Raw genomic sequence first — 57,671 nt, 5'->3', positions numbered from 1 at the left:
CGCCTATTTACTCCTGGATGGTGATGAAGTCACAACCTGTTTTTGTTCGGAAAATACATTTGCTACATCGACAACCAGCTTCATAACACAGACACCTTCATCCGTCAGCATTCAGGCTATGGAAGATACGGTTTTACTTACCATCAGCTGGGATCACCTGCACCAGCTCTATAAACAATATCCCTTCTGGATGAAGGTCGGGATGATCATCATCGAAAAAGAATTTATGAGCCTCGAGTGCCAGAGACAATGTTATGATACCCAAGCAGCTGAAGACAGATACATGTTACTCATGAAGGAAAATCCCGGTATTGTCAACCGCATACCGCTTCAATACATCGCTTCCTATCTTGGAATCACCCCTGAAACATTAAGCCGGATAAGAAAAAGAACAGCTCACCGCATTTCTTGATTTAGATCAAGAGTTTTACGTCAGCTCCTCCTGAAATTTGCATCGTTTCAGTGATGAATCATTTATTGTCAACCATTTATTTTAAGGAGGATTAAACCATGGTACTAAAAATTATTGATATCATTTTTTCAGGGATGATCGGATATGTTATTGATACCTTATATCACAACTGGCAATACCTGTTGATAAGTATATTGATCGCTGTGGGACTTGCTGTGTATATCAATCCCGCCAAGCTGAAGAGTTTGTTTTTACGGCGCTCGAAGCTGATGATCTTTAGCAGTGTCGGATTTGGAGCTTTTGCTTGCTTATATGATTGCCGGACCCGGCACCAGCCTCGGCGTCCTGGGAGGCCTGAGCCTGATCGTTAAGAAAAAGGTAATGTTCTTATATTTAGTCTTTATCTTTGCAGGAGCCGTATTGTCAGGATATTTTTATGACGGGCTGACAGTGCTTTTTTAATGATCCCCAAATTCTATCCCTATGGAAACAACACCACCAAAATCATTAGCCGAAATTAAGCGGCTTCGTAAACCTATACCTAATGTTAATGCCATCCACCGTCAGAAGTTATCCCGGATGGATAAACTGGCCATGTGGATAACCGAACATATCGGCACTATGGGTTTTTTTTTCATCATTTTCTTATGGACTTTGACATGGCTAGGCTGGAATACACTTGCCCCAAAAGGATGGCGTTATGATCCATTTCCGGCATTTGCCTTATGGCTCTTCATATCAAATATGATCCAGATTTTTCTCATGCCTCTGATCATGATCGGACAGAACCTTCAGTCAGATCACGCTGAGATCCGCGCTGAAGCCGACTTTGAGGTGAACACTAAAGCTGAAATAGAAATCGAGACCATCCTTCTGCATCTTGAGAATCAAAATAAGCTCATATTGCAGATTTTAGAGCAAATACGGAAAAATGATGTAAAAAAGAGTTGATATCACCAATATAGGTCAACTAAAATGAAAAATCTTTTAATGATATTACTATTTCTCGCTGGGTTTCAGGTCAATGCACAGAATCTCTTTCGCAGCGGCATCTTTCTGCATCATTCCACCGGGAACTGCATCTGGGGTCCGAACGGCAGCAGTACCAGCGTTCCCCAGGAAATGGAGGCTTATAATATTGCCCATGGATATTACGGTCAACAGGCGGTAACGATGAACGAAGAGTGGTGGGCACCTGATGACAACGAATGGATCACACAGCATGCTTTCTTTGAAGATCCCAGCCCCATTACCGGAATTGGATATTATCTGCCCGGCAATAAGATCATCGTGATCAAATCATGCTTTCCGTCCTCGGCGATCTCATACCCGGGTGTTCCGGAAGATACCCTGTATCCCGACATGAAGACCGTATATAATTATAAGTGGCACTGGCGGCATATCATCAACGTGATGAAATCACACCCGGACAATTTTTTTGTGATCTGGACCAATGCCCCGCTGGAGCCCAACTCCACCAACGTAGAAGAAGCTACTTTAGCGGATTCGTTCTGCACATGGGCAAAAGATACACTGGCCATGGGACTTGATCCTGAATTTGGGTCATTTCCACGGAATGTCTATGTCTTTGATTACTTCCATAAACTCACCGGTCCTGACGGAATGGAACTCCCAATGTATGCTGCCGGAGCCGGCGACAGCCACCCCAATGCCATGGCAACCGCCTTCGTTGCACCACAGTTTGTCGAGGAGATTTTCAATGCTTCGGTAGCCTATGAGACTTTATATGGAATACCGGTAATTAATGATCCTTATGAACTCTTTATAACAGCAACTCCGAATCCTTTCACAACGGAAATGGAAATCAAGTTCATAACTTCCGGAAAATATATCGCTAAGCTTGCCTTATTTGATGCATCAGGGAAACAATTGGAGATGATCTGGAGAGGACGCGAAAAAGGAGAGCACCGCATATATTTTTCATGTTCTGATCTTGCTCCCGGAAACTATTACTTAATGCTCATTGACGGGAATAATAAAAAATTAATTAAAATTATTCATTAAGCCCTATCCGTAGTTTTCAAGATTAACTCTTATATAATCAATTGATGATACTTAGTTTTCGTAACCTTCTGGAAGATATTTGTGAACTTGTTTTAGATTATTTCTCTTCTTCTTTCTTTGTCTACCACACTTTTTTTTATTTTCAAATTTGCATCTCAGCACCATGATTTAGCTTATTTACTCCACGGCCGTAGGGCCGCACCATCGCAACGCGACTGCGTCTGGTGCTATCTCACTCCGTTCGATTGCCCCGGCCAATCAGAATCTGTCCGGGGCACCGCACCAGCCAAGGTCGCTTATGCGATGGTTGAAATTTATTTGTGATGATATGGCCACCAGCCTCGTTAGAAGGAAATCAATCTAAAAAAGTTTGCATCCATAAGACAAATCTTTAATTACAGAACTATTTAATTTTATATTTCGGTTAACCCTTTATCCGTATTTTTGTCCGAATTTTTCCGCAAAATATCATGACAATCAAAAAAATCTTTCATCTTTCATTTTTCATCTTTTATCTTTCATTTATTTCTTACGCCCAGCAACCATCCCAGATCACCCGCCAGGAGTACATTCAAAAATTCAAGGATATCGCTATCCTGGAGATGATTACCTATAAGATCCCTGCAAGCATCATCATGGCTCAGGCATTGTTTGAGTCGGACAACGGCAACAGCCCCCTCGCCGTCAATGCCAACAACCATTTCGGCATCAAATGCCACAAGGAGTGGACCGGTAAAACGTACCTGTATGACGATGATCTGAAAAATGAATGCTTCAGGAAATACGATGACCCGCTTGACTCATACAGGGATCACTCTGAATTCCTGATCTCACGCGACCGTTACGACTCGCTGTTTTTTCTCGACATGACCGACTATAAAGGCTGGGCTTATGGACTGAAACGTGCCGGCTATGCCACCAGCCCCACCTATGCCCAGCAACTTATTAAGATTATCGAAGATAACCGGCTATATGAGCTCGATAATTACTTTGATAAGGAATATGAAGAAGAAATAACAGTCCTGGAAAAGAAAAAAATTGATGTCGGCAGGGAAATCATTCTACCCGACAATTTTGAGGCTGTCGCCCGGGGTCCCAACGGAAGGATGATCTATACCAACAATGGGGTGAAATTCACCTTTGCGCGGGGTACAGATACATTCTTTAAAATAGCCAATGATTTCACTATCCCAGTGTCGCGCCTCTTTAAGATGAATGAACTGACCCCTGACGATAAACTGCATGAGGGTGAGCCGGTTTACCTGCAGAAAAAAAAGAAACATGCTAAAAAAGGCTTTCATACCGTCGCTGCCGGTGAAACCCTGCACGCCATCGCACAGGAATATGCGGTGCGAATCAAGTCACTCTATAAAATAAACGGTATGGAAAAAGGCCAGGAACCAACCACCGGTCAAAAAATAATCATTGATCAATGATCAATGATCAATGATCATTGGTAATTGATAATTGAATATCATTTTTCCACTTCCGATAACCAGGTTATTGACTTTGTCATTATTCAGGCTACCAACGCAGAAAGGAGTATCGCCTTTAATTTCCGAACATGCATCTATCAGCCCGTTCCTGTTAAAAAGATATACCTTCTCATCATCACGTGTGACCACACCGAGAATCTTTTCTTTCGACGGCAGAGTGATGACCTCTGGTTTATCCCTGACTGGCTGTTCGAAATAATAGGTGAAGACCTGTTTTTTAAAGCGATTGAAGACGTAAAGGTCCGTGCTGTCGATGAAAATGAAATCCGGATCCTGATCGCCAGTGATATCCTCATAAATAAAGAAATGCGCAGCGGAGAAGTTCCTGAAGCTGGTTGTGCTGCAATTTTTTCCTTGTATATAGGCCAGGTCACCATTTGCCAGAGTGGTGAGGATGCTGCCCTTATTGTTTGTACGGTTAACGTAAAAGTCGGAATGATTGGCAAGTACCATATTGTCACCGGACCGGAATTTCACAGCGCCCTTCCGGTCGGTCATTATAACTGAGCCATCATCAATGGGGATTATGATAACACCTTCCTTCCCTATGACGAGGTACTGGAGGGAACGTGACACCGCACTTTCCGTAACCGGTGCTTTCCATCCTGCCGTTGCCTTACCACGTAGATCGATATTATGAATCAATCCATCTTCTCCGTTATAAAGTAGACGGTATGTTTTATTCCGGTCGAAATCAGCCAGCAGCATGCCATTGATAGCGCTGACTTTCAACTGGACCGGATAACCATCATTTATGATACCGTCGGCATCGATAACATATAGCTGGTCGGCAGTGTTGAAGATATAACTGACTTCGTTCTTTTTTGAGTTGTTGATCTGGTATATTTTACCCAGGACTGGTGAAGGGATTTTATTTTTCCATAAAATTTGGCCTGTTTCATCCAGCATGTAAAGGTTATCGGACTTATCCGAAACTATCACCATCATTTTACCTGTTAAGGGATTATCGAACAAAAATGGACCTGCTTCAACTACGGAATCCAGTTCCGTTCGCCAGACATACTTCTCATCTTCCTTAAAACCGGGATTATACATGAGAAAGACATTTGAATAGAAAAAACGGTCAAGGAAATTATATTGAATACTCAGTCCCTCAATTTTACGGAAGCTTTCACGGTTTTTCTCCAGCACGGATAACAGGTTGGAATGTACTACTGACTTTGCCAGTTCCAGCGACCTCCTGATATTCAAATAGCATAGTATAATATTCGATTCGGAAAGGTTTACGGCGAAGGTGTTGAAATTATCGTCATTTGCAAGTGTCCTTCTGTTTTGATGCGAATAGACAACATGTTGGAGTGCCGCTTCATTAAAGCTGAAAAGAACATAGTTTTCAAGGATGGAATAATATTCCGGACAGAAATCCGGAAAAAATGGTTTCAGTCTGTAGGCCAAAGGAATTTTTGTCGTCAGTTTCATAATCATTTTCCTATTGGTATCAGCCTGTAGTCCTCTTTTATCAGGAATGTCCATGCTGGTATCGGATAAAGATCGCAGGTCTCTGGTACATTCTTCAGGATTACCGATACCTATGGCCAGGATAAGATTACTGTCGGGAGGCGTTCCATTTTCTATGATTGCTAATCCGACTTCGTTTATACCCCAACCGGCCATTTCTTTTTCAATATCAACAGTTTTTTGAGTGATCAATGAGTTGATGATCTGTTCATAAATAAAAAGAGAGTCAGTCGCTTTAAGTTGTGCTTTAAACCGGTCCAGAAAATTGCCATAATCGTTTATGCAGATACTAAGGAAAAAAGCCGTATTATAAGGTAGGACATGAGGCATGCCGGATACTTCACCAGTCTGATCTTTAAAGATCTCAAGATAATAGCCGGATGTGTCACTGGCAGAAGTAAATCCGTTCATTACCCATTCTCGTCCAGTGATATTAAGGTCAAATTCTGACCATCCGGCAAAATTTTTAAAATATTTTGTCTGACCTGAATATTCATCATTAATAATGAGGCTCAGCAATAAGGGAAGCTGATGGTTATTTATGAAGATATTGGCGCTGGCATTTTTTCCCGCAGCATTCCTTAGCTCTGTAAATGCCGGATCTGCATAAGGCGGCATACCTGTTTTTATCTGGTCGATGGCTTGCTCAATGAGCAGTGGATGAAAGCTGCCTATAACAAGACCTCTGGTAAGAGTATAATAGAATTTATTGGCCGAATTGTGAAGTGTAACTGAAAAGATCGTTTTCTTTGCGTACGTCATGAATTTCTGCTGGCATGCCGGGCAGGAACGGTCAATGAATTTACGGATCTGTCCGGTCTTCCCCGGGTCGGACAGTTCAATAATATAAAGCAACGCCGGTCTGTCATCCACATCAGGGTGGACTGAAGCGATAAACCGACTCCCATTTAAAAGTGAGAATGCCTTTTCGTCAGCAGTGATCAATGAATCGAGCCAGGTAATGGTGCTGTCGAGCTTATTTATTTCATCTACTGTTGTAAGTTCTTTCCAGAGATCAGTTTCTGATAAAGTCGACCAGAACCGGAATGGATCGTTAGTCTCGAAAATGAGTGCAGCATTACCCGGAATGGCATTGAAGGCAGGTAGCGCTGTGTTTTTTAACCGGAAGAAATAAAAGTAAACGGTTGTAACTGAAACAATGATAACAAAAATTACTATGGGGATGAAAAAATGTCGTTTTTTGATTTCCATCGCGTCGGTGAAAGTGTTTAAAATCAGAGAACCTTGAATATGACCAAATTTAGATTAAAATTCCCGGATATGAATGTCAGAATACAAATTAAATCAACAAAAACCTGTTAATTCAGAATGATAACTCAAGTTGCTGTCCAAGGTTAAAACTCTTCCTGTGATGAGACGTAATGCCGTAATTTAAAATAGCCGCCTTATGTTCTTTTGTGGGGTATCCTTTATTTTCTTTCCAGTTATATATAGAAAAGTCATCATGAAGTTTTTCCATGTAATCATCTCTGTACGTTTTAGCAAGTATGGATGCGGCTGCAATGGATAAGTATTGTGCGTCACCGCGTATGATGCAGGAGTATGGGATATTTTTAAATGGACAGAACCGGTGTCCGTCAACAAGTATCCATTGAGGCATGATTGAAAGCTTTTCCAGTGCCCTGTGCATGGCTAGAAAAGAAGCATTCAGGATGTTTATCTCATCTATTTCTTCCGGGCTGGCACTTGCCACAGCCCATGCAAGCGCTGATTTTTCTATTTCCTGCCGTAAAATCTCTCTCTGGCTGGCATTAAGTTTTTTTGAATCATTGATGGCCGGATTGGCATAGTTCCTTGCAAAAATAACAGCAGCTGCAAATACCGGCCCTGCCAGGCACCCTCGCCCGGCTTCATCACAACCGGCCTCTGTTTTATCTACTGTAAAGTGTTGTATTAATGCCATATCATAACGAAATGGAGAGGGTCAAATGAAGATTTTCTCAAGTATGATTATGATAACTATCATTGTAAAAAATACCTCCGCCCAGATCACTTTTTTCAGGGCAGTAAAATAATAAGTCACAATGGCCGACAGAGCAATAAAAGCCATGGTGATATGGTAAATGAGGTTTCCTCTGGCATAGATTGTAGTCAGGAGTGAAATGATTAACAGATATACTAAAACAATAATTTTTTTTCGGATGCTGATGACTTTTCCTCCGGAATCATTCAGAAAACGATATGAAGAAATCAGAGTCAATAATGCCATCACTGCACCAAAGGCATAATTGAATCCATTGGATTTGAATTGGACAGGTTGTAGTTGTGTGAAAAACCGTATGTATTTTGTGTAAAAAAGTTCAAGTTTATCGAATACGAAGTAATATACCAAAAGGTAGATATATGGAGCTAGTGTGCCGATCCATACAATGATCCATTCCCTTGACTTTGATACACGGTAAATCAGGAATGAAATCCAGATGAAAATAAGAAAGAAAATGTATGGTAAATATATAATAGAGGCTATTGAGACGAGCATACTGGCATTAAAGTCATGCTGGTAAGTATCCTTTTCATTATAGATTTTCAGGATGATCCTCAGTGCCAGAACCAGGAACAGATTAGCTATCAGTACCGGATGCAACCTCAGCAGTGACGGATCAAAGCTCATCATAACACAGTAGACCAATACAACCAGGAAAGTATTGCCAGGGATTATTTTATTCTCTGTAAGAGCATAGTTTAGCAAATACGATTGGGTGAGAACCAGTATTAATGCGACAATGACATTGACAATTGAAGGCAGTCTGGAAAATCCAGTGACCACGATCTGGTAAAGTGGGGTGTTAAACTCAAAGCTTGCTGGTGGCTGTGGCGAGATAAAAGCATCGAGCCATAGCAAAACCACTACCAGTGAGAAGAAGATAAGCTGGAAACCAAAACCTGCTTTATAAAGCCGGATGATCATGTTATATATATTTCATCAGGTCGTGTCCAAGGTCTTTCCTGTAATATTTCCCTTCAAATCCGATCATTTGTGCATTTTTGCCGGATGTAGCCAAAGCTTCGGGGAGTGTCATGCCATACGACGTCACTGCAAGCACACGTCCTCCATTGGTGATAATTTTCCCGGTTTTTTCATCTTTTTTGCTTCCTGCATGGAAAACAATGCTGTCCATGATATGATCTAGACCTGTTATTTCCTTCCCTTTTTCATAATCTCCCGGGTAGCCTTTTGATACCAGCATGATAGCTGCACAATAACGGTGGTCTGTCACAACCTGACTTTCTACCAGCCTCCCTTTGGCGGTGGAATTAAAAAGTTCCAATAGATCCGATTTGATCCTTGGGAGGATACATTCGGCTTCCGGATCGCCCATCCTGACATTGTATTCAATCACATAAGGATCTCCCTGAACATTCATCAGACCAAAGAAGATAAATCCCTGATAAACTATTTTCTCTTGTGCCAGTCCTTTGATAGTTTGTTTGATAATTCTTTCCTCGACTTTTGCCATAAATCCGGCATCAGCAAAAGGCACTGGGGATATTGATCCCATACCACCGGTATTTGGTCCCGTGTCGTCCTCTCCAATCCGTTTATAATCTTTGGCAGAAGGCAATGTTTTGTATGTTTTGCCATCGGTAATGACAAAGGCTGACAGTTCAATACCGGAGAGATACTGTTCAATTATGACTTTTTTACCAGCGTCGCCGAACTTTTTATCCCTGATCATGGCATTGAGTTCAATGATAGCTTCATCGGCTGTAGCACATATGATTACTCCTTTACCGGCTGCCAGTCCATCAGCTTTCAGAACAAAAGGTGGGGTCAGGTGATGGATGAAATCGATACCGGCATCTTGGGTATCAAGTGTAAATGTACGATGAGCAGCAGTAGGGATACAATGTCTGTTCATGAATTCTTTCGCGAAATCCTTGCTCCCTTCCAGCATTGCACCGGTCTGTGAAGGCCCTATTACTGAAATATCTGAAGTCATGACGTCCTGTTTAAAGCTGTCCCATATACCTTCAACCAGTGGAGCTTCCGGCCCGACAACCACCATGGCTACGTTATTGTCGAGAGCGAACTTTTTCAAAGCCTTAAAGTCATTTAATGCGATGGTTACATTTGTTCCGCATAGCGCAGTACCGGCATTACCGGGCACGATGAACAGGCGTGAGAGCAGCGGGCTTTGTACCAGTTTCCAGGCCAGGGCATGTTCCCTGCCACCTGAACCAAGAAGCATGACATTCATGGTATATATGTTTTTTCAATCGATTCCCATAGCTTGTCGGCTGTCTTCTGCCAACTGAAAGATAGCCTCCTTAACCTTGCTTTTTCTATCAAATTCTTTCTTAGCGTTTCGTCCCTGGCCATTGCTATCATGGCATCAGTAATCGACTCCACTGAAAATGGATCGATAATCAATGCAGCATCACCGGCAACCTCCGGCATTGATGTTACACCCGACGTAATGACAGGTGTATCACAGTAAAATGCTTCAAGGATCGGGATACCAAATCCTTCGAAATAGGATACATAGGTCAAAGCCAGAGCACTCCCAAGTATATGGCTTAATTCAACAGAAGTCAGACGGCCTGTGAAGACCACCTCATCCCTGTACTTCATAGCGTTATATGTATCCTGTATGTCGGCAGTCCACCATTTTTTTGCACCTACAATGACCAGTTTAATGTTTGTTGGCATCTTTTCCCTGAATAAATCAAATGCCCTGAACAGGTTAACAAGGTTTTTGCGGGGATGCAACGCTCCGATAAAAATGAAAAATGGTGCACCACCGCAATATTTTTCCCTGGTCATTCTTTGAACCTCATCACTAACAGGTTTGTATTGCTCACCGGCCCCATTGTAAACGACATCGATTTTTTCGGGAGAAATACCGTAGAGTCTGATAATATCATTTTTCGAATATTCCGACACTGTTGCTATCCGCATAGCTTTATGGGCATACCTGGGAAAAAAATACCTGAAGTGTTTTCTGACCAGAAACGGAAGATCTTTCGGATAATGTTCAAAGTTCAGGTCATGCATGACGACCAGTGATTTAACAGGAGTTGCAAGGGAAAGATACCCATCGGTAGATAGAAATAAATCGGGTTTGATTTTGCTGAGCGCATAAGGAACTGAATACTCAAACCAGAGATAAAACAGAACCGGATGCCTGGCCTGTGGCGGAATGACAATAGGCTGTATATTATCTGAAAAAATAAAATCGTCGCTGTAAGACCTGTCGAATAAAAAAAAGAACTGGTGTTCCGGATGACCAGTGGTAATCCTCTTTAATGATTCATAGGTGAACCAACCGATCCCTTCCATCTTATTTTTTAGCAGAAGGCGCGTATTTACAGCTATTTTCAATGAATTGGCTTGATTTTAAGGTCTACATCCAAAAAGTGACCTGGCGAACATTGCAAACTGAAATAATATGGTATCTTTGGAACAAATATGCGAATTTTTTATGAAGGAGGGAATAAAAAAAATTTTGCAGGCCATTCTTGGTTTTAAAACCTATCTCTTCATATTTTCTCTCTTTACAATAGTCACTTTAAAGTGGAAAAAAGATGAAAGCGCCTTTCTGGATTTTCTTGAACTTGTCCCTGATGATGGCATAGTCCTTGACATTGGCGCCAATATTGGTGTGATGACTGTCCATTTTGCACGTCGTCTACAACATTCTCAGGTCCATGCATTTGAGCCTATTCCACAGAATATTAGAACATTGAAACGTATTATCCGGTTTTTTGGATTGAAAAATGTCCGCGTCCATGAAACAGCTGTCGGCAATTCAGAAGGTCATATCCATATGGTCATGCCTGTTGTACATTCGGTAAGATTGCAGGGATTGAGTCATGTGATAGATGAAGATTATGTGGAACTGAATGACGGCGAAAAGTACCTGATGCCATTGCACAGCCTCGATTCCTATGATGAATTCAAAAATATTAACTCCCCTGTCATTGCTATAAAAATTGATGTGGAAGGCTATGAGTATTATGTCCTGGATGGAGCAAGGCAACTGCTAAACCGGCATAAACCACTGGTATATTGTGAATTGTGGGATGATAAAAAAAGGGATACCTGTCTCCGGCTGATGCATGATGCAGGTTATGCCATTTGGATTCGGGATAAAAAACATCTGGTCCCTTTCGATAGAAACATCCACCATACCGAAAATTTCTTTTTCATTCCTGAAGGCAGAACTCTTTAACCGGCGTCGTCATGCAAAAGAAATTCATTACAAATCTCGGACTGATATTATTACTCAATTTCCTGGTTAAACCATTCTGGATATTTGGTATTGACTTAACTGTCCAGAATTTGCTCAGTACGGATTATGGTTTTTATTTCGCTGTGTTCAATTTTTCTTTTCTTTTCAATATGCTCCTTGACCTGGGCATAACCAATTTTAATAATAGAAACATCGCCCAGAACAGCCAACTCCTCAATAAACATTTTTCCAGAATAATGGTACTTAAACTCTTGTTGGCTGTTGTGTATTTAGTTGTGACTTTTGGTATTGCCCTTATTATTGGGTACCATGGACGCCAGCTTAAATTTTTATTGTTGTTGGGAGCTAATCAATTCCTGATTTCTTTGATTTTTTATCTCCGTTCAAATATTTCCGGATTATTACTTTTTAAGACCGATAGCTTCCTGTCGGTGCTTGATAGGATTTTGATGATTATTTTTTGCTCCCTGTTGCTTTGGGGGAATATAACAAGTGAACCTTTTCGCATCGAATGGTTCATTTACATACAGACTCTGGCATATAGTCTTACTGCCCTTACAGCTCTTGGTATCGTTATTAAAAAATCGGCATTTAAAAGGTTATCATGGAACCGGCCTTTTTTTATAATGATTATCAAGAAAAGCTTTCCATTTGCTCTTCTGGTATTGCTTATGACGTTTTATAACCGGATTGATTCGGTATTGATTGAGAGGTTATTACCGGATGCAAAAGGCGCAGAGCAGGTCACGGTTTACGCCTCAGCCTTCCGGTTACTGGATGCAACTAACATGATTGCCTTTCTATTCTCCGTATTGCTGATACCCATTTTTTCACGTATGATAAAAAACAGGGAATCTGTCGAAGAAATGGTCAGGCTGTCATTCACACTTCTGATTACAATTGCCATCATTGTTGCTGCTGGTTCCTTCTTTTTCAGCCATGAACTGATGAATCTGCTGTACCGTGAGCATATCGATGAATCATCGGGTGTTTTCAGGTTGCTGATGCTGGGCTTTGTGGCTATCTCTACAACTTATGTTTTTGGTTCTTTACTTACTGCTAATGGCAGTCTGATGCAGCTGAACATCATCGCGGCATGCAGCATGATCATCAGCCTGACGCTTAATATAATCCTTATCCCAAGGCTTCAGGCTATCGGATCAGCTTATGCCAGCATCATCACCCAGTATCTGTCAGCAGTTGTCCAGATTATTGTTGCACAATACCTGTTCAGGTTCCGGATCAACATCCGGTATCTGTCGACCCTTGGAATTTTTGTACTTGGTGTTATTGGTATAAATTTGTTGACACACCGGCTTGGTTATTCCTGGTTAATTAATTTTAGCATTATGCTGGTGGGATCTTTCGTGTTTGCAGCACTTCTCCGCTTATTGAGTGTCCGCAGTCTGATTAATATTTTAAAGCACGGCTAAAAGGGCTTCTCACTCCCTTTGCCAAATTGTCAAAATAAATATCCTTTTCTTTTTCAAAAATTTATAATTTTGACTACTCAAAACTAACATCGTATGGCTGAAAAATTTACTGAGGAAAAAGATTTTGATTCATCGAATTTTATTCTGTTTCTGATTGTATGGCGGAAACCTGTCCTAATCATCTCAATTTTGGCTTTTGTGCTCTCTGTTATTTTTTCTTCACCATGGTTTATAACTCCTTTGTACAAATCAACAGTGGTGATGTATCCCACCTCTGTCAGTTCTATTTCAAAAGCTCTTTTAAGTGAAACATATGGAGGTAAAGAGGATATTCTAGCCTTCGGTGAGGATGAACAAACTGAACAAATGCTGCAGATTTTGAACTCGAATCGCATAAGGGACCGCATCATCCAGAAATTTGATCTGATGAAGCATTATAATATTGATCCCAATTCAAGATTTAAGCTTACAAAACTTTACGATCAATATGAAAGCAATATAACATACCGCCGCACGGAATATAATGCTGTGAAAATTATTGTTTTGGATAAAGATCCTCAATTAGCTGCAAACATTGCCAATGATATCTCCAATCTTCTTGACTCGGTAAAGATCGACATGCAGAAGCAGCGTGCCATCAAAGGATTTAAGATCGTCAAAGCCGAGTATTTGCAGAGGATGGATGAAATTCAACAGATGGAGGATTCACTCACTGAACTGAGGAAAAAAGGTGTTCATGACTATGAAACACAGGCTGAGATGATAAACCAGCAATTGGCTATCGAGATTGCTAAAAATAACACTTCCGGCATCAGGGCACTTGAAAGGAAACTGGATACTTTGGCCAAATATGGCGGACCCTATGTTTCATTGAGGGATGCTTTGGAACATGAGAAAAAACAGTTTAGCGTTCTGAAGACAAAATATGAAGAGGCTAAGGTCGACGCTGAAGAGGAACTTCCCCAGAAATTCGTTGTCAGTAGCGCATATTCAGCCGAAAAAAAATCATACCCCTTACGATGGCTTATTGTCTTGGTTTCGACTGTTTCAGCATTTCTGGTGACCCTGCTCGTCATTATCACCATTGATAATGTCACCAAGGGGAAACTATTTGATTCTAAAAAAAAAAGTCTGAGTTACAACCTTAATTTCTGGCCGAATTTTCAAACTCTTTTTCTGCCGGGAAATGTCAAGACAAATATTAAAGAGACTAATAAAGCGGGTGAGAATAAATCCAGAGTAGCTGATGAAAAAAAGACAAAAACTTATAATGAAGAAAAGACCAGAATAATCAAAGAAGAAACAACTGGATCGACGAATGGAAAGAATACAGAAATAACAGAAAAAAAAGAAAATCAAACTACCAATATCACATTTGACATGGAGAATATCTTAAACAATATCAACCTGCTGCGAATCGTATTCAAATGGAAGTGGCATATAATCATACTCTGTGTTTTGGCGGGGTTACTGGCGGCCATCTTTTCGGGTCCATTCTTTATTAAGCCCAGATTTAAATCGGTAGCTGTTGTTTATCCTTCGAATATTGCCCCATATTCTGATGAAAGCGAAACAGAGCAGATGATTCAATGGTTTAATTCTAAAGATATTAAAGACAGTGTCATTAAAAAGTTTAACCTGGCAAAACATTACAGGATTGATTCCAGCTATAAGTACTTCTATTCTACGATGATGTACAAGTACGGCAAAAATGTCAAGATAAATAAAACAATGTACGAATCGGTCGAAATTGAAGTCATGGATTCTGATCCCAGGATGGCTTATGATATTGTAAATGCAATTTTAGATTTCTATAATCTGAAGATAAGAAAGATTCACCGTGATAAGTACAACGAGGTGGTGACCATAGCAAAGCAAATGCTCGACATGACAAAGAATGAGCTGGATACTGTCGAAAGGAATCTTTATGACCTGAGAACACGGTACCAGATTGTTGATTATGCCAATCAAACGCGGGAAGTAGCCCGGGGATATCTTAGAACTGTTGACGGAACAGATGCTGCAAAAAATATCAACTTTACCGAAGTGGCTAAACTTAAAAAAGCCATTGAAGAGAAAGGTGGGGTATTTATTTACAATAACACACGCATGTATGATCTACTCAGGCTTTATTCCATTTTTCAGGAAGAGTATGACAGAGCCTATTACAATGCGACAAAGGAATTTACATATACAAATATTGTTTCACCGCCTGTCATTGCAGATAAAAAATCATATCCTGTGCGCTGGCTGATGGTTTTCTATTCCGTAACCGTCACTCTTCTACTTTCCCTGATTATAATTGTAATCGTCGAGAACAGGCACTATTACCAGGTGAAAACCTCTGATACCAGAGCTTCTGCACCTCCGGGCAATCAGGCATAGAAATAATGAACATGTCAATAAGTTAAATATTCTTCATTTTGATAGAAAAAATCAAATTAAAATGGGTTTATATTTTCAGCATACTTTTCGTCATGCTGAATGTGGTATTGATCCTGAAGGAATATTTTTTCATTTCTATTCTGATTCCTGTTGCCATCATCATTGGCATTCTGTATATTTTTTTTCTGGATAAGCTGATTTTTTTGATTGTTTTTCTAACCCCCGTTGCTATCAATGTACGAAATATTGATATGGGACTCGGCATCTCCCTGCCGACAGAACCTTTGCTCTTCGGTGTGCTCATTCTATTTATCCTGAGGGGTTTATATAAAAATAATTTTGATAGCAAGGTACTTAAACATCCGGTTTCCATCTTCATTTTAATCAGTCTTGTCTGGATTTTTCTTACCAGCCTTACCAGTGAAATAAGGTTGGTGTCCTTTAAGTTTCTTATCGCTCGTCTCTGGTTTATTATTCCGATTTATTTCATTGGCATACAGTTATTCAGGAAATTTGGCAATATTAAAACGTTTAGTTGGGTTTATGTGATTCCTCTCCTCGGTATTATTGCATATACCGTTCGCAACCATGCTTTGCAGGGTTTTGATGAAGAAGCCGGTCATTGGGTGATGACACCGTTTTACAATGACCATACGGCCTGGGGTGCTATTCTTACTATTTTTATTCCTGTTTTTATCGGATTCTCGTTTAATAGGCAATCCTCTAAAACGCTCCGACTTGTAGCTTTGCTGATTACGGTCATATTACTCGTTGCTCTGTACCTTTCTTTTAGCCGTGCTGCATGGATAAGCCTTGCTGTGGCTGCCCTGTTATACCTTATTATCGTTTTCCGGATTAAATTTCGCTGGATATTGCTGACTGTCGCTTTGCTGGTTGGTATCTTCTTTACATTTAAATGGCAAATTCTTGATGCCCTTGAGAAAAACAAGCAGGATACATCAACCAATTTTATAGAACATGTTCAATCCATTGTCAATATATCTTCCGATGCTTCAAATCTGGAAAGAATAAACCGCTGGCAGTCTGCCATCCGGATGTTCCATGAGCGGCCTTTCTTTGGATGGGGACCGGGCACTTACCAGTTCTTGTATGCACCATTTCAAAGAACAAAAGAGAAGACCATTATAAGTACCAATTTCGGAGATCTTGGCAATGCGCATAGTGAATATATTGGACCCCTTGCCGAATCGGGCGTGATCGGCATGCTTACCATGGTGGGTATAGTTATTTCATTTTTTATCACCGGCCTCAGGATTTACAAAAAAGCTCAATCAAGAGAAGTAAAAATGCTGAGTCTTGTCACAGTACTCAGTCTTTCAACATATTTTGTGCACGGATTACTGAATAACTTCCTCGATACGGACAAATTATCGATACCGGTCTGGGGATTTATCGCCATTCTTGTTGCATTGGATGTCTATCACCTCGATAGAAAAGATGAGGCACGGGCTGGCATTCAACAGGTAGATGCTGATTATCCCCATGACAATGACCGGCCAAAGACAGGGTAGGATGGATGCTTATTAAATCTGCTTTCTGATCTTACAGATTCAGTTTTTTATAGATTTCCGGTAATTTTTTAAGTAGAGCGATTTCACGCCATTTTTTGCGGACTTCATCAGCGGGGATACCGAAATATACCTTGCCTCCCTCAAGCGACTTTTCTGTGCCGGTTGTCGCTAAAAGAACTGCACCTTTGCCAATAACTATGTTTTTATTGATAGCCACCATAGCCCAAAGTATGACATCATCCTCAATTGTGGTCGCACCTGCAATAGCCGAGTGGGCGCCGATGAGGCAATTCCGGCCAATCTGTGTGTCATGTCCTACCTGGACATGATTGTCGAATTTTGTGCCCTTTCCAATGCATGTATCACCTGAAACGCCTTTATCGATGGAACACAGGGCACCTATTTCAACATCATCCTCAATGACCACCCTTCCGCACGATTCCAGTTTTCTGTAACCTTCCGGTTTTCTCTGGTAATAATACGCATCAGCACCTATGACCGAGTTGGCATGAATGACAACCCGATCGCCTATCTCGCAATGATCATAAATGCTGACATTAGAGTGGATGATGCAGTCTTTGCCAATTTTTACATAATTACCAATGAATGCACCCGGCTGAATAACTGTGCCTTCACCAATTTCTGCCTTCTCACTGATGGTACGATCGCATCCATTGAAAGGCCGGAATTTTTTCGCAAGAAAAACATACGAGGCAAAAGGATCTTCGCAAATGAGCAATCCTTTGCCATCAGGTAGCGTAACATTCTTATTGATGACTATTGTCGTAGCCCTTGACTGCAATGCTTTAGAATAATATTTCGGATGGTCTACAAAAGTGAGATCCCCGGCTTCAACCATATGAATTTCGTTAATGCCGGTTATCAAATGATCCGGATCACCTTTATATTCTGCACCAATAAGAATTGCAGCTTGCTTAAGCGTTAGGGGAGGAGTTATCTTCATATTGATATGTTTTCTCTTATTTCACCCTTTCCCCATATTCTCCGGTGCGGGTATCAACTTTGATTTTCTCACCGGCATTAATGAAAAGAGGTACTTTAACGGTGGCACCTGTTTCGACTGTAGCCTCTTTTTGGGCATTGGTAGCCGTATTTCCCCTGAAGCCCGGTTCAGTGTATATTATTTCCAGGACTACAAATGCAGGTAATTCACAATATAACGGAGTTTCAGTATCAGCATGAAAGACAATCTCTGCTTCCTGTCCTTCCTTGAGCAATCCCGGTGCATTGATCAATTCTTCAGGAATAGGAATTTGTTCAAAGGTCTCACTATGCATGAAGTGGTATCCGGTATCGTCCTTATAAAGGAACTGGTACGGTCTTCTTTCCACACGGGCGATATCCACTTTTTCGCCGGCATCAAATGTATGCTGAATAACCTTGCCGCTCTTCAGGCTTTTAAGTTTTGTCCTGACAAATGCGGGACCTTTACCAGGTTTTACATGCTGAAATTCAACGATAGTATATAAACCGTCAAATATATCAAGGCACAATCCATTTCTGAAATCTGCTGTTGTTGCCATATGCTGATGATTGTTAGTGAAGAATGAAAACGGAGTGCAAAGATAATTAAAAATTTAAATGTGCAAATCGCTGTTAGCAGAATAACACAGGTGACAACGTACGTCGTTATGATTTAATTTTTGCCAGATAACTTATAATTTCATTCCTCACGTATTGAGCATTGTATCCAAATTTTTCATCCAGGACAGCGGCTGGGGCCGAATAACCGAAATGATCAAGGCCCATCACAGTTCCTTTATCTCCGGTCAAACCTCGAAGTGTCACCGGTAATCCTGCAGTCAGCCCAAAAACAGGCGTATCCCGCGGTATCACCTGATTCTGATAAGATAAATCCTGTTTCCGGAACAAGCCTTCAGAAAGGACCGACACGACCTGGATATCAAGTCCATTTTCCTTAATGAGCAATTTTGCAGCTTCAAATAGCGTCGATACTTCACTGCCACTACCGACCAGCACGATATCCGGCCTGGCTCTGGCACGGAGAATGCAATAGGCTCCTTTCTGGGCTTCCAGGGCAGTGTTAAAACGTGTACGATCCGGTGGTGATGGCAGATCTTTAACAGATTGACGGGACAGGATTAACGCTGTCGGCGAAGTGGCATTCCAGAGTGCCATTTTCCATGCCACAAGCGTTTCATTGGAATCAGCAGGACGGAGGACCAGCACACTATTCTCGCCGGCATGATTCTTAATATGTTCCATTAATCTGATCTGAGCTTCATGTTCTACTGGCTGGTGTGTCGGACCATCTTCGCCAACACGGAAGGAATCATGTGTCCAGATATATATAACCGGTATTCCCATCAGGGCCGCCAGCCGGATGGCGGGTTTCATATAATCGGAGAATACGAAAAAAGTCCCGCATGCCACAAATACTCCGCCATGCAATGAAATTCCATTGGCTATGGCAGCCATGGTCAATTCTGAAACTCCTGCATGAAGAAAATTACCCGAAAAATCATGTGTTCTGAATGCTTTGGTACGCTGCAGAAATCCATCAGTCTTATCGCTGGTTGCCAGGTCGGCCGATATAACAATCATATTTTCGACAACTTGTCCGAGAAGGTCCAGCACCTTGCCTGAAGCCATTCTTGTCGCCATGCCAGGTTTCAGTTCAATACTTTCAAAGTTTATTTCTGGCATTTGCCGTGAAAGAAAACGTGAGAGTTTTCCGGCTAGGTAAGGATTCTGAGTAACCCACTGGGACTGATTTTTTTTTCTTGCCTGTGCATCCTTTATTTTTGTTTCCCTTACTTTTTCACAGTATTCTTTTACCTCCGGGAAAATGCCAAAAGGATCATCTGGATTTCCTCCAAGATTTAAAATAGTTTTTTCAACCGATACACCAGCCTTACTCAATGGCTGCCCGTGTGTTTCATATTGTTTTTCAAAGCTTTTACCTTCAGGTGTCAGGGCTCCTTTGCCCATAACAGTCTTGCCTATGATCAGCGTTGGTTTTTTCTTCTCTGTGCCGGCTAACCGCAATGCATTTCTTATCTGCCCCGTGTCGTTGCCATCAATAGTCATGACATTCCATCCCCAGGCTTCATATTTTTTTGCCGTATCCTCCAGTGTGACCGCATCTGTATTGGTAGAGAGCTGGACATCATTTGAATCATAAAACATGATGAGATTATAAAGTCCGAGATAACCGGCAATTCTTCCGGCTCCCTGTGATATCTCTTCCTGTATGCCTCCATCAGAGATAAATGTGTAAATCTTATGTTCAAACCAATCGCCAAAGCGTACTGAAAGGAATCGCTCCGCCAGGGCGGCGCCCACAGCCATGGCATGCCCTTGTCCCAATGGACCCGAAGTGTTTTCTATTCCTCTGTTCACATCTAATTCCGGATGTCCCGGTGTTGGACTGCCCCATTGCCTGAATTGTTTCAGTTCTTCTATGGTGTATATCCCCATCAGAGTAAGAACAGAATATAGCATGGGTGACATATGCCCCGGATCAAGAAAGAAACGGTCACGTAATGGCCAGTTCATCTCACCCGGATCAAAACGGAGAAATTCAGTGAAAAGAATAGTGATAAAATCTGCTCCACCCATCGCTCCGCCAGGGTGGCCCGACTGGGCCTTTTCGACCATCGCAGCAGATAATATCCTGATATTATCTGCAACCTTTACTGGAATGCTTTTGATCATATTGGAAACATATAATAGACAGAGCAAGTTAAACACTTATTGCAATATCCTGAATCCTAAATGCTCTAAAAGTTGTCCAATGTTTTTAACAGGATGTACTATATGAATTGAATAGGCGGGAAATTCGCGCCTGACAGGGTATTCCCCACGCTGTTTTTCAAACGTATCAGGGGACTTTATCAGCCGTTCATGATCTTCTTCTATTGCATAGGTCATGCGGATGGCCTCTGTCAGGATAGATTCGGGCGTTTTGCCGGAGCAATCTATGGTCACCATACGACGCGGCGGTTCTGGCAAAACCGGTATGATCCATTCTTCCATCCCAAGTTGAAAATGCCGATTAATGGCATCCACACACATTTTCGTGCCATTGGCTTTGCCATCAGCCGAATAGCCTGCTATATGAGGCGTGGCAATCCTGACCATCCCGAGCAGACCGGTTTCAATATATGGTTCATTATCCCACACATCCAGGACGCAGGCTTTGATTCTATCTGCACCAATTGCTGTTTTTAATGCTTTACTGTCAACGACTTCGCCCCTGGAGGTATTGATAAAGTAAGCACTTTTTCTGATATGGCCAAAAAATGATTCATCACAAAGATGATAAGTTTTATCCGGTCCTGAAAGATTAAGTGGCACATGGATGGTCACAATATCCGAAAAAGCCAGTATCTTATCAAGTGTAACAAAAATGTCATGCTTTTCATTCCTTGCCCGGGGCGGGTCATTGATCAGGACATTCATACCGAGAGTAAGTGCCAGTTCTGCGACTTTTGATCCCACATGGCCTGCGCCAATTATTCCAATGGTTTTTCCGCAAAGTGTGATGCCATCCTGAATAGAAAGTGTTGCGAGGGCAGATGCAATGTATTGGACCACAGAGGATGCATTACATCCGGAAGCATGATACCACGATATGTTGTGTTTTTCGCAATAGTCGGTGTCAATGTGTTCATGTCCTGAAGTAGCTGTAGCAATAAACCTGATAGCTGTTCCCTGGAGCAGGTGTTTGTCACATATCGTCCGAGTGCGGGTGACCAGGCAGTCAGCCCGGAGAATATCTGAATGAGTGATTTTTTGGCCAGGCATATAGACCACCTTTGCAAAGGGTTCAAGGACACTCTTCAGGAATGGAATTTTATCGTCGGCGACAATATTGATCATTTACATTGGCTCCGCTCTTCCTGAACTCGGCCTTCCCGTATAGCCTTTCATAATGCCCCGGCTGGAGCGCGAAATGAACGACAATATTTCATCCCTCTCGGGTGAAGCAGGGAAATCGGCTTCTATGAGGGATACAGCCTGGCTGACATTATAGCCTTTCAGATAGATAAACCGGTAAATGTTCTGAATCTCATTGATTTTTTCGGATGTGAATCCTCTGCGGCGCAAACCTATAGAGTTAACGCCAACATAGGATAGAGGCTCCCTGGCAGCCTTAACATATGGAGGAACATCTTTTCTGACCAGGGCAGCTCCTGCAATATAAGTATGACAACCAATATGAACGAATTGATGTATGGCAGCCATCCCGCCAACGATGGCCCAGTCGTCGATGAGAATATGCCCGCCAAGCATAGCCGCATTGGCTAAAATGACATTGTTGCCAATACTGCAGTCATGAGCAACATGTGCATACGCCATGATCAGACAGTTGTCGCCAATTATGGTTTCATAACTGGCCTTTGTGCCACGGTGAATGGTCACAAATTCCCTGATGGTCGTATTATTGCCTATTTTTACAATTGTATCTTCTCCGTTGAACTTCATGTCCTGCGGAATAGCTGATAGCACAGCACCTGGGAATATCCGGCAATTTTTGCCAATGCGTGCTCCCTCCATGATGGTGACATTGGATCCTATCCATGTGCCTTCGCCGATTTCAACATTTTTCTCAATGTTTACAAAAGGTTCCACAACAACCGTATTGGCTACTTTAGCCTGTGGATGAACATATGCTAATGGTTGATTCATTATTTTGCGTTTACTCGTTTTGTGATCTGTGCAATCAATTCTGCCTCGGTGACCACTTTGTCGCCAACAAAAGCCATCCCTTTCATGTGGCATATGCCTCTTCTGACAGGGGAAACAAGCGCAAGTTTGAAAACCAACGTATCTCCCGGAACTACTTTATGCCGGAATTTGACATTTTCGATCTTCAGGAAAAGGGAGATATATTCTTTGGGATTTGGCACGGTGCTAAGGATAAGTATGCCTCCTGCCTGTGCCATCGCTTCAACCTGCAATACACCCGGCATTATGGGCTCATCTGGGAAATGTCCTACAAAGAAAGATTCATTCATTGTGACATTTTTAAGGCCAATGACTTCTGTATCATTGATCTCGAGTATCTTATCCACCAGCAGGAAAGGTGGACGGTGTGGAAGGAATTTCTGAATGTCATTAATATCATAAAGAGGGGGCTTGTTTGGATCGACGACCGGCGCTTTAAACCGACGGGCTTCTTTTTTGATATGTTGTTTTATTACTCTGGCAAGTTCCACATTTGCGTAATGTCCCGGCCTCTTGGCGATGATGTGACCCTTTATGGGCATCCCGATAAGCGAGATGTCCCCTATTAGATCTAGCAATTTATGCCGGGCGGGTTCATTGGGGAAATGGAGATTGACATTATTCAAAATACCCTCTTTCAATACACTCACTTCCGATTTATGGAAATGTTCTGCCAGACGATCGAGCTCTTCCAGTGAAACAACTTTATCAACAAAAACAATGGCATTACTGACATCACCCCCCTTAATCAGATTATTCTGCAAAAGAAACTCAAGCTCATGCAGGAAAACGAATGTCCGGCTATCTGAAATCTCTTCCTTAAAAAGTGAAATATCATCCAGAATAGCATGCTGGGTACCCAGCACATTCGTTTCATAATCGATCATTACCGAAAACCTGAGTTTTTGATCCGGGATGACAAGCATCTCTATCTTGTTCTGTGAATCGGTGAAGGATAAATTGGTATCTATGGTGAAATAGTGCCTGAATGTGTCCTGTTCCACAATTCCGGCTTCGATAAGGGCATTGACATAATATTTGGAGCTTCCGTCAAGAATTGGTGTTTCAGAACAATCCACCTCGATAATTAAATTATCAATACATAAACCTGCCACTGCGGCAAGAACATGTTCAACAGTTATGATCTTTGCTCCGTTTTTTGCCAGCGTGGTTCCGCGCGTAGTGTCCACAACATTGTCGACATCTGCTGAAATGACCGGCCTGCCATCAATATCAGTACGAATGAAGGTTATGCCATGATTGATGGGAGCAGGTTTGAAAGTCAGCGTTACATTCTTTCCTGTATGCAATCCGGCTCCTGATATCGATATGGAATTTTTTATGGTCTTTTGTCTCTCAGCCATATAAATTTGATTGCGAATTATCTGTATCGACTCTTCTTAATCTAATCTGAATGCAACTTCTGTTATTTGATTGTGGATTATCAGGTATTATTTGTCTTTTCCTTTTATCAAATTTTCCAGCTCTTCCAGTTTTTTTATGTATAAATCAAGGTTTCGAAAATGAACATATGATTTTTTGTACTTGGATATGTCAAAAGCCGGTGAGCCCATTACAATATGCCCGTCTTTAATATTTGACCCGATACCCGACTGGGCTGCGATTTTTACATTGTCGCCAATGGTAAGATGTCCGATAATCCCTACCTGCCCCCCGATCATACAATTTTTTCCAATCTTTGTAGATCCGGAAATGCCTGATTGTGCAGCAATAACCGTATTTTCTCCGATCTCAACATTATGTGCAATCTGAATCAGGTTGTCCAGCTTAACACCGCTATGGATGATAGTGGACCCGAGTGTCGCCCTGTCGATAGTAGTATTAGCACCGATCTCAACGTTATCTTCAATTATCACATTGCCAATCTGGGCAACCTTTTTGTACTGGTTATCGGACTGGGGCGCAAATCCAAAACCATCAGAACCGATAACCACGCCCGATTGGAAAATACAGTTTTTGCCTATCAGCATGCCGGAATATATCTTCACCCCTGGATAAATGACTGTGTTATCCCCAATAACCACATGATCACCAATGAATACCTGAGAATCGATTTTAACATTATCACAAATCACCGAATCGTCACCAATGCATGTGAAATCACCAACAAATATATTTTCTCCTAACTTAGCTGAATTAGATACCAGTGCATTTGAAGAAATGCCGGTCTTTGAAAATGTCATATGGTTATATAATTCAAGAAGTTTGGCAAACGACAGATAAGGATCTTCAACACGGATTAATGTGCTGTTTAAAGGCTGTGCTGCAACAAAATTCTTATGGACAATAATCACTGTTGCCTTTGTTTTATAGATGAAAGGCGTGTATTTCGGATTAGCTAAAAAACTTAAAGTCCCGGGCAAACCCTCGTCAATTTTTGAAAGGCCATTCACCATGGCCTCAGGATTACCTTCAATATTCCCATCAAGTATCTGTGCTATATGCCGGGCGGTAAAATTCATCAGCAGGCGGATATGCTATACATGCAAAAATTTTCAATTGCAAATATAGATGATTTTTCTTCGTGCGACTTAAATTTCAAGAACATAATGCATTGAAATTTATAAGTTGGACAATTCCGCTGAAAACGAAGGGTATAACATTCCGCCTCCCAGGGAGGAATAAGGAGTTATAACTTCCGAAGGATTCATACAAGTGATAAAAGCTTCAGTTCGTATCACACAACGTTTTTGGGTAACATAAAAAATATTTGGTCACTGTGTTCGACAGCACAGCAACATTGAGCTGGTCTGAGGCTTCGATAATATCTATCACGCTTCCATCCTTGTAATATATTTTTATCTTATCATTGAATGGATTATAAGCACTATTTGCTATAACATCGGTGATGACAAAATATTCTGACTCGCTCATATCGATTTGATATGACTTGCAGACTTTCTCCTTCAGACTTTGGATGTAATTCTCGTCGAATGGCATACGCTGGATCTCAATCTTGAACAGATGTCTTAGGATAAGATCACGGCATAGACTGGAAAGTATTTTATCGTCATGACCGGCCCACACTTTAATGGAGGCCATGATGTCATTATCATCCAGTTCTGCAAAGGAATCCAGCAGTGACTTATTATAAGCGAAATCATGTTTACTGTAAGTGTTTTTAAGGAACTTTGCCAAATTTGGTGTAGCAAAGAGATCAGAATGCATCTTCGTTAGAAATCTTGCTCTCTCTAATATACTGATCAACATCTTTTCAGCGGCAATGACGGTTTTATGCAAGTATACCTGCCAATACATCAGCCGTCGTGCAACAATAAATTTTTCAATGGAATAAATACCCTTAGCTTCAACAACCAGTTCGTCATTTACAACGTCGAGCATATCAATGATCCGGTCAGTATTGATTACACCTTCTGAAACTCCTGTATAGAAACTGTCACGTTTCAGAAAATCCAGCCTGTCCATATCAAGCTGGCTCGAAACCAACTGGTGCAGGAAACTCTTTGGGTAGCTGTTGCGAAAGATTTCTAATGCTGTTGACAATTGCCCATTGAAGATATCATTGAATCGTCGGATAAACAAATCCGTGAGCTCTTCGTGATTAATGCCAAAAATAATATGGTTTTCCAGCGTGTGCGAAAATGGGGTATGGCCTATATCATGCAATAAGATGGCTATTAATGCCCCGCTCGCTTCTTCATCTGTGATTTTTTTACCTTTTGACCTGAGTGTTTCAATTGCCTGACGCATCAGGTACATTGCACCAAGGGAATGATGAAATCGGGTATGCAGGGCGCCAGGATAGATCAGGTGGGTCAGACCCAATTGATTGATACGCCGTAACCTCTGAAAATACGGATGTTCAATGATATCAAATACCAGCTCGCTGGGGATGGCAATAAAACCATAAACAGGATCGTTGATGATTTTCCTTTTATTGAATGACGAATGCCTGGCCAAAATGAGTTATTTTTGTGTTAAAAATTCTTGTTACACAATAAATTCAAGTTTATCGACATTATTGCTGTTTAGCTATGATATCGCATTGGTGGTTTAAATCGTCAGCGACCAGTCATTAGTCACGGATAATTGTTTTTTGCCCATCTTTATATACTGACTGCTGGCCATGCCAACTCAATAAACCTAATATATACTCTTAATCAATCTATCATATACATGACAAAAATAAGCATTTTATGGGCTGATGATGAAATTGAACTCCTCAAACCCCATATTTTATTTCTGGAAGAAAAAGGCTATGAGGTCCATACAACCAATAACGGTGATGAAGCTCTTGACCTGTTGATGTCACGTCCTTTCGATATTGTTTTTCTTGATGAACAGATGCCGGGTTTATCAGGCATTGAAACACTGTCGCTCATGAAAAACAAATATCCCAATCTGCCGATAGTCATGATCACTAAGAGTGAAGAGGAAACTATCATGGAAGACGCAATTGGGTCAAAAATATCCGACTATCTGATAAAACCGGTTAATCCAAAACAGTTGCTCCTGTGCCTTAAAAAGAATATGGATACCAAAAAGCTCGTCAGTGAAAAAACTACACATAACTATCAGCAGGAGTTCCGTAACATTGGCATGGAGATAACCAATAATCTGGATTATATGCAGTGGGTTGATATCTATCGGAAATTGACCTATTGGGAACTTGAACTGGGAAATGCACAGGATGAAAGTGTGGTAGAAATCCTCCGGACACAAAAAGAAGAGGCCAACCAGGTCTTTTCTAAATTTATTGAATCCAATTATCTTTCCTGGATTAGTGGCAGATCTGAAAGACGACCGGTGCAGTCTCATACCCTTATGAGAGAAAAGGTTTTCCCCTTTTTGAATACCAACAGGACGGTGTTTATGATACTGATAGATAATTTGCGCTATGATCAGTGGAAAGTACTGCAGCCTATCATTGAAGGGTATTACCGCACTGAAACGGAGGATTTGTATTACAGCATCCTGCCTACCACCACACAATATGCAAGGAATGCTTTGTTTTCAGGATTAATGCCCTCTGAAATCGAAAAAAAGTATCCTCAATATTGGTTGAGTGAAGGGGATGAAGGAACCAAGAACCAGTTTGAAGAGCAATTGCTCGCAGAGCAGCTTAAACGTTTTGGTAAAGATATTAAGTTCTCCTATACAAAGGTCTTGAACCTTAATGTAGGTCGCCGGCTTCTCGATAATCTGCCCAATCTTTTCAATAATAAATTGAACGTTATTGTTTATAATTTTGTAGATATGCTTTCACATGCCAGAACTGAAATGAATATCATCCGCGAATTGGCTGACGACGAACCGGCTTATCGTTCAATTACTTTATCCTGGTTCGAACACTCTCCTTTGCTGGAAATTATCCGGTATTTATCGGAAAAAGGTGCTCAACTCATTATTACAACTGATCATGGTTCTGTCAGAGTCCAGAATCCTGTTAAAATTGTGGGGGACAAATTCACTACGACAAACCTCAGGTACAAATCAGGGAAAAGCCTCAATTACCAGAAACGTGAAGTGTTCGAGGTCAGGAATCCTGACGATGCTTATTTACCGAGATCAAATGTCAGCTCAGCATATGTCTTTTGCAGGAGAAATGATTTCTTCGCTTACCCCAATAACTATAATTATTATGTGAACTATTACAGGAATACATTTCAGCACGGGGGAATTTCGATAGAAGAGATGCTTATCCCATTTATCACCCTAAGTCCGAAATCTGTATCCTGAAATTTATAGATCAAAATGGAATCTGTTCTTTGCAAATATATCACTGAACTTGATAGCATCTCCCGCCGGATCATTAATCATTATCCTGGTCATCGTGTTTTTGGTTTCTATGGGAAAATGGGTGCCGGCAAGACTACTTTTATAAAATCTATGTGCCGTGTTCTTGGTGTAATGGATGTGGTGAACAGCCCGACTTTTTCCATTATCAATGAATACATGACCGCTAAAGGGGAAAGCATATATCATTTTGACTTATACCGGTTGAAAAGTGCAAATGAATTGATGGATCTGGGCTATGAAGATTATTTATTCAGCGGGTCATATTGCATGATCGAATGGCCTGAAAAATTTGAGGAACTTTTACCTGAAAATTTCGTATATATCAAAATTGAAGTCGATCAAACAGACCAGAGCCGAATGATAACTTATTGATATGCTTGCTGAGCAAGATAATATTATCCGCATGTCGCAATCCGGAAAATTGATGCCTAAGGAGGAGATTCTCGAGGTCACAAGGAGAAAATCCTGTTTGAAAATAGGTGTACCCCGGGAAATTTCTTCTCACGAACATAGAATAGCGCTGGTGCCGCAAGCAGTGGGCTTACTTGCTGCCAATGGCCATGTCGTGCTTGTGGAGTCGGGCGCTGGAGATGCCGCCTATTTCAGCGACAATAAGTTCAGTGAATCTGGTGCTCACATCGTTTATTCGCCTCAGGAAGTGTATGATGCTGATATCATTATTAAAGTGTCGCCCCCTTTATCCGAAGAGATCGAATTATTGAAGCCCAAACAAACACTTTTTTCAGCACTTCATTTAGCCGGACAGACGGAAATTTTTTTCAGGAAACTGATCAATAAGAAAATGACAGCCCTGGCTTATGAATATATCAAGGATAAGGCTGATTCTTACTCTTTACGGCGTTCAATGAGCGAGATAGTCGGAAGCACTGTTGTTCTTATAGCAGCTGAATACCTCAGCAAACCCGGCTTTGGAAAAGGTTGTCTGCTGGGTGGTATCACAGGCATTACACCAACAGAAATCGTTATACTTGGAGCAGGGACTGTCGGGGAGTATGCCGTGCGTGCGGCTCTTGGACTTGGAGCCACAGTCAAGGTTTTTGATAACTCCATTTATAAACTGCGCCGTTTACAAAATAGCATTAATACCCGGATATTTACATCTATCATACAACCTAAGGTTTTACTTGATGCCCTGAAAACAGCCGATGTCGTCATCGGTGCCATCCACTCGTGTGAAACCCAGGCTCCTGTCATCATTACGGAAGATATGGTCCGCCAGATGTCTTATGGTTCTGTGATCATTGATGTCAGCATTGATCAGGGAGGCTGTATCGAAACCTCTCAGGTTACTTCACATGCCAACCCGGTATTCAGGAAATGGGACATAACACATTATTGTGTGCCGAATATCGCTTCCAGGGTGCCTCATACGGCTTCTTACGCTCTGAGTAATTTTCTTGCCCCAATGTTGCTCAAGCTGGGTGAGGAAGGCGGCATCGACAACCTGCTTAGATCTGATAAGGGTCTGCGCCATGGCGTTTATCTATTCAATGGAACCATCACAAAAATGATGATTAGCAACACCTTTGCCTTACCTTATCAGGATATCGAATTACTTATGGCAGCCTATCACTAAAAATGTACGTTGACCATGCGCATACTCAGGTCAGAAACATACACCATTTATATTGGAGAAGATATTTTTGAAGAAATTCAGATGTTTTTTCGAAACCCCGATGTCAGGGAGGAAACAGTGATCATCCTCGTCGATGAGAATACAAAAAACTTATGTCTTCCCCTTGTCAGAAATAAAGTCGGTGCGTTCAGCAAAGCAAAGATCATTGAAGTAAAAAGTGGCGAAGAAAACAAAGATATCAATACTTGTATCGAATTATGGCAGCACCTGCTGAACGTGAATGCCGACAGAAAGTCGGTTCTGGTAAACATCGGTGGAGGTGTTATTACCGACATGGGGGGCTTTGTAGCTTCTACCTTTAAAAGAGGAATTAGCTATGTCAATATTCCTACTACCTTACTTGGACAGGTCGATGCAGCAATAGGAGGGAAGGTTGGCGTCAACCTTTTTGACCTTAAGAACCAGATAGGCGTTTTTTCCCACCCTGAAGCCGTATTTATCATCCCCTCGTTTTGTGATACCCTTACTAATCAGCAAAAACTTTCAGGATTCGCTGAAATGATTAAACATGCCCTTATCATGGACCAGCAATACTGGGAAATAATACGAAACCTTTCCTTTAAAGATATTACTTCATGGGAAAATCTGATATTGCGATCGGTTGAAATCAAAAATAATGTAGCAAGAAATGATCCCTATGAGAAAAGTCTTCGTCGCAGACTGAATTTCGGACATACTTTTGGACATGCTTTTGAAACTCTCTCGCTGATGAAAAGAGATAACAGGCTCACACATGGACATGCCGTCGCAATGGGTATGATCTGTGAATCCTATTTATCAAATAAAATCAGGGGATTATCAGTCAAATCTATGGACGAGATTATCACTTATATCCTTGGAAATTTTGACCATTATAACCTGTCGGATACCGATAGATCGGCACTTCTTGAAATTATCAGATATGATAAGAAGAATGATAGAAACAGGATCAATGTGACCCTCCTGCCTACTATCGGAAATGCAATGATTGATCAGTGGTGCAGCGACGAATTCATCATGGAAAGTCTGGATTTTTATTCCGGATTAAAGTAAAAGTTTCAAGACTGATGGAATATTAACAGCTTGCGTCTGCAATTAGCGTTTTTGTGATCATTCTGGATATTTATAAGAAAAATGCCATTGTAAATGGAATAGTGGAATTACCTGCTTCAAAAAGCATCAGCAACCGTCTTTTGGTCATCAGGTCTCTATGCCACCATCCATTCCTGATCCATAACCTCTCTGATGCCGAAGATACGCGGATCATGCAGGAACTCGTAGAAAAAGTCATTGGGACTGCCCATCAATCTCCAGGTTTCAAGATTCCTGTACCGAACTCCCTTCCTCTTTCTCCTTCAGTTGTGGAAGATAAAATAGTTCCTTTGGTATTGGATGCACGTGATGCCGGTACCGTCCTGCGTTTTCTCACTGCTCTTCTATCTGTAACTCCTGGTTGTTATATACTGACTGGCTCTGAACGTATGAAGCAACGACCTGTCAGCGAAATGGTCGAGGCTTTGATTGCACTGGGTGCACATATTAAGTGTACTGCGAAAAAAGGATTTCCACCCATTTTGATAAATGGAAGACCTTTACCCGGAGGAAAAATCACCCTGGATGCCAGCCGCAGCAGCCAGTTCCTTACAGCGCTTCTTCTGGTGGCACCTGCAATGAGAAATGGCCTGGAGATTCAAGTTTTGAATAAGATCGCATCACGCCCATACGTCGATATGACCATTAAACTCCTCAATAAATTTAATGTAGATGTCGTGCGGAATGAAAACCGCTATATGGTATCTTATCAGGACTATATACCCAACGATATTTCAGTTGAAACCGATTGGTCTTCAGCTTCATTTTGGTACGAAACAGTTGCCCTTGCGGATGATGGAGACCTGATGCTTAAAAACCTGCCGGAGGAAAGTATACAGGGTGATGCAATCCTGATTCAGGTATTTGAAAGATTGGGGGTAAAGACACTTTTTGAAGCCGGGGGCGCAAAATTGATAAGGACAGGTAATTGCGTTGACTATTTCGAATTTGATTTTAGTAATTATCCCGACCTGGTGCCGGCTGTTGCGGTTACATGCGCTGCGCGGAATATCCCTGCCCGCCTGAAAGGTATTAGAAACTTGGAAATAAAAGAATCACCAAGGATATCGGCACTGTGCAGTGAATTAGGGAAAATGAATTTTAACTTGTGGAGAGAAAACAATGATTCTTTGTTGATCGGCGAAAGCCATGATCCTGTCAATCCATCAGCCCTTCTTGATAGTTACCATGATCACCGCATGGCCATGGCATTTGCTCCACTTGCATTGAAATCGGGGAAGATCAGCATACTCGATTCCGGCGTCGTTAGCAAATCGTACCCTACATTCTGGAAGGAATTGGAGAAAGCCGAATTTGTCTTAACCTATAGATAAGTATTTATCCGTTTTCTCATTCCCTTTTATTTAATTGTGTCCATATACTTACCGTTTCAATGCCCGCAAATATTTATCTGTATTCCGGTTTTCAAATTATCAAATATTAATCGTACTTTTGGATCGCAGATGTTACTTATTTGCTTGCTTATGGAAGTCGATATATTTATTCCATGTTTTATTGATCAGATCTATCCCTCAACGGGTATGAATATGGTAAAGGTGCTGGAGAAGCTGGGCGTGAAAGTGCACTATAACGATAATCAGACATGCTGCGGGCAAATGGCCTTCAACAACGGATTTTGGGATGAAGCCAAAACTGTGGGAGAGAAGTTTATTAAAGATTTCCCCAATAACCGTTATGTGGTTGGGCCCTCTGCCTCCTGCGTCGGATACGTCAGGAATTATTTCGATAAGCTGTTTTATAATTCAGCCCTCCATATCGAATACAAAAAACTGAAGGAAAATATCTTTGAATTCACCGATTTCATCGTTAATGTCCTCGATATACAAGATGTCGGCGCCACATTTGAATCCGTTGTCACATACCATGATTCTTGTTCGGCATTGAGGGAGTATGGTATTAAGGAAGAGCCAAGAATTCTGTTGCAGCAGGTCAGGGGTCTTGAACTGAGAGAAATGAGGGACACAGATGTTTGTTGCGGTTTCGGTGGCACCTTTTCCGTCAAGTATCAGGCCATCGCATCAGCAATGGCTGAACAAAAGGTCACTAATGCACTTGAAACTGGAGCTGAATATATTATTTCTACCGATTCCTCCTGCCTCATGCATCAGGAAGGATATATCCGCAGAAATAACCTGCCCATCAAGGTGCTTCACATAGCTGATGTTCTGGCATCAGGATGGTAAAACACTTGACAATAGGCAGTCAATGATAGTAAGTTTAGCCTATCTGTTAAAACGCTTTCCGAAATTAATGCCTAAATAAATGGTCAGGAAATAATATTCCGGGTCATTATATGCCATCATAGGTATGGGTATAGGGAAGAAATCTATGGTAACCCCTGCTTCAAGTTTCTTTACGATGGCATCATAAGGTCCGAAATCAAATGTAAATCCAAATTTTCCATAGATGCCCGGATAAAAAGCCATCTGATTAAAACCTTTTAAAAAAGCTGCCCGGCCGTATATGTTATCACGGAAGTGCTTGTCCGGATCATATTTTTCCGTTGACAGTTCATATTCAAAATAGTACTGCGATATGGAGACAAGATTTATAATATTGAGATATACGGGCTTTGCCAACCCCAGCGAAGCACCACCGGAAAAGAAATACCTTAGTTCTACACCTCCCCAGTAAGGCTTACTGTTCAGAAGGTTATGCAGGCCAAAACCACCACGGATGAGGAAAACATTGTTTAGTTTTCCATAAATATAACTTTTGGCATTGGTAAAGTATGGATTTATCACCCTGATTTCTTTTGGGGATTTCATCTCTGTGAAATCAAATTCCATCTGCAGCATTTTTCGTGCACTTAGATTTTTCCCTTTACGGAATTCGATGCCCCAACCCATTGAATGTAAAATAAATCCTCCGCTCATCTCCTTGGTTAGCAAAACACTGTCGCTGAAATTCTCTATGTCTTCCTCATCATATGACTGAGCACGACAATCAGGTCGTACCCCTGTCATCAGGATTATGCCTAGCAGTATATAAATCCAAAATCGCATGGCATCAGGGAAAGAAAGTTATTGCATCAAAGATAATGAATTCTCAAGAAATAACAAAAATACCATGATTTTGTTTCATGGAAATGAAACAGGATAATGCACCTTTAATACCTCTGTTCAACCTGATATTTATGCGACTCACCATAAGCAGGGCATTTCTCCCTGGTCTTGCACGAAGATAACGTAACGGCCAGAAGGATTACGGTGGCTATAAAGACAAGAATTCGTTTCATATTTTATCTGATCTTTTGTGAGAAGGAATCGGGAAACAAAATTAACTCAATTTGTTACAATAACAAATTTTTATCCTGCTTATTGTCTGATAATATAAATTTACCATCCATAACACTTCATGGATCAGGCGGGAATTTGTCATGTCATGGTTCAGTTGCTGGACAAAAATTAAGTTTTAAAAGCTCTGCTGATGACAAGAGTATTTGAAAATTAATGTACATCTTTGCACTTTCTAATGAATTTTTTGTAATGGGCATCACTGAGTTTCTCGTCAGGCATATCATCGACTTTTATAATCAAGCCGGGTACTTTAGTATTTTTATACTTATGACAATGGAAAGCATGATATTTCCCGTGCCGAGTGAAGTTGTCATGCCGCCTGCCGGATTACTGATCGCGCAAAACCGCTTCACCTTCCCGGGTGTGATTATGGCGAGTACACTTGGAAGTATCTTCGGTTCCATGATATCCTATTTCATAGGCAGCTGGGGAGGCAGGCCATTCATCGACAGGTTCGGTAAATACTTTCTTTTAAACAGGCATGATCTGGATACCAGCGAACGGTTTTTTAATAAGTATGGGGATGCCACCATCTTTTTCTGCCGTTTTATTCCTGTTGTGCGACATTTGATATCTATACCGGCCGGATTCGGGAAAATGAATCTGCTGAAATTTTCAATTTATACCATCGCCGGTGCAGGTCTGTGGAATTCATTCCTTACTTATGTCGGTTTCAAATGGGGAGAAACAGGATGGAATCTCCTTATGAAGTATAGTCATATCATCGATATTATAGTCCTGGGATTACTCCTTATTGCATTGGCCTGGTTCATCTTTAAACATATCAACAAGAGAAAAAAGAATACTCATTGATACATTCGGTTTTACTACTCATTGACCCCTCTTGGCTTGGGATTTATTCCGAAGTAAGGTTTGGAATTTAGATATCTGAACATTCATTGTAAGGGCATACAACTTTCAATTAACTTTATAGGGTCAATTTCTCAAAGTATATGAAAGAAGCTTCTTTTTACACTCACTTGGAAAAGGACTCAGTCCAATGCATCCTCTGCCCTCATAATTGCCATATCAACCCTGGTAAACGCGGAAGCTGCCATGTGAGAAAAAATATCGGAGGCAAACTCTTTTCAGAAAATTATGGTATGGTATCGGCCATACATTTTGACCCTATTGAGAAGAAGCCCATGTATCATTTTTTTCCTGGTAGAACTATTTACAGCATTGGCAGCCTGGGCTGCAACCTGCATTGTTCATTTTGCCAAAACTCAGAAATTTCCCAATCATGTATCGAGGAATTTTCCCAAATTAAGGATTATTCTGCAATTGACCACATACGAATGGCGGCATCAAATCCTGATAATATCGGCATCGCTTATACATATAATGAACCTATCGTCTGGTATGAATACATGAACGAAATAGCATTACTGGCGAAAGAAAAGCAGTTGAAAAATGTAATGGTTACAAATGGCTTCATAAATGTCAATCCTTTACAGGAAATCATGCCCGTTATAGATGCCTATAGTGTTGACCTTAAGGCTTTCACAAACGATTTTTACAGGAAAATAACCGCCTCCCGCCTCGAACCTGTCAGGAACGCGTTGAAATCCATTGCTATGGCAGGAAAGCATCTGGAGATTACCAATCTGATCATCCCTACCTTGAACGATGACGAAAAAGTTTTCGGCGAAATGTGCAAATGGATACGCAATGAGCTAGGGGCAGACACAATACTTCATCTTTCGAGGTATTACCCAACATATAAAATGACTATCGAAGGAACACCCTTTGCAACACTGCAGAAACTCTATGCTGTCGCAATGCGATACCTGGATTATGTGTATCTGGGTAATGTAGCCAGCACTACTGGCCGTGATACAGCTTGCAATAGGTGCGGAAATCCGGTCATCAGGCGCGACGGATACTGGACATCTGTGTCGGGACTTGATAAAACCGGCCACTGTGTCAAGTGCGGGAATAAAGTGGCAATCATGGAATGAGAAGAATCAGTATTTTTACAAATAAAAAACAATGCAGTTATTATATATCCTCATTGGCTTGACTGTCGGAGCCCTATTTGCCTGGCTGATTTTACGCAGTGCTCACCTCATCGACAAACGTAATCTTGAAAAGCACATCGCCGGACTGGATAAAGAAAAAGGTATACTTCAGAATTCTCTGGAAACAACCCGGAACGAAAACAGTACACTCGATGGCCGGATCACGGAAGCTCGTTCACAATCACAGGATCTGGCAACCCGCCTTGCTCGCCAGGAAGTTGAGTATAAGAACCTGCAGGAAAAATTGGCGGAACAAAAAACCGAAATAGAAAATATTCAGAAAAAATTTAAGGATGAATTTGAGAACCTGGCTACCAGGATTTTTGAAGAAAAATCCAAGACTTTCACGGAGCAAAACCGTAACAACCTTGAACTGATCCTTAATCCCTTAAAGGAAAATATCCGGTTGTTCGAGAAAAAGGTCGAGGATACCTATCAGAAAGGTCTTAAGGATCAAACTGACCTGAAGGCTGAATTGAAAAACCTTCATGATCTGAATATCCGGATCAGCGATGATGCTACAAACCTGACCAAAGCCCTGAAGGGTGATGTGAAAAAGATGGGTAACTGGGGAGAAATGGTACTTGAACATGTGCTTGAACGGTCAGGACTGCGGAAGGGGGAAGAGTATGAAGTGCAGGTGTCGGCCAGAACACAGGAAGGTGAACTGATCCGGCCTGATGTGATCATTCACCTGCCAGAGAAAAAACACCTGATTATTGATTCTAAGGTATCCCTTCTCGCTTATGAAGCCTCTGTCAATTCCGAAATCCCGGAGGAAAAAGAAAAATTCATCCGGCAGCATGTCGATTCCATCAGAAATCATGTTAAATTGTTGAGTGATAAGAATTACCAAAGTACCGATTTCTTTATTACACCCGATTTCATTCTGCTGTTTCTGCCGATGGAATCGGCATTCAGTGCTGCCATTGAGGCCGATAATGGATTGTTTAACTTCGCATGGGAGAAAAAAATTGTCATTGTCAGTCCTACCACCCTTCTTGCCACTCTTAAAACCGTGGAATCCATCTGGCGGCAGGAAAAACAAACCCAGAATGCCCTCGAAATAGCTCAACAGGGCGGAGCCCTGTATGATAAATTCGTTTCATTTATTGAGGATATGAAACGGCTCGGTAACCAGATTAATACAGTATCAGGTACATTTGAGGAAGCAAAGAAAAAATTGTTCTCGGGAAAAGGCAACATCGTTAACCGGGCTCAGAAACTGAAAGAACTCGGTGCGAAAACTACTAAACATCTGTCCGGCAACCTGCCGGCAGAGGAGGACAGTATCCTCAGTGAAATTGAAGAATGAAAAAAAAGATCCCGTTTTTTTGCCTTGTCGCCCTGACTCTTGCAGGTTGTCTCACCATCAACAAGTTAGGTATCACAAACCTGGCTTCTCTGTATAAAAGTGAAAATAATTTCGCACAAATTGAATATATACCTTTTCATCTCTCTGATTTCAAAAGCAGGTTATATTACAGATTAAATTTGTCGGGACTGACCTATAGGAAAATGAACGTTGGCAGTGTCCCAAAAATAGAATTCAAAATCAGTTATGAATTGTTCAACTCATTCAAAAATAATATGTTGATAGATAGCGGTTCCTTCTGTCATACCGATTCCCTTGGTTTTGGAACAGAAACGATCTTCTGTTCGGATTTTGAAGTGAAAACCGTTTATCCCGATGACTTTATCTTACATATCACATTAACAGATGTGAATTCCAAACTGGCTTTCGGCTCGCTGATCGAACTGCATAAAATGTCAAGTAATTCACAACAGAACTATCTTGTACTGGATGAGGAAGGTAAAGTGATTTTTGAGAATTATTTAAGTGAAAATCAGTATTTCACAATAAAATGTAACACTTCTGATGCCACTCGACTTCATGTAAGGTGCTATTTCAGGGAATTTCCGGTTTCTTTACCGCCATTCCTGACAGATGATGTGACCAATTTTTCCTATGGCTGCGACAGTGCCTTCAGCATACCATTAGTGAATGGTGAAACCCCAATCATTAATCTCACAAAAGAGGCATTTTACCATTTTCAACTCGATACTCTGAGCCGTGAAGGCTTGACTCTCTTTCGTTTTTATGATGGATTCCCTGATGTCATTGACCCGGTGCAAATGATGGAACCCCTGCGTTACATTACGACAAAAAAAGAATATGATATCCTCCGGAAAAATCCAAACACTAAAGTAGCTGTTGATAGCTTCTGGATCAGCATGTATTCCGATACTGACCGGGCCAGGATCATGATACAAAGATATTATTCCCGTGTGGAAGAAGCTAACCATTTCTTTTCTTCCTATCAGGAAGGGTGGAGAACCGACAGAGGTATAATTTATATCATCTTTGGGTCACCCAATATCGTCTATCGTTATACTGACATTGAGAAATGGATCTATGGCGAGGAGGGTAATTTTATGTCAATTACTTTTATCTTTGTCAAAGTCGATAACCCCTTTACCGGAAATGACTATATGATTGAAAAATCCGAAAACTATAAGGAAGCCTGGTATATGGCGGTAAATAACTGGCGACGCTAAAGAAATTAAATGAACAAGGAAAACATAATTTACGGTCTCAGGCCTGTCATTGAGGCAATAAATTCCGGTCAGGAAATTGAGAAACTCTTTATCCAGTCCGGACTCAGGGGGGAACTCTATTTTAAGCTCATTTCATTGGCGAGAAAAATGGCCATACCATTCCAACCTGTGCCGATTTCAAAATTGAACCGGCTCACATCAAAAAATCATCAGGGTGTTGTCGCTTATATTTCTCCCATCATTTATCAATCTGTCGAAAACCTTATACCCTTAATTTATGAACAGGGTCAGACACCTTTGTTGCTGATCCTTGACAGGATTACCGATGTGAGAAACTTCGGCGCCATCGTCCGGACAGCTGAATGTGCTGGCGTACATGCCATTGTCATCCCATCTAAGGGTTCTGCTCTTATACATGCCGATGCTATTAAAACCTCTGCTGGCGCTCTATATAAAATTCCTGTATGCCGGAGCAGGGATTTGTATAAGACCATTCTGTTTCTTAGAAACAGCGGAGTTCAGATCATCGCTGGCACCGAAAAATCAGACCTCTTTTATCATGAACCGGATTATTCCAATCCTACAGCCATTATTCTGGGTTCTGAAAGTGATGGTATTTCAGAAGATTTTCTCCGGCTTGCTGATAAGAAAGTTAAAATACCGCTGTTCGGTGAAATAGAATCTCTCAATGTATCTGTTGCTGCCGGGATTATCATGTATGAAGCTGTAAAACAACGTACCCTTCATGCTTAGACCGGCGCTGAAAAATACGGATAACCTTATTCTGGTCATCATTCTGATCATCGCCTCCTCACTCCGCTTCTGGAATTTTGATAGTTTTTCATTCTCCAATGATGAATTGAGCGCCCTCTTCCGTACACGTTTTGATACTTTTAGTGAACTTGTCAGGGATGGATTTTATGTGGACGGACATCCTGGAGGCATTCAGGTTTTCCTTTATTATTGGGTCAGGCTTGCAGGTAATTCTGAAACCATAGTCCGGTTGCCATTTGTTATCGCTGGCGTACTTGCTGTATTCTTCACATGGCTCGTGGCATCGCGGTGGTTCAACAAGGTGACAGGATTCTTCTCTGCCACAACTATTGCCGTGCTTCAGTTTCCTCTGCTTTATAGCCAGATCGCCCGTCCTTATGTCACAGGCCTGCTCTTCGTACTTATTATGGTCTATTTCTGGACACGTTTGCTTTTTGACAGTCCAGGGCAATCTGCCCGCTGGAAGATATGGAATGCTGCAGCCTTGGCACTTTCAATGTCCCTTTGCCTGTATGATCATTATTTCAGTTTTCTGTTTGTTGTAATTGCAGGTATAACTGGTCTGTCCTTTCTCTCAAAAGACAATTATAAGTTCTATATCTCAGGAACTGCCATAAGCCTGTTGCTTTTCATTCCACATATCCCCATCACTCTCAACCACCTGAGTATCGGAGGTGTAGGATTATGGCTGGGCAAACCTGGTTTGGGCTGGTTGGCTGAACACCTCTGCTTCACTTTTAACGGATCTTTCATTCTCATCGGACTCTTATTGATTCTTATTATCCTTAGCATCGTCAGAGATGCAAAACGGATCACCCTGAATAGATTCCAAACCATCTGCCTGATCTGGTTTTTTCTGCCCTTTCTTGTTGGTTTTACTTACTCACATCTTGTCAATCCGGTACTGCAGGACTCTGTCCTCCTCTTTTCTTTTCCTTTTCTGGTCATGTTTCTCTTTTCTTTTTTCAGAGAGCCTTTCGATAGATTAAAAGGATCCCTGTTACTGCTATGGGCAGTGGCTGGAATTTTTAGTACTGTCATTGAAAAGGATTATTATCATAAGCAGCATTTTGGAGAATTCCGGGGTATTGCTGAAAAAATTGCCCTTTGGGATAAACAGTATGGAGGTGATAGTATCACAAAGGCTATAAGCGTCAATAATCCATGGTACATCGAATATTATCTCAAACAGTATAATTCTTCGGCAAAGTTTGTTCAGTATGATAATCGCGGAGGAAAAGATTTATTAGAGTTAAAGCATATTGTCGCGAAATCGTCTATGCCCTATTTTCTCTATGCATGGACAAAACCTGCTCCATTGGAAATCGGTGATATTATCCTGCTGAAATATCCTTACCTTATCAAAGAAATCGATTACGGTGGACTTTCCGCTATTTCACTCTACGGCAGGCATCCTTCACCCGACACAATGGCCCGGGTTAAACCGGCTTTCAGGGTGACATATGGTTTTGAACATCCGGGTGACTGGGGTGAAGATACAGCGAGAATTGTGACAAGCCCCGTCCATGATGGAAAATTCAGCTTTGCTTTTGATTCGGCAGTACTTTATGGTCCGACATTTTCTTCTTCGTGTGCAGATATCCTGTCAGGTGATGTGAAATTAATAAAAGTCAGCGTATGGGTATACAATACTGTTGAAGTAAAAAACGTCCATCTTGTAGTTTCTGTTGATGATCAGGGTGGTAAGAATTATATCTGGGCAGCAGGTAACTTTAATGATTTCCTCGACACCGGAGAATGGGGGAAGGTAATTTTTAATTATAGACCATCTGAAATTAAATCCCTGTATGATCGTTTGAAAATTTATATCTGGAATAACCAGCAGATGGAATTCTTTATTGATGATATCACGATTGAACTTTATGAATAAGCTAGTTCTGACAGTAATTGGACTGATTCTGTTGATCAGCTTATTAATCTCTGGATGTAAAAATAAAGAGATCAGTTATTGGGAAAATGGTGTCAGGAAATATGAAATTCCTTACAGAAATGGAAAAATCAACGGTAATGCAAAATGGTGGTATCAGAATGGAAATAAACAAATAGAGTCTTTATACAGGAATGGTATACTTGAAGGTGTGACTACCCGCTGGTACTTCAATGGAATAAAACAATCGACTGATACTTATCATGACAATCTCCGGAATGGCATTTCTTTAAAATGGGATGAACAGGGAAATAAGATCTCTGAGGAGTATTACCTAAATGATATTTTGAACGGCCCTTATAAGGTATTTCATGATAACGGACAGATAAAAGTTGCTGGCTATTTTAAAAACGGAAACTTTGATAGTACGTGGACATTTACTGACAATCGGGGATTGAAAACCGGAGAAGGCTCTTTTGTCAATGGTTCTGGAAAACAGTTAGGTTATTTCCCAAATGGAAAGATTAATCGCATGATCAATTATGAAAATAACCTTAAGCATGGTGAAGAAATCTGGTATGACGAAAATGGCAGAATTCAGAAAATAATCGTTTATGATCGTGGCAATGTCATATCTGAAAAGTATAAGCCATAGATATCAGATAAGAATGGGAAAAACCTCTAAATAAATTTGGAAATGAAGACGTAAAGAATTTACTTTGCGCTGTGAAAAAAATAACACTGTTAGTTTTGTAACAACTAAAATACTGCATTAACTGTAAATTATTAATTCTTAATTTAATATTGTTATGGATATCGAAAGAATAATGAACGATCTGGAAAAAAAACATCCGGGTGAAGTTGAGTATCATCAAGCCGTTCGTGAAGTTTTAGAATCAATTGAAGAAGTATATGATGAAAATCCTCAGTTTGAATCAGCAAACATTCTTCAAAGGATAATTGAACCCGACAGAATTGTCATGTTCAAAGTGCCTTGGATGGATGATAATGGCAAGGTGCAGGTTAACATCGGTTACCGTATTCAGTTCAACAACGCCATTGGTCCCTATAAGGGTGGTCTTCGCTTTCACCCGAGTGTCAACCTCAGTATATTAAAATTTTTAGGCTTTGAGCAGATCTTTAAAAATAGTCTCACTACATTGCCTATGGGTGGTGCAAAGGGAGGTTCCGATTTTAATCCTAAAGGCAAATCCAATCATGAGATTATGAGGTTCTGCCAGTCTTTTATGCTTGAATTATGGAAAGTCATTGGCCCCGAAACTGACGTTCCGGCGGGTGATATTGGTGTCGGTACACGTGAGATTGGATTCCTGTATGGAATGTATAAGAAGCTCACCAGGGAACATACCGGTGTTTTGACTGGGAAAGGTCTTAACTGGGGTGGTAGTCTGGTAAGACCTGAAGCTACCGGATTCGGAGCGGTATATTTTGCAGAAGAAATGCTTAAAACAAAAGGACAGGATTTGAATGGTAAAATTGTCGCTTTATCCGGTTTTGGCAACGTGGCATGGGGCGCGGCCCTTAAAGTCACCCACCTGGGCGGTAAGGTCGTCACCATCTCCGGCCCCGATGGATATATTTATGATCCTGATGGTATCTCAGGTCATAAGATTGAGTATATGCTCGAACTGAGAGCTTCAAACGAGGATATCGTCAAACCATATTCTTATGAGTTCACGGGAGCTCAATTCCATCAGGGTAAACGGCCATGGGAGGTGAAATGTGACATAGCTTTGCCCTGTGCTACTCAGAATGAACTGGAAAAGGAAGATGCCGAAAAACTCATTGTAAACGGTGTTATGTGTGTAGCAGAAGGTGCAAATATGCCCTGTACTCCCGAAGCCATTGAGGCATTCCAGGAATCTAAAGTGCTTTATGCTCCCGGTAAAGCTGTTAATGCTGGCGGAGTGGCTACATCAGGCCTCGAAATGGCTCAGAACTCCATGAAACTCAATTGGCCTTCCACCGAAGTGGATACCCGCTTACATCATATTATGCAAAGCATACATAATACCTGCGTCACTTACGGCAGACAAGCTGATGGTTACGTCAATTATGTCAAGGGCGCTAATGTGGCTGGCTTCATGAAAGTGGCCAATGCCATGCTCGATCAGGGCGTAATTTGATTGAAGATTTAAAGATTATAGATATTGGATTGGTGTGAGGATGCTATCCGGGAAATTTATTCGGATAGCATCCTTTTTTTTCTATAGGAATAATTAATAAATTTGCACGAAAGGTTTAAATAAACATCTGGTACTATGAAAGAATTCACCACCGTTAACGACATTTTTGATTTCGCCATAAATGCTGAACAAGAGGCTGTTAATTTTTATTCGCAGCTGGCCAACACCTCCAAGAATGAAGAAATGCGGAGTGTTTTTACCCAGTTTGCACGCGAAGAAATGGGCCATAAAGCAAAGTTGACGACTATCAGAACCACAGGCCAGTATGCGATCAGACATGAAGCCATTTCTGACCTGAAGATCGCTGACTACCTGACCGATGTTGAACCTTCACCAGATATGACTTACCAGGATGCATTGATTTTGGCAATGAAAAAGGAAAAGAATGCCTTTAGGCTTTACTTGAACCTCTCAGAAAAAGCTCCTTCCGACTATCTCAGAAATCTGTTCATGTCCCTGGCTCAGGAGGAAGCTAAACATAAGCTCCGCTTTGAACTGGAATATGATGAATATGTGCTGAGGGAAAATTGATACAATCAACACAATTCATTATCAGAGTGAAGGTCTGAAATTTAGTCTGTTTAATCTCCGGAAAACGACTTAAGGTGCTTTTATTTTTCAGCAAGTACCAGCATTTCATAATTCTCAGTGGTCAAAGCATCATTCCGGCTGAAAGCCCCAAGTTTACAGCCATATATGCCGATCTTTGAAAATGCAAGAGATTTTAAAAGCCAGGTAATCTCTGAAGGGACATAATATCTTTCGCAACAGACCAATATTTTTTTATTTCCTTTATCATCAGTTATTTCATATGTAGAGTGGTCCCTGAAGGTCATTAAATCAAACGTGTTTCCATTGGTTTTACCATCATGGGAATTCTGGGTGATGAAATCCTTTACGGAATGAAATAAAGGAAATAAACCACTGATAGTCGTAAAAATTAATTTACCTTTTTCTGTCAATGCATTATAGGCGTTTTTTAGAATGGTGAAATTCATCTCATCGGTTTCCATCAATGGGAATGCTCCTTCACAGATCATTATTGCCAAGTCAAACGGATTGGTAAATGAGAAATCCCTGGCATCTTTCAGAAGAAAATCGATTTTAAGTCCAAGTGATTCAGCCTTTCTTTTTGCTTTTGAGAGTTGTGATCCTGAAAGATCTATTCCTGTCACATTATATCCGCGTCTGGCCAGCTCAATAGAGTGTCTTCCTGTACCACATCCGATATCCAGTATCCTGGTAGTCTTATTAAAGTTGATCTCCTGCTCAATAAAATCTACTTCCCCGATTGTCCCTTTTGTAAAAGATTCCTTGTCATATTGATCAGCATAGTCTTCAAAGAGTTCTTCGTACCATTGCTTCATAACATATTTATTTTGGTTTTTCAGCAGACAGGATTTCAAGGTACTGTTAGTAAAAGTTAATGTATATGCGTGATAACTTAAAGGCCTATCTTAACTCCTTTAATGTAAGTTCAGCATCAACTTTAGTACCTTTAAGAATATTGACAGCCTCAGTTATTTGATTATGTTGATGCGTACTCATCAACTGGAAACGGAAGATCGCTTTACCTTTGGGTACTGCAGGAAACTCAGCCAGGTTGGCCAGCAAACCCTTTTTGGTGATTTCTTTGGATATCTGCCTGGCCAGATCTTCTTCTCCTATCAATACTGGTACAATTGGACTTGGGATACCTAAAGTTGTAAAATGGTTTTCCTTAAATGCCCTAATGCTGAAATCTATATTTTCCTTAAGCCTTTTTCTTAATATATCGCCTTCTGCTGAAAACATGATTTCAGCACATTTCAGTGCAACAGAACATTGCATGGGTGATATGCCATTTGAAAAGGTATATGAGGGCGCAAATACAATGAGCTGAGGCCTGATTATCTGGGGTCCCGCGACAAATCCTCCATTGGAGGCAAATGATTTGCTGAATGCACCGCAAATGACAACATTTTCCAGATTATCCTCAGCAACGGTCTCTAACAATCCAAGACCTTTTTCTCCCATGGCACCAAAGTCATGAGCTATATCCAAAATCAAAATGGCTTCATATTTTCTGATCAGATACAGCACAGTCTTCAAATCTGGCATATCGGAGTTCATCGAGTACAGACTCTCAATTACAATAAAAATACCGCTTTCAGGATGTTTTTCGCGACTTTTTTTCAGAAGATTTTCAAGATGTTCCGTATCATTATGTCTGAATTTTTGTATCGACTGTGTGCTGTATTTGGCTGCAACCTGAAGACTGTTATGTGACAATGAATCAATGATCAGATGATCGTTTGATGTCACCAATGCCCCGATAACGCCAAAACAGGCACCCCAGCCGGTTGGAAATAATAAACATTGCTCCGCTCCCAGAATTCCTGCCAGTTTACTCTCTAAGACTTCCGTCAGTTTATTCCTCCCCGTCAGTATCGGTGACGAAGCTGTGTGTATCCCATATTCATCAATAGCTGTCTTGGCAGCTTTTTTTACTTCATCGTTTTGAGCCAATCCCATATAATCCTGGGAACTGAAATTTAAAAACCTTTTACTTTGCTGCTTGGCAATCTCTGCATTTACATAAGGAGATACGACAGACGTCAGTACCCTGTTTGCTGAGAATAATACACCGTATTTGTCTCTTAAGGATGCATGTTCAAACAAGGGCTTGTATCGGTCGTAAAGATTCTTGCCGTTTATCTTTAAATAATCAAGGGCGCTGCCTCCCAAAGCTTTCAAAAGGTCTGAATTCATAGTTTTTGTTTTTGCTCTTTCTATTGATTTTAGTTTCATCCGTTCAGTTAGTTTATGCAGGTTGTCAGGAATTTTGATGGTATTGTACCATCACTCTTTTTTAACCGGACGAGGAAACATGCTATCAATCATTCTGTCTCTCCATTTCCTGGGCAGTAGTTTTGAAACGACTATCAATAATCTGACATCTGGACTGGGGATGATGAGGAATTTTGTATGTCCCCGGCATTGCCTGAGAATGCGTTTTGCGGAAATTTCTGCTGGCATCATTTTCCGTGGAGAACTCTTCTCTTTCATCCAGCCAGGCTGACCTTCAATCTCCGCATGGAATTGAGGTGTATCCATATCGCCAGGACAGGTGACATATACAGAAATATTTTTATGTAGTAACTCCCGACGTAAGGATTCCCCAAAATTGATTATACCCGCTTTTGCTGCACAGTATATGGAATACCCGGCAGCTCCCATCAGGCCGAATCCCGAGGAGGTCATCAGCACTTTCGACCCGGAAGGAAGTAAGGGTACAAAGAAATAAGCAGACTGAATCGTACCCCACAGATCAATTTCAAGGTCCTTTTTTAATTCTGTTGCCGATGAATAATCTTTAAGCAGTTTTGTCGTGACCTCCCCGGCATTGAGAACCAGAAAATCTATTTGCCCGAATTCACTCCTGACTATGGCAGCGGCTTCACGCAGTTGGCCTTCCTGTGTCACATCACAAGCGATACCTCTAGCCGAAATATTTTTTTCTGCTAAAGCTTCAGCTGCCTTTTTTATTCGTTGTTCGTTTCGTGCTAATATGATAATGTGATAACCTTCTTTTCCAAGTAAAGTGGCAAATGAAAATCCTAAACCCGATGATCCTCCTGTGATTAATGCTGTTTTCGCCATTATTTCCCGGTTCGTTTTTTTGTGAAACGGATTTACAAAATAAACGATTTATTTTGAAGGATGAGTGTCAATTTAAAGTTAAACCCGTTAATTCCTCCGCTTTATCCTTCTAATGTATTGTAAATCAAGTGAAGCACTATTTTTCAGGACGGTAACCGATTGTCTGCCCCAAAATTACAACCTGTCCGGGTTTTAACTGAAGTGTCTTAGAAAGTCCCTCTTTGTCGACAGAACCACGCGCAACCGTTGCCAGATCAGCGGAAGCACAATAAAGATAGACATTCTGTGAAATAAAGCCGACATTCACCCCTGAATACGTGTCCTCAACTTTTTTATCTTTGCCCAGTTTATTTAAATCTGCAACGAAAACCAGATTCACCGGAGCAGTAGCAACAAAATCCTGTTTACCCGCTTCCTTTCTGAAATCTCCTTCTGCAACGGGTAATAATGCTTTTTCTTTTGCGTCATACAGGTAAATGCCATTTTTCAGAATGACATATATATCTATTTCCTGCTTGTTCATTGCACTGGGAGCTGTTCGTTTTCCCTCTTCAGGACGATTAAAACCATCTGCTGCCCAAAGTAAGTTTGAAAGTTCCTGCAACGACAGCTCTTTGTCAGAAAATACCCTGTCGCTTTTACGGTCTTTCAGGGCTTGCATTAATAATTTACCTGTATTCAGTTCAGGTTCATTAAGGTTGATCTTTTCAAACTTTTGTGCATAAGTACCTGATGACATGAATAAAACTGATAGAAAAACTGAAATAAATGCTTTCATAATCTTTTCGTATTTAAAATTATTAATCAATAATATTGAGAAATTCGTGATTTAATTTCAATGTCACCCTTGACTCTCTTTCTTTCTTACCATTGTATTACAAATTCCATACTCTATATTCAACTATCATGGTAGCCAGTATGATCACATTGGCTATTGTGCCGAATTTGGCGTCCTTCCAATATAGTATGATGAGAATTTGTGACAGCACCATAGCTGGAACAGCTATCATCCACCACCATTCTTTTTTCAAAAGGAAAGTTATTATGGCCATGAGGAATAGGTAAATTCTGTCGAGCCCTAAAATAAGAAATTAATTAAAACAAAAATAAATACCGAAAGGATAAAAGCAACAACAGGAATCACTTCTTAAATAATCTAAACCATCTTTATAGGGCGGTTTTTGGATGTCAGGCAATTTTTTTTCAGGTGATTGATCAAATGAATTAAATATGTAAATTTGTAACTTTAAATTATCGATTATTAACTAGAAGAAAGGGAAATGCCTATGTTTAGTAAAAAAGTATTTTGGTTTGGCTTTGTGTTTTTGCTGATGGCAAATGTACTTATAGCTCAGGATTATACGTATGTTGGTGCACTGAAATGTAAAATGTGTCATAACTCTGAAAAAAGCGGATTCCAGTACAAGATCTGGTCTGAATCACTGCATGCCAAAGCATTAAGTTCATTAAGCAGTCCTAAATCACTGGAATATGCCAAGGCGAATAATATTGCCGATCCGTCAAAAGATGCCAAGTGCCTGAAATGCCATTCAACAGCTGGCTCGGTTAGTGCTGACAAGATTGAGACACTGACAGTTGCTGAAGGGGTTTCCTGTGAATCCTGTCATGGCCCCGGCAGCGCATATAAGAGTATGAATATCATGAAAAATCATGATATAGCATTAAAAAACGGTTTAATTGTCCCTACCAAGTCAGTATGTGAAAAATGCCATAATAAGGAAAATCCTTTTTATATACCATTTGATTTTGAGGCAAGTAAAGCTAAAATTACCCATCCCAGACCGAAAGCTGAATAATGTAGTTCAGTATAGCGAGAGTGTTTATTGTGGTTTGTAAAGAACCCTGAAAGCTTTCATTAAAGCTACAGGTGATTATTTTATTTTAAATCTAATTCAAAAAAGATAACATCAGTTCTTGGATTATATCTGTATGATCCAATTTCTTTGAATCCTTTAGCTCGATATAATTTAATAGCAGGTTTCATTTCAAGAAATTAAACCTTTACGAATCAACATTTTATCAATCCGATGAATAACAAAACCAAGCAAACCCCCAAGAATTAAAGTCATAATGAAAATTGGGATTAAAGTGACCGGTTCTTTCCATCCAATAATGAAGGAACATGGTATGATGCAAAGAAATGAAATAATGATTCCTTTTATTATTGAATTCATTTGAAGTTTGGATGTCGCGATGAAGAAGCCAATAATAATCCACATAGACAGGGCCGAAAGATTGGCATCCCAGGTTAAATTCTGAATAAACATCGGAATCAGATCTATTATTCCGGCAATTAACCCACAAACTATTCCAGATAAAATTCTATACATCATTTTATATATTTTTGGCAAATAATGCTCTACCTGCAGACGCCTGGCGGGCTTTACTTGGGTTTCGTTAGTATTCGTTTTATTTTCATTAAGTCTCTATCCTGTTTGCTTTGAATATTACCCGCCTGGCTTGGCTGCAGGCTTGTTAGGCTAAGTCCGGATTTTTTGTCATCGTATATATTCCATATCCAAAAATGTCTTCATGTTTCTTGAAAAACTTATTCATCATAACCATCCTTGATCGTACTTTTTCATTCGTTAAATATTTAGTAATGACTCGAATTGAATTCATTAAGCCCTCATCCTTAATCATCCCAGGGAATCCATTAAATTTCATTGGATAAATCAATGTTCGTAAATTCCTGGCTCCGGATTGAATAAAAAGGGAATTCCATTCATCTGAAATCCTGACATTAAGCATACAGTATGCACAGATGACATCTGATACTTGCTGAAGAAAACCTGGTGTAGGTGGCTTCTGCCACGTTAATTCAAGCCAGCTAGCTAATCCATTGGATTTTAAAACTCTAAGTGCTTCCTTTATAACCGAAGATTTTTCGTCAATCAGAACAAGCATGGCCTGGGCTATGGTCACATCAAATTCATTATCATTAAATGGTAATGATGTCGCATCAGCAACTTTAAATTCCAGTAAATGGCCCACTTTGCTTTTTCTTGCCAGAAATTTTGCTTCTTCAATTAACTCAGTACTGATATCAATACCAATCACTTTACACCCGAATTTTTTTGCAATTAGGATAGATGTTGTGCCTTTTCCACATGCAATATCTAAAACTCTTTTGTCTTTATCAATCCGGCATAATCCAAGCAGTTTCTCTGTAGCAGCAAAACCCCCCGGGTGTAAAACGGATAATCCGACAAACGTTGCCATAAAATCAAAAATGTCACATTTTTCTATTGAATTTTCCTGGCACTTGCATTCTGTTTGATTCATAAGAAGTATTGTTAAATGGTTAGTAATTGTGAAAATCAACTTTGGCTTAACGAGATCGGATTTGCACAGCCCCGAATTGTCGGGATGGTTAATACCCGATTGTCATAGCCTTGTGCTTTTCTTGTTTTGTCAGTTTTTCAGTTTGTTGATAATTTATTATTTACTTATGGTTTATTAAAAAATGTATTTGGTTTCAGGTACATCTTTTTATTTTCGTAATCAAATATTAAATTGAATCTTCTAAGAGATCCGCTGCCAAGAATTGCGTCCGCATTGTTCTGTTTTGAACGGACTTCCACAGGTGCAATAGCAGCGGTAACATTTTTCAATTCATACGAACCAATTATCAGTTTTGAGATTTTACCAGTTTTTCCATTCAAAATTTCACCTTCTTGTAGAAAACTTTCTTCACCATTTCTGCTGTGATAATATAAAACAAAATAATTAATCCGATAAGAAGAAGGAACGGAATTGGCAACGGAGTGAATCCAAAAATTCCAGCAAGCGGGGTGAAAGGTAGAATCAATGTTATAGCAACAATTGACAAAGTTGCAATTAACAGATATTTTCCCGGTCGACTCCTGAAGGAAGATTTCCGGCTTCGGATAACGAGTACGATCAATGATGCTGAAACAACGGATTCCAGAAACCAGCCGGTTCTGAATTGAACTTGGGTTGCATGAAGGACGAGCTGCAGTAAACCAAAAGTGAGATAATCAAACACCGAACTCACAATGCCAAATGTAATCATAAACTTTCGGATTGCCTTAATGTCCCATCGCCGTGGATAGTCAATCATTTCTTTATCCACACTGTCGGTCGCAATAGTCATCTCCGGGAAATCCGTCATGAGATTGGTGAGCAAAATCTGCTTGGGGAGTAACGGGAGAAACGGCAGAATGAGGGATACTCCCGCCATGCTGAACATGTTTCCGAAATTGGCGCTGGTCGCCATGAACACATATTTGAGCGTGTTGGCAAAAGTTGCCCTTCCTTCGCGCACACCCTGCACCAAAACACCCAGGTCCTTTTCGAGCAAGACAATATCCGCCGCATCCTTGGCAACATCCACGGCGCTGTCGACAGAAATGCCGACATCGGCAGCATGTATCGCCGAGGCATCATTAATGCCGTCGCCCATGTACCCTACTACATGTCCGGCTTTTTTGAGAGCAATGATGATTCGCTCTTTTTGATTGGGTTCGATTTCGGCGAAGACATCCACACCCCCCACCTTTTTAAGAAGTGCGGCATCGCTCAGATGACTAAGATCCGGTCCCGTAAGTATTTTATTATTCTTCAATCCTATCTGGTGACTGATGTTGGCAGCGACGAGGTGATTGTCGCCCGTTATTATCTTTAGCGCAACGCCGAGGTTCTTTAAGCTGGTGACCGTCTCGATGATATTGGGCTTGGGCGGATCAAAAAGAACGAGGAATCCTGAAAACGTCATGTACGCTTCATGGTCTTTGGCGATGCGTGACTCCGTACCCATATTCCTGTAAGCAACGCCCAGCGTGCGAAGGCCCTTGCTACTGAATTCCTCAAAGTGCTGCTGGATTCGGTCCCGCACCGTGGCGATGTCGGCGATGGTTCCATCTCCGGTTTCCACCGTTGAACAGACAGCAAGTACATTCAGCAACGCGCCTTTGGTCACCATCAGATGCGTGTTATCATGTGAAACCAGTATACTCAATCGCTTGCGAAGAAAATCATATGGAATTTCGTCCTGTTTTTGGTAGCCTGACAGATCAATTTTGCGGTAGTTACGGATAGCTTCATCTATAGGGTTTGTAAAGCCTGTTTCGTAAAAAGCATTAATATAAGCTTGAAGAAGGACTTTATCGCTTGGAGCGCTATCCACATCAAGGGCGGATTGGAGCTGTACGGTCCCTTCAGTCAATGTACCGGTTTTATCGGAGCAGATCACGTTCATACTGCCGAAGTTTTCAATTGAAGATAGGCGCTTGACGATAACCTGTTTTTGAGCCATACGTTTGGCGCCATGGGAAAGGTTAATACTGATAATTGCCGGCAGTAATTGCGGGGTCAGTCCAACAGCAAGTGCTAAAGAGAATAAAAATGAGTCCAGGACCGGACGCGCCAGATAGACGTTGATGGCAAAAATGGTGACCACAAGCACCAGCGTGACTTCCATAAGAAAGTAGCCGAATTTACGGATGCCACGCTCAAATTCCGTTTCCTGAGGCCTGAGTTTTAGCCGCTCGGATACTTTTCCGAACTCGGTATCCCTGCCGGTGCGCACGATCAGTGCTGTTGCGCTGCCACTCACCACATGAGTCCCCATCCAAAGTGCATTTGTCCGCTGGCCCAGCATTGTCTCTGCCGGCAACACTGCCGCTACTTTTTCCACAGGGAAAGTTTCACCCGTTAGCATGGCTTCATCTACGAAAAGATCTTTAGATTCCTGAACCAACCCGTCACCTGGAACAATATCGCCGGCATTCAGGATGACGATATCGCCCGGCACAATCTCTTCGACAGGAATTTCAATCGAGTTTCCATCACGCAGCACCTCCGCTTTAATCTGTACAATTGAAAGTAGTTTCTCCACAGCGTTCGAAGCGCCGCGCTCCTGCCAAAATCCGAGCAAGCCGCTTATAATGACGATTGAAAGAATGATAATTGCATCAGCCGGATCGTGTAGAAAAAATGATAACCCTGTTGCGAAGAAAAGAATTAGGATAATAGGACTTTTGAATTGGGATACCAGAAGAGTTAACACATTCGAGCGCTTTTGGGGTTTAAGTCGATTAGCGCCATAGAGTGCGAGCCGCTTTTTGGCTTCATTGCCAGTCAATCCTTGTTTTGCCGATTCAAGTATCTTGAGCATATCAGTCACCGAGATGCTCCAAAATGCAGGAGGGAGTTGGTTCATCCTGATCTTCCTTTTTTAGAAATGTCGCTTAACGTTTTGTGGCTAAAAGGCGGCTAGGAGTGAAGCGCCTGCTATACCATCCGCTAAGACAACACGAAATTATGAAATCCTTTTATATCCGTAATGGAATCCAGCTGACTTTTATGTGCTGTAAGGCACTGACGATTAATCGGTCATTATTTGCAAACTTCATTTCCCCTGTTTATTTCAAAGGTTTGGCTATCTTCATTATTGATTCTCAGTATTTTTCTTTTTCAAAATAGGTCCACTATATTTTTCTACTCCGTCTAACCAATGAATAAGATTGAGTGTAAATTGTGCATTTTGTGGAGCATATTCTGAATTGAAACCTACTTTCACATTACTATTGCAATTTGAGCAGTAAACATAGCTGCTTCGCCAAATACGGCTACTTTTCCATTGCCAAATTTTAGTAATGCACCTTGTTGAAAACCATCAAGATTTTGCGTTGGAGTATTATTATTGAAACGCCAGGCGGTGTCAAGTTGCAGTGAATGGTGTTCATCGGAGAAACTTAGAACAATGATTGAACCTTCAGGTGCTATATACGCTGAACCTGTAAAAGTAGCTACTGTATCAATTTTCTCATAGTCTTTTACTCCTCTTGTAACAGGGGAATTTTGCAATGTTCCATTTTCAAAAGAAAAGAGGGAGGGTGACCAGGTGAGATGGAGGATACATTTCGTAAAGAGTCAGTTCATGCTTTTTTTTCAGATTCATTCTTAAATATATTTGATAATGATGTCCACCGTAGAGTAGTGTCTGTATTATTTTTTCTTTATCTCTTCTACCATCCCTGTCGAAATGGTCGCAAATTTTTTCCATTTATCTTTATGTGCAAACGGAATTTGCACCCACTCTTTCATTGTTTTGCCTTCTATAGGTTCAAAAAGCTGAGAACCATCTAAACTCATTGCTTCCGTCAATGATTGTCCATTGAGTTTTACAACGATATGATCTTTCCAGAACATTGCGGCTGATTTTTCGTTCGGTGTTTTCATACACAATGCACCAAACATCTTTCCTGCTTTTACTTCAGGAATTTCTTTGGTAAGCTGGTTGAAATATGCTTCTGCCTCTGTCATAATTTTTTTATCTTCATGTGCGATTGAGCTAAACCCAGTGCCGGGATTTTAGGGATCGCGCCGGTGATCAAGGGGCTGCGAATCATTAGGTTAAGGTAGTTCTGTTCCCGTTGAAGCATTATAGATTTTATACCATTGCTCCAAACTCATGTCAATATTTAGTGCTTCTACAGCATGTTTTATACGTTCAATTTTGCTGGTTCCAACAATTGGGATAATTGATGCAGGGTGATTTAATAACCAACTATAAATAATTTCATCTATCGTATTGACATTTAACTCTTCAGCAACTTCTAATAGTATACGATGTATTCTTTGTCCTTTTTCTTCTTGCGGATTAATGAGTTTACCATCAGCCAAAGGAGACCATGCCATAGGTTTTATTTTTTCTTTTAGAAAATATGCGATGTTTCCATTTTCAAAATGTTCTAAACAGTAAGGAGATATTTCAACCTGATTGGTTACGAGGTTTTCATCAGTATAAGAATCCAGCATTTCAAACTGCAGTGAGTTGAAATTAGAAACGCCAAAATGTAATACTTTTCCATTTTTTTTCAAATAAGAGAAAGCCTTGGCAACTTCTTCAGGATTAAAAAATGGAGCAGGACGATGAAGTAAGAGTAAATCTATATAATCAGTTCTGAAATTTTTTAAAGAATTGTCAACGGAAGAAACAATATGATCAAAACTATAATCGTAATACTTTACTTTTCGGGCAGGAAACTTTTCTGATATCAATTTAATACCACACTTGGTAATTATTTTGATGTCTTTACGAAGGCCTTTTTTCAGTTGTATAGCATTTCCAAATATTTTTTCACAACTGTAATCTCCATAGATATCTGCATGATCAAATGTAGTTACACCTAATTCAATTGTTTGCTCGGTTAATTTTAATAATTCCTGATTTGACATTTTCCAATCAGCTAATCTCCAATGTCCATGAACTATTCGTGAAAATTCCAAATCTTTCGTAAGTTTTATTTTATTCATTCTCATAGTTTATTTTGATTAAATAGTGGTAACGGTACACCGTTATTTTCCGGTACCGGTTTCGAGGCGTTCCCGTATACCGAGAGCTAAAGTATGAAAAAGTAGCGAACTGCGCTCTAATGCTGTACCGTAATCTGAATTGAAATCCATCGTTTCTATAATTTTTCATCAAAATTACTTTCAAGGAAAAAGGAATTTCATATCTTCATGCCGCTTTAAATCACCAATTTTGCCTGATGTTTCATCTTTATATCACCCTGGCCTATATCATCCCTAATATTTATGTCTTTTTCCGCATAAAGGATCTCTTCATCAGCAAGGGTTACAGACTCTGGTATATTCTTGTTTACCTGCTGATAGCCGCCATTTATCCCCTTATCGAAAGATACTCTGACCGGGATATGAATTTACTTATACAGGTACTGTCCACTGTCTCAGGCTACATCCTGCCATTCTATCTATATCTCTTCCTGTCTGTTCTCCTGTTCGACCTGTTTCTTTTGCTTAATCTCCTGGTCAGGATCATCCCTTCCGATACAAGGAAAAGTCTTTCATTCAGGTTATATACGCTTTCCGCAATGATCATTTTATCGGTTGCCGTGGTGGTTGCCGGTGCCATCAACCTGAATACCATCCGCGTATCAAAATACCGGGTGGAGGTTCCATGGAGGCATGCCAGTATTGATCACCTTCGGATTGCATTCGTGGCCGACTTCCATATACAGCAAAATACCCGCCTGCGTTTTATTGAACAGTTCGTGAGGAAGGTCAATGCCCTGCAGCCCGATCTCATATTGTATGGTGGCGACATGGTGGAAGGTGACAGGGAAAATGAGACCACCGAAACTATTGAATCATCCATGAGGAACATTCATGCAAAATATGGGGCATTTGGCGTTCCGGGGAATCATGAGTTCTATGGAGGGCAGGAACAAGGAAGCTTTTTCCGAAAGGCAGGAATAACCCCTCTTTGCGATACGATAGTAAGGATTGGCAATTCTTTTTATTTAGCAGGAAGATATGATCAGCACTTCGGGCAACGTAAAACCGTAAACGAAATTTTGGGAAGTGACTCCTCTGATCTGCCGATAATCCTCATGGATCATCGTCCCACCGAACTGCAGGAAGTAAGCCGCACAGCGGTGGATGTGCAGTTTTCAGGACACACCCATAACGGACAGATGTTTCCCATCAACCTGATTACACGCAGTGTTTACGAACTGAGTTGGGGATATAAGAAAATAAGAAATACTCATTTCTTTGTGACCAGTGGCCTGCGCTTATGGGGACCCCCAGTTAAAACAGTCGGAAAATCAGAGATCATGCTGGTCGATATTCATTTCGAATAACTTCATAACTTAATAAATTCCCCATAACTACAGAAGCCCCCTGCTTGCCGGGTAGATTCTGTTACCACCCGTTTTTATACAAGCTTAGTCATAATGAAATCTACATTTAGCTATATGTATTTCATCGTCTTTAACCTGGTAAATCAATCGGTGTTCGCCAGCAATTCTGCGAGACCAGAATCCTTTATTCTTATATTTCAATGGTTCAGGTTTTCCAATTCCTGAAAATGGGGTACGTGAGATGTCTTTTAACAAATCATTTATTTTAGACTCATCTTTAACAGTTGAATTTTGTATATCATTCATTAGTAACAAAATAAGAGCTTCAAAATTTCTTTTGGCACCACAAATATAGCTTATGTATATATAATTTCATTCTATTCTTATTGTTGGAGGCATTGCTACG

53 protein-coding genes (1 of these 53 running past the window's edge) are annotated in these 57,671 nt (G+C 40.8%); 26 read left to right on the top strand and 27 right to left on the bottom strand.

Annotated elements, in window-relative coordinates; genetic code table 11:
- From NT175_04675 to NT175_04655, 5 genes are all read left to right on the top strand, one after another.
- Positions 1-412: the 3' portion of a Crp/Fnr family transcriptional regulator gene (locus NT175_04675; protein MCX6234008.1), read on the top strand. It extends 185 nt beyond the left edge of the window; 412 of the gene's 597 nt are visible here — the last part of the coding sequence; its start codon lies off the left edge, out of view; the stop codon is at positions 410-412.
- 291 nt (positions 413-703) lie between these two features.
- Complete coding sequence (locus NT175_04670) at positions 704-874, top strand: hypothetical protein (protein MCX6234007.1); 171 nt, start codon at positions 704-706, stop codon at positions 872-874.
- Between the two features lie 21 nt (positions 875-895).
- The gene (locus tag NT175_04665) at positions 896-1,363 is read left to right on the top strand and encodes a DUF1003 domain-containing protein (GenBank protein ID MCX6234006.1); all 468 of its coding nucleotides are present in this window, start codon (positions 896-898) and stop codon (positions 1,361-1,363) included.
- Between the two features lie 24 nt (positions 1,364-1,387).
- Positions 1,388-2,437 (top strand): T9SS type A sorting domain-containing protein, encoded by a 1,050-nt coding sequence (locus NT175_04660; GenBank protein ID MCX6234005.1) that lies wholly within the window; start codon positions 1,388-1,390, stop codon positions 2,435-2,437.
- A gap of 470 nt (positions 2,438-2,907) precedes the next feature.
- Positions 2,908-3,873, top strand: coding sequence for a glucosaminidase domain-containing protein (locus tag NT175_04655; protein MCX6234004.1), 966 nt, complete (start codon positions 2,908-2,910; stop codon positions 3,871-3,873).
- On the opposite strand, the gene NT175_04650 is transcribed toward NT175_04655, so the two are convergent.
- The 5 genes from NT175_04650 to NT175_04630 all read right to left on the bottom strand — a co-directional run bounded on the left by NT175_04650 (position 3,874) and on the right by NT175_04630 (position 10,756).
- Complete coding sequence (locus NT175_04650) at positions 3,874-6,624, bottom strand: DUF3352 domain-containing protein (protein MCX6234003.1); 2,751 nt, start codon at positions 6,622-6,624, stop codon at positions 3,874-3,876.
- A gap of 112 nt (positions 6,625-6,736) precedes the next feature.
- Positions 6,737-7,336, bottom strand: coding sequence for a ribonuclease HII (locus tag NT175_04645; GenBank protein MCX6234002.1), 600 nt, complete (start codon positions 7,334-7,336; stop codon positions 6,737-6,739).
- 21 nt (positions 7,337-7,357) lie between these two features.
- On the bottom strand, positions 7,358-8,341 hold the full coding sequence (locus tag NT175_04640; protein ID MCX6234001.1) for a DUF6427 family protein: 984 nt from the start codon (positions 8,339-8,341) through the stop codon (positions 7,358-7,360).
- Between the two features lies 1 nt (position 8,342).
- Positions 8,343-9,632: a phosphoribosylamine--glycine ligase gene (gene purD, locus NT175_04635; GenBank protein MCX6234000.1), complete on the bottom strand. Its 1,290-nt coding sequence runs from the start codon at positions 9,630-9,632 to the stop codon at positions 8,343-8,345.
- Positions 9,629-10,756: a glycosyltransferase family 1 protein gene (locus NT175_04630; GenBank protein ID MCX6233999.1), complete on the bottom strand. Its 1,128-nt coding sequence runs from the start codon at positions 10,754-10,756 to the stop codon at positions 9,629-9,631. The genes purD and NT175_04630 overlap by 4 nt, the downstream gene beginning before the upstream one ends.
- Before the next feature lie 100 nt (positions 10,757-10,856).
- Here NT175_04630 and NT175_04625 point away from each other — a divergent pair, with 100 nt between their 5' ends.
- The 4 genes from NT175_04625 to NT175_04610 all read left to right on the top strand — a co-directional run bounded on the left by NT175_04625 (position 10,857) and on the right by NT175_04610 (position 16,977).
- Positions 10,857-11,606, top strand: a complete 750-nt coding sequence (locus NT175_04625) for an FkbM family methyltransferase (protein MCX6233998.1) — start codon at positions 10,857-10,859, stop codon at positions 11,604-11,606.
- Positions 11,607-11,617: 11 nt separating this feature from the next.
- Positions 11,618-13,060 carry a polysaccharide biosynthesis C-terminal domain-containing protein gene (locus tag NT175_04620; protein MCX6233997.1) on the top strand — a complete coding sequence of 481 codons (1,443 nt, stop codon included), beginning with the start codon at positions 11,618-11,620 and terminating at the stop codon, positions 13,058-13,060.
- A gap of 93 nt (positions 13,061-13,153) precedes the next feature.
- Positions 13,154-15,445, top strand: coding sequence for a Wzz/FepE/Etk N-terminal domain-containing protein (locus tag NT175_04615; protein MCX6233996.1), 2,292 nt, complete (start codon positions 13,154-13,156; stop codon positions 15,443-15,445).
- Positions 15,446-15,483: 38 nt separating this feature from the next.
- Positions 15,484-16,977: an O-antigen ligase family protein gene (locus NT175_04610; GenBank protein MCX6233995.1), complete on the top strand. Its 1,494-nt coding sequence runs from the start codon at positions 15,484-15,486 to the stop codon at positions 16,975-16,977.
- 31 nt (positions 16,978-17,008) lie between these two features.
- Here the strand turns inward: NT175_04610 and NT175_04605 are convergent, their stop codons facing one another.
- From NT175_04605 to NT175_04570, 8 genes are all read right to left on the bottom strand, one after another.
- Positions 17,009-17,941 carry a UDP-3-O-(3-hydroxymyristoyl)glucosamine N-acyltransferase gene (locus tag NT175_04605; GenBank protein MCX6233994.1) on the bottom strand — a complete coding sequence of 311 codons (933 nt, stop codon included), beginning with the start codon at positions 17,939-17,941 and terminating at the stop codon, positions 17,009-17,011.
- Between the two features lie 16 nt (positions 17,942-17,957).
- Positions 17,958-18,521 (bottom strand): elongation factor P, encoded by a 564-nt coding sequence (gene efp / locus NT175_04600; GenBank protein MCX6233993.1) that lies wholly within the window; start codon positions 18,519-18,521, stop codon positions 17,958-17,960.
- Between the two features lie 106 nt (positions 18,522-18,627).
- The gene (locus NT175_04595; protein MCX6233992.1) at positions 18,628-20,676 is read right to left on the bottom strand and encodes a transketolase; all 2,049 of its coding nucleotides are present in this window, start codon (positions 20,674-20,676) and stop codon (positions 18,628-18,630) included.
- A 36-nt stretch (positions 20,677-20,712) separates the two neighbouring features.
- Positions 20,713-21,843: a 4-phosphoerythronate dehydrogenase gene (locus tag NT175_04590; protein MCX6233991.1), complete on the bottom strand. Its 1,131-nt coding sequence runs from the start codon at positions 21,841-21,843 to the stop codon at positions 20,713-20,715.
- Positions 21,844-22,653, bottom strand: a complete 810-nt coding sequence (gene lpxA, locus NT175_04585) for an acyl-ACP--UDP-N-acetylglucosamine O-acyltransferase (protein MCX6233990.1) — start codon at positions 22,651-22,653, stop codon at positions 21,844-21,846.
- The gene (locus NT175_04580; protein ID MCX6233989.1) at positions 22,653-24,056 is read right to left on the bottom strand and encodes a bifunctional UDP-3-O-[3-hydroxymyristoyl] N-acetylglucosamine deacetylase/3-hydroxyacyl-ACP dehydratase; all 1,404 of its coding nucleotides are present in this window, start codon (positions 24,054-24,056) and stop codon (positions 22,653-22,655) included. Before NT175_04580 ends, lpxA begins: the two co-directional genes overlap by 1 nt.
- A gap of 87 nt (positions 24,057-24,143) precedes the next feature.
- Positions 24,144-25,175: a UDP-3-O-(3-hydroxymyristoyl)glucosamine N-acyltransferase gene (gene lpxD, locus NT175_04575; GenBank protein MCX6233988.1), complete on the bottom strand. Its 1,032-nt coding sequence runs from the start codon at positions 25,173-25,175 to the stop codon at positions 24,144-24,146.
- A gap of 205 nt (positions 25,176-25,380) precedes the next feature.
- Positions 25,381-26,634: an HD domain-containing protein gene (locus NT175_04570; GenBank protein MCX6233987.1), complete on the bottom strand. Its 1,254-nt coding sequence runs from the start codon at positions 26,632-26,634 to the stop codon at positions 25,381-25,383.
- A 216-nt stretch (positions 26,635-26,850) separates the two neighbouring features.
- On the opposite strand from NT175_04570, the gene NT175_04565 reads away from it, so the two are divergent.
- The 6 genes from NT175_04565 to NT175_04540 all read left to right on the top strand — a co-directional run bounded on the left by NT175_04565 (position 26,851) and on the right by NT175_04540 (position 33,405).
- Positions 26,851-28,413 (top strand): PglZ domain-containing protein, encoded by a 1,563-nt coding sequence (locus tag NT175_04565; protein ID MCX6233986.1) that lies wholly within the window; start codon positions 26,851-26,853, stop codon positions 28,411-28,413.
- A gap of 15 nt (positions 28,414-28,428) precedes the next feature.
- Positions 28,429-28,845: a tRNA (adenosine(37)-N6)-threonylcarbamoyltransferase complex ATPase subunit type 1 TsaE gene (gene tsaE, locus NT175_04560; GenBank protein MCX6233985.1), complete on the top strand. Its 417-nt coding sequence runs from the start codon at positions 28,429-28,431 to the stop codon at positions 28,843-28,845.
- A gap of 1 nt (position 28,846) precedes the next feature.
- Positions 28,847-30,070, top strand: coding sequence for an alanine dehydrogenase (locus tag NT175_04555; protein ID MCX6233984.1), 1,224 nt, complete (start codon positions 28,847-28,849; stop codon positions 30,068-30,070).
- A gap of 15 nt (positions 30,071-30,085) precedes the next feature.
- Entirely contained in the window at positions 30,086-31,162 is a 1,077-nt protein-coding gene (gene aroB / locus NT175_04550; protein MCX6233983.1) for a 3-dehydroquinate synthase, read from the top strand.
- A 53-nt stretch (positions 31,163-31,215) separates the two neighbouring features.
- On the top strand, positions 31,216-32,535 hold the full coding sequence (gene aroA, locus NT175_04545; GenBank protein ID MCX6233982.1) for a 3-phosphoshikimate 1-carboxyvinyltransferase: 1,320 nt from the start codon (positions 31,216-31,218) through the stop codon (positions 32,533-32,535).
- Between the two features lie 150 nt (positions 32,536-32,685).
- Positions 32,686-33,405 (top strand): (Fe-S)-binding protein, encoded by a 720-nt coding sequence (locus tag NT175_04540; GenBank protein ID MCX6233981.1) that lies wholly within the window; start codon positions 32,686-32,688, stop codon positions 33,403-33,405.
- Between the two features lie 39 nt (positions 33,406-33,444).
- On the opposite strand, the gene NT175_04535 is transcribed toward NT175_04540, so the two are convergent.
- The gene (locus NT175_04535; GenBank protein ID MCX6233980.1) at positions 33,445-34,188 is read right to left on the bottom strand and encodes a hypothetical protein; all 744 of its coding nucleotides are present in this window, start codon (positions 34,186-34,188) and stop codon (positions 33,445-33,447) included.
- A 143-nt stretch (positions 34,189-34,331) separates the two neighbouring features.
- Complete coding sequence (locus NT175_04530; GenBank protein ID MCX6233979.1) at positions 34,332-34,460, bottom strand: hypothetical protein; 129 nt, start codon at positions 34,458-34,460, stop codon at positions 34,332-34,334.
- A 214-nt stretch (positions 34,461-34,674) separates the two neighbouring features.
- Here NT175_04530 and NT175_04525 point away from each other — a divergent pair, with 214 nt between their 5' ends.
- The 9 genes from NT175_04525 (at position 34,675) to NT175_04485 (ending at position 44,501) form a co-directional block, all read left to right on the top strand.
- Entirely contained in the window at positions 34,675-35,334 is a 660-nt protein-coding gene (locus tag NT175_04525) for a DedA family protein (protein MCX6233978.1), read from the top strand.
- Between the two features lie 140 nt (positions 35,335-35,474).
- A complete protein-coding gene (gene amrS, locus NT175_04520; protein MCX6233977.1) occupies positions 35,475-36,482 on the top strand; it encodes an AmmeMemoRadiSam system radical SAM enzyme in 1,008 nt (335 codons plus the stop codon).
- Positions 36,483-36,513: 31 nt separating this feature from the next.
- Positions 36,514-37,857, top strand: a complete 1,344-nt coding sequence (gene rmuC / locus NT175_04515; protein MCX6233976.1) for a DNA recombination protein RmuC — start codon at positions 36,514-36,516, stop codon at positions 37,855-37,857.
- The gene (locus tag NT175_04510) at positions 37,854-39,101 is read left to right on the top strand and encodes a GWxTD domain-containing protein (GenBank protein MCX6233975.1); all 1,248 of its coding nucleotides are present in this window, start codon (positions 37,854-37,856) and stop codon (positions 39,099-39,101) included. The genes rmuC and NT175_04510 overlap by 4 nt, the downstream gene beginning before the upstream one ends.
- Before the next feature lie 9 nt (positions 39,102-39,110).
- Positions 39,111-39,854, top strand: coding sequence for a 23S rRNA (guanosine(2251)-2'-O)-methyltransferase RlmB (rlmB, locus tag NT175_04505; GenBank protein ID MCX6233974.1), 744 nt, complete (start codon positions 39,111-39,113; stop codon positions 39,852-39,854).
- Positions 39,847-41,766, top strand: coding sequence for a glycosyltransferase family 39 protein (locus NT175_04500; protein ID MCX6233973.1), 1,920 nt, complete (start codon positions 39,847-39,849; stop codon positions 41,764-41,766). Before rlmB ends, NT175_04500 begins: the two co-directional genes overlap by 8 nt.
- The gene (locus NT175_04495; GenBank protein MCX6233972.1) at positions 41,759-42,418 is read left to right on the top strand and encodes a hypothetical protein; all 660 of its coding nucleotides are present in this window, start codon (positions 41,759-41,761) and stop codon (positions 42,416-42,418) included. Before NT175_04500 ends, NT175_04495 begins: the two co-directional genes overlap by 8 nt.
- Before the next feature lie 154 nt (positions 42,419-42,572).
- Positions 42,573-43,910 carry an NADP-specific glutamate dehydrogenase gene (gene gdhA / locus NT175_04490; GenBank protein ID MCX6233971.1) on the top strand — a complete coding sequence of 446 codons (1,338 nt, stop codon included), beginning with the start codon at positions 42,573-42,575 and terminating at the stop codon, positions 43,908-43,910.
- Positions 43,911-44,045: 135 nt separating this feature from the next.
- Complete coding sequence (locus NT175_04485) at positions 44,046-44,501, top strand: ferritin family protein (GenBank protein ID MCX6233970.1); 456 nt, start codon at positions 44,046-44,048, stop codon at positions 44,499-44,501.
- Positions 44,502-44,581: 80 nt separating this feature from the next.
- Here the strand turns inward: NT175_04485 and NT175_04480 are convergent, their stop codons facing one another.
- The 5 genes from NT175_04480 to NT175_04460 all read right to left on the bottom strand — a co-directional run bounded on the left by NT175_04480 (position 44,582) and on the right by NT175_04460 (position 48,664).
- The gene (locus NT175_04480) at positions 44,582-45,361 is read right to left on the bottom strand and encodes a class I SAM-dependent methyltransferase (GenBank protein MCX6233969.1); all 780 of its coding nucleotides are present in this window, start codon (positions 45,359-45,361) and stop codon (positions 44,582-44,584) included.
- Between the two features lie 61 nt (positions 45,362-45,422).
- Entirely contained in the window at positions 45,423-46,721 is a 1,299-nt protein-coding gene (locus NT175_04475; protein ID MCX6233968.1) for a pyridoxal phosphate-dependent aminotransferase family protein, read from the bottom strand.
- A 90-nt stretch (positions 46,722-46,811) separates the two neighbouring features.
- Positions 46,812-47,612, bottom strand: coding sequence for an SDR family NAD(P)-dependent oxidoreductase (locus NT175_04470; GenBank protein ID MCX6233967.1), 801 nt, complete (start codon positions 47,610-47,612; stop codon positions 46,812-46,814).
- 136 nt (positions 47,613-47,748) lie between these two features.
- On the bottom strand, positions 47,749-48,390 hold the full coding sequence (locus tag NT175_04465) for a SagB/ThcOx family dehydrogenase (protein ID MCX6233966.1): 642 nt from the start codon (positions 48,388-48,390) through the stop codon (positions 47,749-47,751).
- A gap of 97 nt (positions 48,391-48,487) precedes the next feature.
- Entirely contained in the window at positions 48,488-48,664 is a 177-nt protein-coding gene (locus tag NT175_04460; protein MCX6233965.1) for a hypothetical protein, read from the bottom strand.
- 234 nt (positions 48,665-48,898) lie between these two features.
- Between NT175_04460 and NT175_04455 the strand changes: the two genes are divergently transcribed.
- A complete protein-coding gene (locus NT175_04455) occupies positions 48,899-49,429 on the top strand; it encodes a cytochrome c family protein (GenBank protein ID MCX6233964.1) in 531 nt (176 codons plus the stop codon).
- A 189-nt stretch (positions 49,430-49,618) separates the two neighbouring features.
- On the opposite strand, the gene NT175_04450 is transcribed toward NT175_04455, so the two are convergent.
- The 6 genes from NT175_04450 to NT175_04425 all read right to left on the bottom strand — a co-directional run bounded on the left by NT175_04450 (position 49,619) and on the right by NT175_04425 (position 55,916).
- Positions 49,619-49,966, bottom strand: a complete 348-nt coding sequence (locus NT175_04450; GenBank protein ID MCX6233963.1) for a hypothetical protein — start codon at positions 49,964-49,966, stop codon at positions 49,619-49,621.
- Between the two features lie 142 nt (positions 49,967-50,108).
- Complete coding sequence (locus tag NT175_04445; GenBank protein ID MCX6233962.1) at positions 50,109-50,918, bottom strand: methyltransferase domain-containing protein; 810 nt, start codon at positions 50,916-50,918, stop codon at positions 50,109-50,111.
- Between the two features lie 376 nt (positions 50,919-51,294).
- Positions 51,295-53,817 (bottom strand): magnesium-translocating P-type ATPase, encoded by a 2,523-nt coding sequence (gene mgtA, locus NT175_04440; GenBank protein ID MCX6233961.1) that lies wholly within the window; start codon positions 53,815-53,817, stop codon positions 51,295-51,297.
- Between the two features lie 356 nt (positions 53,818-54,173).
- Positions 54,174-54,464 (bottom strand): hypothetical protein, encoded by a 291-nt coding sequence (locus NT175_04435; GenBank protein ID MCX6233960.1) that lies wholly within the window; start codon positions 54,462-54,464, stop codon positions 54,174-54,176.
- A gap of 141 nt (positions 54,465-54,605) precedes the next feature.
- A complete protein-coding gene (locus NT175_04430) occupies positions 54,606-54,923 on the bottom strand; it encodes a hypothetical protein (protein ID MCX6233959.1) in 318 nt (105 codons plus the stop codon).
- Between the two features lie 90 nt (positions 54,924-55,013).
- On the bottom strand, positions 55,014-55,916 hold the full coding sequence (locus NT175_04425; protein MCX6233958.1) for an aldo/keto reductase: 903 nt from the start codon (positions 55,914-55,916) through the stop codon (positions 55,014-55,016).
- A 236-nt stretch (positions 55,917-56,152) separates the two neighbouring features.
- On the opposite strand from NT175_04425, the gene NT175_04420 reads away from it, so the two are divergent.
- The gene (locus tag NT175_04420) at positions 56,153-57,265 is read left to right on the top strand and encodes a metallophosphoesterase (GenBank protein MCX6233957.1); all 1,113 of its coding nucleotides are present in this window, start codon (positions 56,153-56,155) and stop codon (positions 57,263-57,265) included.
- An 84-nt stretch (positions 57,266-57,349) separates the two neighbouring features.
- Here NT175_04420 and NT175_04415 read toward each other — a convergent pair whose 3' ends face one another.
- Positions 57,350-57,571 carry a Txe/YoeB family addiction module toxin gene (locus NT175_04415; protein MCX6233956.1) on the bottom strand — a complete coding sequence of 74 codons (222 nt, stop codon included), beginning with the start codon at positions 57,569-57,571 and terminating at the stop codon, positions 57,350-57,352.
- Positions 57,572-57,671 lie beyond the last annotated feature (100 nt).

Source organism: Bacteroidota bacterium (assembly GCA_026391695.1).
Lineage (GTDB): Bacteria > Bacteroidota > Bacteroidia > Bacteroidales > JAGONC01 > JAPLDP01.
Note: the sequence above shows the minus strand (reverse complement) of the source record. Positions and strands in the feature narration are given on the sequence as shown.

Excerpts from the sequence above, each read along its gene's own strand:
- NT175_04665 (MCX6234006.1), top strand. The coding sequence starts at position 896 with ATGGAAACAACACCACCAAAATCATTAGCCGAAATTAAGCGGCTTCGT.
- NT175_04660 (MCX6234005.1), top strand. The coding sequence starts at position 1,388 with ATGAAAAATCTTTTAATGATATTACTATTTCTCGCTGGGTTTCAGGTC.
- NT175_04655 (MCX6234004.1), top strand. The coding sequence starts at position 2,908 with ATGACAATCAAAAAAATCTTTCATCTTTCATTTTTCATCTTTTATCTT.
- NT175_04650 (MCX6234003.1), bottom strand. The coding sequence starts at position 6,624 with ATGGAAATCAAAAAACGACATTTTTTCATCCCCATAGTAATTTTTGTT.
- NT175_04645 (MCX6234002.1), bottom strand. The coding sequence starts at position 7,336 with ATGGCATTAATACAACACTTTACAGTAGATAAAACAGAGGCCGGTTGT.
- NT175_04640 (MCX6234001.1), bottom strand. The coding sequence starts at position 8,341 with ATGATCATCCGGCTTTATAAAGCAGGTTTTGGTTTCCAGCTTATCTTC.
- purD (MCX6234000.1), bottom strand. The coding sequence starts at position 9,632 with ATGAATGTCATGCTTCTTGGTTCAGGTGGCAGGGAACATGCCCTGGCC.
- NT175_04625 (MCX6233998.1), top strand. The coding sequence starts at position 10,857 with ATGAAGGAGGGAATAAAAAAAATTTTGCAGGCCATTCTTGGTTTTAAA.
- NT175_04620 (MCX6233997.1), top strand. The coding sequence starts at position 11,618 with ATGCAAAAGAAATTCATTACAAATCTCGGACTGATATTATTACTCAAT.
- NT175_04615 (MCX6233996.1), top strand. The coding sequence starts at position 13,154 with ATGGCTGAAAAATTTACTGAGGAAAAAGATTTTGATTCATCGAATTTT.
- NT175_04605 (MCX6233994.1), bottom strand. The coding sequence starts at position 17,941 with ATGAAGATAACTCCTCCCCTAACGCTTAAGCAAGCTGCAATTCTTATT.
- efp (MCX6233993.1), bottom strand. The coding sequence starts at position 18,521 with ATGGCAACAACAGCAGATTTCAGAAATGGATTGTGCCTTGATATATTT.
- NT175_04595 (MCX6233992.1), bottom strand. The coding sequence starts at position 20,676 with ATGATCAAAAGCATTCCAGTAAAGGTTGCAGATAATATCAGGATATTA.
- NT175_04590 (MCX6233991.1), bottom strand. The coding sequence starts at position 21,843 with ATGATCAATATTGTCGCCGACGATAAAATTCCATTCCTGAAGAGTGTC.
- lpxA (MCX6233990.1), bottom strand. The coding sequence starts at position 22,653 with ATGAATCAACCATTAGCATATGTTCATCCACAGGCTAAAGTAGCCAAT.
- NT175_04580 (MCX6233989.1), bottom strand. The coding sequence starts at position 24,056 with ATGGCTGAGAGACAAAAGACCATAAAAAATTCCATATCGATATCAGGA.
- lpxD (MCX6233988.1), bottom strand. The coding sequence starts at position 25,175 with ATGAATTTTACCGCCCGGCATATAGCACAGATACTTGATGGGAATATT.
- NT175_04565 (MCX6233986.1), top strand. The coding sequence starts at position 26,851 with ATGACAAAAATAAGCATTTTATGGGCTGATGATGAAATTGAACTCCTC.
- tsaE (MCX6233985.1), top strand. The coding sequence starts at position 28,429 with ATGGAATCTGTTCTTTGCAAATATATCACTGAACTTGATAGCATCTCC.
- NT175_04555 (MCX6233984.1), top strand. The coding sequence starts at position 28,847 with ATGCTTGCTGAGCAAGATAATATTATCCGCATGTCGCAATCCGGAAAA.
- aroB (MCX6233983.1), top strand. The coding sequence starts at position 30,086 with ATGCGCATACTCAGGTCAGAAACATACACCATTTATATTGGAGAAGAT.
- NT175_04540 (MCX6233981.1), top strand. The coding sequence starts at position 32,686 with ATGGAAGTCGATATATTTATTCCATGTTTTATTGATCAGATCTATCCC.
- NT175_04535 (MCX6233980.1), bottom strand. The coding sequence starts at position 34,188 with ATGACAGGGGTACGACCTGATTGTCGTGCTCAGTCATATGATGAGGAA.
- NT175_04530 (MCX6233979.1), bottom strand. The coding sequence starts at position 34,460 with ATGAAACGAATTCTTGTCTTTATAGCCACCGTAATCCTTCTGGCCGTT.
- NT175_04525 (MCX6233978.1), top strand. The coding sequence starts at position 34,675 with ATGTACATCTTTGCACTTTCTAATGAATTTTTTGTAATGGGCATCACT.
- amrS (MCX6233977.1), top strand. The coding sequence starts at position 35,475 with ATGAAAGAAGCTTCTTTTTACACTCACTTGGAAAAGGACTCAGTCCAA.
- rmuC (MCX6233976.1), top strand. The coding sequence starts at position 36,514 with ATGCAGTTATTATATATCCTCATTGGCTTGACTGTCGGAGCCCTATTT.
- NT175_04510 (MCX6233975.1), top strand. The coding sequence starts at position 37,854 with ATGAAAAAAAAGATCCCGTTTTTTTGCCTTGTCGCCCTGACTCTTGCA.
- rlmB (MCX6233974.1), top strand. The coding sequence starts at position 39,111 with ATGAACAAGGAAAACATAATTTACGGTCTCAGGCCTGTCATTGAGGCA.
- NT175_04500 (MCX6233973.1), top strand. The coding sequence starts at position 39,847 with ATGCTTAGACCGGCGCTGAAAAATACGGATAACCTTATTCTGGTCATC.
- NT175_04495 (MCX6233972.1), top strand. The coding sequence starts at position 41,759 with ATGAATAAGCTAGTTCTGACAGTAATTGGACTGATTCTGTTGATCAGC.
- gdhA (MCX6233971.1), top strand. The coding sequence starts at position 42,573 with ATGGATATCGAAAGAATAATGAACGATCTGGAAAAAAAACATCCGGGT.
- NT175_04485 (MCX6233970.1), top strand. The coding sequence starts at position 44,046 with ATGAAAGAATTCACCACCGTTAACGACATTTTTGATTTCGCCATAAAT.
- NT175_04475 (MCX6233968.1), bottom strand. The coding sequence starts at position 46,721 with ATGAATTCAGACCTTTTGAAAGCTTTGGGAGGCAGCGCCCTTGATTAT.
- NT175_04470 (MCX6233967.1), bottom strand. The coding sequence starts at position 47,612 with ATGGCGAAAACAGCATTAATCACAGGAGGATCATCGGGTTTAGGATTT.
- NT175_04465 (MCX6233966.1), bottom strand. The coding sequence starts at position 48,390 with ATGAAAGCATTTATTTCAGTTTTTCTATCAGTTTTATTCATGTCATCA.
- NT175_04460 (MCX6233965.1), bottom strand. The coding sequence starts at position 48,664 with ATGGCCATAATAACTTTCCTTTTGAAAAAAGAATGGTGGTGGATGATA.
- NT175_04455 (MCX6233964.1), top strand. The coding sequence starts at position 48,899 with ATGTTTAGTAAAAAAGTATTTTGGTTTGGCTTTGTGTTTTTGCTGATG.
- NT175_04450 (MCX6233963.1), bottom strand. The coding sequence starts at position 49,966 with ATGATGTATAGAATTTTATCTGGAATAGTTTGTGGGTTAATTGCCGGA.
- NT175_04445 (MCX6233962.1), bottom strand. The coding sequence starts at position 50,918 with ATGAATCAAACAGAATGCAAGTGCCAGGAAAATTCAATAGAAAAATGT.
- mgtA (MCX6233961.1), bottom strand. The coding sequence starts at position 53,817 with ATGAACCAACTCCCTCCTGCATTTTGGAGCATCTCGGTGACTGATATG.
- NT175_04430 (MCX6233959.1), bottom strand. The coding sequence starts at position 54,923 with ATGACAGAGGCAGAAGCATATTTCAACCAGCTTACCAAAGAAATTCCT.
- NT175_04425 (MCX6233958.1), bottom strand. The coding sequence starts at position 55,916 with ATGAATAAAATAAAACTTACGAAAGATTTGGAATTTTCACGAATAGTT.
- NT175_04420 (MCX6233957.1), top strand. The coding sequence starts at position 56,153 with ATGTTTCATCTTTATATCACCCTGGCCTATATCATCCCTAATATTTAT.
- NT175_04415 (MCX6233956.1), bottom strand. The coding sequence starts at position 57,571 with ATGAATGATATACAAAATTCAACTGTTAAAGATGAGTCTAAAATAAAT.